50 protein-coding genes, 5 tRNA genes and 1 pseudogene (2 of these 56 running past the window's edge) are annotated in these 56,254 nt (G+C 66.3%); 19 read left to right on the top strand and 37 right to left on the bottom strand.

Translation table 11 applies throughout. The features are described from left to right. Together ACIGHN_RS12240 and ACIGHN_RS12235 are read right to left on the bottom strand one after the other, a co-directional pair. Positions 1–1,056: the 5' portion of an MFS transporter gene (locus tag ACIGHN_RS12240; RefSeq protein ID WP_396504562.1), read on the bottom strand. It extends 144 nt beyond the left edge of the window; the window shows 1,056 of its 1,200 coding nt (coding positions 1–1,056); the start codon lies at positions 1,054–1,056; its stop codon lies off the left edge, out of view. A 59-nt stretch (positions 1,057–1,115) separates the two neighbouring features. Further along, a complete protein-coding gene (locus tag ACIGHN_RS12235; protein ID WP_396504561.1) occupies positions 1,116–1,754 on the bottom strand; it encodes a GNAT family N-acetyltransferase in 639 nt (212 codons plus the stop codon). Positions 1,755–1,859: 105 nt separating this feature from the next. On the opposite strand from ACIGHN_RS12235, the gene ACIGHN_RS12230 reads away from it, so the two are divergent. Beyond that, entirely contained in the window at positions 1,860–2,756 is an 897-nt protein-coding gene (locus tag ACIGHN_RS12230) for a LysR family transcriptional regulator (protein ID WP_396504560.1), read from the top strand. 326 nt (positions 2,757–3,082) lie between these two features. On the opposite strand, the gene ACIGHN_RS12225 is transcribed toward ACIGHN_RS12230, so the two are convergent. From ACIGHN_RS12225 to folC, 8 genes are all read right to left on the bottom strand, one after another. Beyond that, positions 3,083–3,159 (bottom strand) — tRNA-Asp (locus ACIGHN_RS12225). A gap of 52 nt (positions 3,160–3,211) precedes the next feature. Beyond that, positions 3,212–3,287: transfer RNA gene (locus ACIGHN_RS12220), tRNA-Glu, on the bottom strand. A 30-nt stretch (positions 3,288–3,317) separates the two neighbouring features. After that, a tRNA-Ala gene (locus tag ACIGHN_RS12215) sits at positions 3,318–3,393 on the bottom strand. A 65-nt stretch (positions 3,394–3,458) separates the two neighbouring features. Then, positions 3,459–4,889: a glutamate--tRNA ligase gene (gene gltX, locus ACIGHN_RS12210; RefSeq protein ID WP_396504559.1), complete on the bottom strand. Its 1,431-nt coding sequence runs from the start codon at positions 4,887–4,889 to the stop codon at positions 3,459–3,461. Positions 4,890–5,195: 306 nt separating this feature from the next. Continuing rightward, positions 5,196–6,701 carry an amidophosphoribosyltransferase gene (gene purF, locus ACIGHN_RS12205; protein ID WP_056413532.1) on the bottom strand — a complete coding sequence of 502 codons (1,506 nt, stop codon included), beginning with the start codon at positions 6,699–6,701 and terminating at the stop codon, positions 5,196–5,198. An 84-nt stretch (positions 6,702–6,785) separates the two neighbouring features. Beyond that, the gene (locus ACIGHN_RS12200; protein WP_396504588.1) at positions 6,786–7,274 is read right to left on the bottom strand and encodes a CvpA family protein; all 489 of its coding nucleotides are present in this window, start codon (positions 7,272–7,274) and stop codon (positions 6,786–6,788) included. A gap of 28 nt (positions 7,275–7,302) precedes the next feature. Then, the gene (locus ACIGHN_RS12195; RefSeq protein WP_396504558.1) at positions 7,303–8,175 is read right to left on the bottom strand and encodes an SPOR domain-containing protein; all 873 of its coding nucleotides are present in this window, start codon (positions 8,173–8,175) and stop codon (positions 7,303–7,305) included. Positions 8,176–8,209: 34 nt separating this feature from the next. Beyond that, a complete protein-coding gene (folC, locus tag ACIGHN_RS12190) occupies positions 8,210–9,535 on the bottom strand; it encodes a bifunctional tetrahydrofolate synthase/dihydrofolate synthase (protein ID WP_396504557.1) in 1,326 nt (441 codons plus the stop codon). A 48-nt stretch (positions 9,536–9,583) separates the two neighbouring features. On the opposite strand from folC, the gene ACIGHN_RS12185 reads away from it, so the two are divergent. From ACIGHN_RS12185 to argG, 4 genes are all read left to right on the top strand, one after another. Then, complete coding sequence (locus ACIGHN_RS12185) at positions 9,584–9,970, top strand: arsenate reductase (RefSeq protein WP_396504556.1); 387 nt, start codon at positions 9,584–9,586, stop codon at positions 9,968–9,970. 135 nt (positions 9,971–10,105) lie between these two features. Continuing rightward, positions 10,106–10,747 (top strand): glycine zipper 2TM domain-containing protein, encoded by a 642-nt coding sequence (locus ACIGHN_RS12180; protein WP_396504555.1) that lies wholly within the window; start codon positions 10,106–10,108, stop codon positions 10,745–10,747. 172 nt (positions 10,748–10,919) lie between these two features. Further along, the gene (locus ACIGHN_RS12175; protein ID WP_056413542.1) at positions 10,920–11,237 is read left to right on the top strand and encodes a pyrimidine/purine nucleoside phosphorylase; all 318 of its coding nucleotides are present in this window, start codon (positions 10,920–10,922) and stop codon (positions 11,235–11,237) included. A 42-nt stretch (positions 11,238–11,279) separates the two neighbouring features. Then, on the top strand, positions 11,280–12,617 hold the full coding sequence (argG, locus tag ACIGHN_RS12170; RefSeq protein WP_396504554.1) for an argininosuccinate synthase: 1,338 nt from the start codon (positions 11,280–11,282) through the stop codon (positions 12,615–12,617). A 268-nt stretch (positions 12,618–12,885) separates the two neighbouring features. On the opposite strand, the gene murB is transcribed toward argG, so the two are convergent. Next, on the bottom strand, positions 12,886–13,962 hold the full coding sequence (gene murB, locus ACIGHN_RS12165; protein ID WP_396504553.1) for a UDP-N-acetylmuramate dehydrogenase: 1,077 nt from the start codon (positions 13,960–13,962) through the stop codon (positions 12,886–12,888). Between the two features lie 80 nt (positions 13,963–14,042). On the opposite strand from murB, the gene ACIGHN_RS12160 reads away from it, so the two are divergent. The 3 genes from ACIGHN_RS12160 to ACIGHN_RS12150 all read left to right on the top strand — a co-directional run bounded on the left by ACIGHN_RS12160 (position 14,043) and on the right by ACIGHN_RS12150 (position 16,427). Further along, the gene (locus ACIGHN_RS12160; protein WP_056413553.1) at positions 14,043–14,528 is read left to right on the top strand and encodes a YajQ family cyclic di-GMP-binding protein; all 486 of its coding nucleotides are present in this window, start codon (positions 14,043–14,045) and stop codon (positions 14,526–14,528) included. A gap of 172 nt (positions 14,529–14,700) precedes the next feature. Continuing rightward, complete coding sequence (locus ACIGHN_RS12155) at positions 14,701–15,354, top strand: TIGR02281 family clan AA aspartic protease (protein WP_396504552.1); 654 nt, start codon at positions 14,701–14,703, stop codon at positions 15,352–15,354. Positions 15,355–15,407: 53 nt separating this feature from the next. Beyond that, positions 15,408–16,427, top strand: a complete 1,020-nt coding sequence (locus ACIGHN_RS12150) for an HD-GYP domain-containing protein (protein ID WP_056413559.1) — start codon at positions 15,408–15,410, stop codon at positions 16,425–16,427. 82 nt (positions 16,428–16,509) lie between these two features. On the opposite strand, the gene plsY is transcribed toward ACIGHN_RS12150, so the two are convergent. The 3 genes from plsY to ACIGHN_RS12135 are packed head-to-tail and all read right to left on the bottom strand — an operon-like array spanning position 16,510 to position 18,744. Further along, positions 16,510–17,178: a glycerol-3-phosphate 1-O-acyltransferase PlsY gene (gene plsY, locus ACIGHN_RS12145; protein ID WP_056413562.1), complete on the bottom strand. Its 669-nt coding sequence runs from the start codon at positions 17,176–17,178 to the stop codon at positions 16,510–16,512. A 56-nt stretch (positions 17,179–17,234) separates the two neighbouring features. Next, positions 17,235–17,726: an aminoacyl-tRNA deacylase gene (locus ACIGHN_RS12140; protein WP_056171815.1), complete on the bottom strand. Its 492-nt coding sequence runs from the start codon at positions 17,724–17,726 to the stop codon at positions 17,235–17,237. 58 nt (positions 17,727–17,784) lie between these two features. Continuing rightward, positions 17,785–18,744 carry a LysR family transcriptional regulator gene (locus ACIGHN_RS12135; protein ID WP_396504551.1) on the bottom strand — a complete coding sequence of 320 codons (960 nt, stop codon included), beginning with the start codon at positions 18,742–18,744 and terminating at the stop codon, positions 17,785–17,787. Positions 18,745–18,921: 177 nt separating this feature from the next. Between ACIGHN_RS12135 and ACIGHN_RS12130 the strand changes: the two genes are divergently transcribed. Both ACIGHN_RS12130 and ACIGHN_RS12125 read left to right on the top strand, forming a co-directional pair. After that, positions 18,922–19,923, top strand: a complete 1,002-nt coding sequence (locus tag ACIGHN_RS12130; protein ID WP_396504550.1) for a Bug family tripartite tricarboxylate transporter substrate binding protein — start codon at positions 18,922–18,924, stop codon at positions 19,921–19,923. 38 nt (positions 19,924–19,961) lie between these two features. After that, the gene (locus tag ACIGHN_RS12125; RefSeq protein WP_396504549.1) at positions 19,962–21,386 is read left to right on the top strand and encodes a M20 family metallopeptidase; all 1,425 of its coding nucleotides are present in this window, start codon (positions 19,962–19,964) and stop codon (positions 21,384–21,386) included. Between the two features lie 229 nt (positions 21,387–21,615). Here ACIGHN_RS12125 and ACIGHN_RS12120 read toward each other — a convergent pair whose 3' ends face one another. Next, a complete protein-coding gene (locus ACIGHN_RS12120) occupies positions 21,616–22,677 on the bottom strand; it encodes an aldo/keto reductase (protein ID WP_396504548.1) in 1,062 nt (353 codons plus the stop codon). 241 nt (positions 22,678–22,918) lie between these two features. On the opposite strand from ACIGHN_RS12120, the gene ACIGHN_RS12115 reads away from it, so the two are divergent. From ACIGHN_RS12115 to ACIGHN_RS12085, 7 genes are all read left to right on the top strand, one after another. Continuing rightward, on the top strand, positions 22,919–23,827 hold the full coding sequence (locus ACIGHN_RS12115; protein ID WP_396504547.1) for an alpha/beta fold hydrolase: 909 nt from the start codon (positions 22,919–22,921) through the stop codon (positions 23,825–23,827). 203 nt (positions 23,828–24,030) lie between these two features. Next, positions 24,031–25,135 (top strand): peptide chain release factor 2 gene (gene prfB / locus ACIGHN_RS12110; protein ID WP_156370489.1). Its coding sequence is split into 2 segments (ribosomal slippage): positions 24,031–24,111 and positions 24,113–25,135, totalling 1,104 coding nucleotides; the frame shifts between segments, so codons are not numbered across the junction. A gap of 3 nt (positions 25,136–25,138) precedes the next feature. Continuing rightward, positions 25,139–25,852 carry an HAD family hydrolase gene (locus ACIGHN_RS12105; RefSeq protein ID WP_396504546.1) on the top strand — a complete coding sequence of 238 codons (714 nt, stop codon included), beginning with the start codon at positions 25,139–25,141 and terminating at the stop codon, positions 25,850–25,852. Next, on the top strand, positions 25,836–28,637 hold the full coding sequence (gene pepN, locus ACIGHN_RS12100; RefSeq protein WP_396504545.1) for an aminopeptidase N: 2,802 nt from the start codon (positions 25,836–25,838) through the stop codon (positions 28,635–28,637). The genes ACIGHN_RS12105 and pepN overlap by 17 nt, the downstream gene beginning before the upstream one ends. Positions 28,638–28,651: 14 nt before the next feature. Further along, entirely contained in the window at positions 28,652–29,503 is an 852-nt protein-coding gene (locus tag ACIGHN_RS12095; protein ID WP_396504544.1) for a tetratricopeptide repeat protein, read from the top strand. A gap of 43 nt (positions 29,504–29,546) precedes the next feature. Next, entirely contained in the window at positions 29,547–30,554 is a 1,008-nt protein-coding gene (locus ACIGHN_RS12090) for a class 1 fructose-bisphosphatase (protein ID WP_396504543.1), read from the top strand. Between the two features lie 12 nt (positions 30,555–30,566). After that, a tRNA-Thr gene (locus tag ACIGHN_RS12085) sits at positions 30,567–30,642 on the top strand. Positions 30,643–30,830: 188 nt separating this feature from the next. Here ACIGHN_RS12085 and ACIGHN_RS12080 read toward each other — a convergent pair. From ACIGHN_RS12080 to ACIGHN_RS12060, 5 genes are all read right to left on the bottom strand, one after another. Then, a complete protein-coding gene (locus ACIGHN_RS12080) occupies positions 30,831–33,221 on the bottom strand; it encodes a TonB-dependent siderophore receptor (RefSeq protein WP_396504542.1) in 2,391 nt (796 codons plus the stop codon). Between the two features lie 100 nt (positions 33,222–33,321). Further along, the gene (locus tag ACIGHN_RS12075; RefSeq protein ID WP_396504541.1) at positions 33,322–34,374 is read right to left on the bottom strand and encodes a FecR family protein; all 1,053 of its coding nucleotides are present in this window, start codon (positions 34,372–34,374) and stop codon (positions 33,322–33,324) included. A gap of 86 nt (positions 34,375–34,460) precedes the next feature. Further along, on the bottom strand, positions 34,461–35,018 hold the full coding sequence (locus ACIGHN_RS12070) for an RNA polymerase sigma factor (protein ID WP_056413584.1): 558 nt from the start codon (positions 35,016–35,018) through the stop codon (positions 34,461–34,463). Positions 35,019–35,163: 145 nt separating this feature from the next. Continuing rightward, the gene (locus tag ACIGHN_RS12065) at positions 35,164–35,790 is read right to left on the bottom strand and encodes a LysE family translocator (protein ID WP_396504540.1); all 627 of its coding nucleotides are present in this window, start codon (positions 35,788–35,790) and stop codon (positions 35,164–35,166) included. A gap of 124 nt (positions 35,791–35,914) precedes the next feature. Then, the gene (locus tag ACIGHN_RS12060) at positions 35,915–36,859 is read right to left on the bottom strand and encodes a LysR family transcriptional regulator (RefSeq protein ID WP_396504539.1); all 945 of its coding nucleotides are present in this window, start codon (positions 36,857–36,859) and stop codon (positions 35,915–35,917) included. Positions 36,860–37,314: 455 nt separating this feature from the next. Between ACIGHN_RS12060 and ACIGHN_RS12055 the strand changes: the two genes are divergently transcribed. Further along, entirely contained in the window at positions 37,315–37,695 is a 381-nt protein-coding gene (locus tag ACIGHN_RS12055) for a hypothetical protein (protein ID WP_396504538.1), read from the top strand. Positions 37,696–37,737: 42 nt separating this feature from the next. Here the strand turns inward: ACIGHN_RS12055 and ACIGHN_RS12050 are convergent, their stop codons facing one another. The 5 genes from ACIGHN_RS12050 to nirB all read right to left on the bottom strand — a co-directional run bounded on the left by ACIGHN_RS12050 (position 37,738) and on the right by nirB (position 45,148). Then, the gene (locus ACIGHN_RS12050) at positions 37,738–39,483 is read right to left on the bottom strand and encodes a protein kinase (protein ID WP_396504537.1); all 1,746 of its coding nucleotides are present in this window, start codon (positions 39,481–39,483) and stop codon (positions 37,738–37,740) included. A gap of 71 nt (positions 39,484–39,554) precedes the next feature. Then, positions 39,555–40,367 carry a formate/nitrite transporter family protein gene (locus tag ACIGHN_RS12045; protein WP_396504536.1) on the bottom strand — a complete coding sequence of 271 codons (813 nt, stop codon included), beginning with the start codon at positions 40,365–40,367 and terminating at the stop codon, positions 39,555–39,557. Positions 40,368–40,779: 412 nt separating this feature from the next. Continuing rightward, positions 40,780–42,099, bottom strand: a complete 1,320-nt coding sequence (locus ACIGHN_RS12040) for a nitrate- and nitrite sensing domain-containing protein (protein ID WP_396504535.1) — start codon at positions 42,097–42,099, stop codon at positions 40,780–40,782. Positions 42,100–42,170: 71 nt separating this feature from the next. Beyond that, entirely contained in the window at positions 42,171–42,527 is a 357-nt protein-coding gene (gene nirD / locus ACIGHN_RS12035; RefSeq protein ID WP_056413597.1) for a nitrite reductase small subunit NirD, read from the bottom strand. Between the two features lie 77 nt (positions 42,528–42,604). After that, complete coding sequence (nirB, locus tag ACIGHN_RS12030; protein ID WP_056413599.1) at positions 42,605–45,148, bottom strand: nitrite reductase large subunit NirB; 2,544 nt, start codon at positions 45,146–45,148, stop codon at positions 42,605–42,607. Between the two features lie 647 nt (positions 45,149–45,795). On the opposite strand from nirB, the gene ACIGHN_RS12025 reads away from it, so the two are divergent. Next, the gene (locus ACIGHN_RS12025) at positions 45,796–45,996 is read left to right on the top strand and encodes a hypothetical protein (RefSeq protein ID WP_056413602.1); all 201 of its coding nucleotides are present in this window, start codon (positions 45,796–45,798) and stop codon (positions 45,994–45,996) included. A gap of 51 nt (positions 45,997–46,047) precedes the next feature. Here the strand turns inward: ACIGHN_RS12025 and ACIGHN_RS12020 are convergent, their stop codons facing one another. The 12 genes and pseudogenes from ACIGHN_RS12020 to ACIGHN_RS11965 form a co-directional block, all read right to left on the bottom strand. Further along, positions 46,048–46,353 carry a single-stranded DNA-binding protein gene (locus ACIGHN_RS12020; RefSeq protein WP_056413605.1) on the bottom strand — a complete coding sequence of 102 codons (306 nt, stop codon included), beginning with the start codon at positions 46,351–46,353 and terminating at the stop codon, positions 46,048–46,050. A gap of 183 nt (positions 46,354–46,536) precedes the next feature. Continuing rightward, positions 46,537–46,613, bottom strand: a tRNA-Pro gene (locus ACIGHN_RS12015). 30 nt (positions 46,614–46,643) lie between these two features. Next, positions 46,644–47,078 carry a MerR family transcriptional regulator gene (locus tag ACIGHN_RS12010; RefSeq protein WP_056171931.1) on the bottom strand — a complete coding sequence of 145 codons (435 nt, stop codon included), beginning with the start codon at positions 47,076–47,078 and terminating at the stop codon, positions 46,644–46,646. Between the two features lie 102 nt (positions 47,079–47,180). Beyond that, positions 47,181–47,510, bottom strand: a complete 330-nt coding sequence (locus tag ACIGHN_RS12005) for an integration host factor subunit alpha (RefSeq protein ID WP_056413865.1) — start codon at positions 47,508–47,510, stop codon at positions 47,181–47,183. 34 nt (positions 47,511–47,544) lie between these two features. Continuing rightward, a complete protein-coding gene (pheT, locus tag ACIGHN_RS12000; protein WP_396504534.1) occupies positions 47,545–49,992 on the bottom strand; it encodes a phenylalanine--tRNA ligase subunit beta in 2,448 nt (815 codons plus the stop codon). 78 nt (positions 49,993–50,070) lie between these two features. Next, complete coding sequence (pheS, locus tag ACIGHN_RS11995; protein ID WP_056413726.1) at positions 50,071–51,123, bottom strand: phenylalanine--tRNA ligase subunit alpha; 1,053 nt, start codon at positions 51,121–51,123, stop codon at positions 50,071–50,073. A 101-nt stretch (positions 51,124–51,224) separates the two neighbouring features. Beyond that, positions 51,225–51,584: a 50S ribosomal protein L20 gene (gene rplT, locus ACIGHN_RS11990; protein ID WP_056171937.1), complete on the bottom strand. Its 360-nt coding sequence runs from the start codon at positions 51,582–51,584 to the stop codon at positions 51,225–51,227. Positions 51,585–51,609: 25 nt separating this feature from the next. Beyond that, positions 51,610–51,813 (bottom strand): 50S ribosomal protein L35, encoded by a 204-nt coding sequence (gene rpmI / locus ACIGHN_RS11985; RefSeq protein WP_056413729.1) that lies wholly within the window; start codon positions 51,811–51,813, stop codon positions 51,610–51,612. Positions 51,814–52,017: 204 nt separating this feature from the next. Continuing rightward, complete coding sequence (infC, locus tag ACIGHN_RS11980; protein ID WP_082485817.1) at positions 52,018–52,623, bottom strand: translation initiation factor IF-3; 606 nt, start codon at positions 52,621–52,623, stop codon at positions 52,018–52,020. Between the two features lie 80 nt (positions 52,624–52,703). Further along, positions 52,704–54,641 (bottom strand): threonine--tRNA ligase, encoded by a 1,938-nt coding sequence (gene thrS / locus ACIGHN_RS11975; RefSeq protein ID WP_396504533.1) that lies wholly within the window; start codon positions 54,639–54,641, stop codon positions 52,704–52,706. A 350-nt stretch (positions 54,642–54,991) separates the two neighbouring features. Next, positions 54,992–55,222 (bottom strand): annotated as a pseudogene (locus ACIGHN_RS11970) (isocitrate lyase); the annotation flags it as partial. A gap of 228 nt (positions 55,223–55,450) precedes the next feature. Next, positions 55,451–56,254 carry the 3' portion of a tyrosine-type recombinase/integrase gene (locus ACIGHN_RS11965; protein ID WP_396504532.1) on the bottom strand. Its footprint extends 384 nt past the window's final position, so 804 of the gene's 1,188 nt are visible here — the last part of the coding sequence; its start codon lies beyond the right edge, outside the window — the gene reads right to left on this strand; it ends in the stop codon at positions 55,451–55,453.

Genomic DNA, 56,254 nt, shown 5'->3' with positions numbered 1-56,254 from the left:
CACCGGCGCACAGGCCGACAGCACAAAGCCGGGTGCGACCAGACGCCCGACGAACGCGCCGTAGGTGCGGTGGTCGAACAGCACCAGCGGCAGCGTGCCGCGCGCAATGGTGAGCAGGCCATTGCACGCGCCGTACAGCAGCACGAACACCCAGGCCGCAGCCAACACCTGCCCCGACGCTGCGCCTGCCAGGAAGGCCAGCGGCAGCAGCGCGCAGGCCAATGCCCCCAGTGCGAGCGGATGCAGCCTGGCGCCGAACAGCACCTCGGCCACCCGTGCCGCCGACTGGCCCACGCCGCGCAGCGATGCGACGCCCACCGCCAACGGCAGCGCCAGGCCCAGGCCTGCCAGCAGCCCCACCAGGTGCGCCGACATGCCTGCATTCAGAAAATTCACGAGCGTCGTCATCGCGGCAAAGAGCGCGGCCGCGAGCGCGCGCTCGGCCCCTGCCCCGGCGAGGGGTTCAGGGTGCGCGGGCAAGGCCGCTTCGGCAGCTGGGTCGCCGTCGCTGAATGCGGCCGCCGGGCCCGGCAGCGCCAGGTGCAGCGGCACCGTCAGCAGTGCCAGCCCTGCATACACCAGCAAGGCCACGCGCCAGCCGGCCCCGTCCGCCAAGGCATGCCCCAGCGGCCAGAAAGCCGTCGCCGCCAGGCCGCCCAGCAGCGTGATCTGCGCCATGGGACGGCGCGCGTGCGGCCCCGCCCAATGGGCCAGCGCCGCAAAGGCTGCGTCGTACAGCGTCAGGCGCATCGCCAGTCCCATCACCGCCCACGCGGCGTAATACAGCACCACCCCATGGGCGGCGGCAAGGCCCAGGCAGCCAGCGGCCAGCCCCAGCGATCCCCACACCATCACCCGGCGCCCACCCCACCGGTCCACCCAGCGCCCGGCGGCGGCAGAGACGCACCCCATCACCAGCAATGCCACGGCGAAGCCGCCATGCACGGTGGTGCGCGCCCAGCCCAGGTCCTGCACCATGGCCTCGCCCAGTGCGCCGATCAGGTAGTACGAAATGCCCCAGCAGATGAACTGCGAAACTCCCAGGCACAAGACCATGCGACCGCTCAGGTGCGGAGCGCGCGCCGCGGTGGCCGCGCCGCCGGCAAGGCCTGGCACTACGCCACCCCGCGCGTTCCGGGTGCTGCACCACCCGGTGCGCGGGACGGCAGCGCGCCATCGCCGACGCCCAGCGGGCGCTGCATCAGCACGGTGTCCAGCCACCGGCCTTTCTTGAAGCCCACCGAACGCAGCGTACCGATGCGCTCAAAACCCATGCGCGCATGCAGCGCCAGGGAGCCGGTGTTCTCGTCGCCCTGCCCGACCACGGCGAGCATCTGGCGCCACGGCCCGGTCTCGCACTGGCGGATGACCGCGCCCAGCAGCGCCGCGCCGATGCCACGCCCCGCAAGGCCCGGCGCGACATACACGGAATCTTCCACCGTGTGCCGGTACGCCGAACGGGCGCGGTACGGCGTGGCGTAGGCAAACCCGGCCACCTGGCCCTCCAGCTCTGCCACGAGATAGGGGAGCCCCGCTGCCAGCACCGCCGCGTGGCGCGCGCGCAGGTCGTCGACACCGGGGGGCACCTCTTCGAACGAGGCCAGCCCATGCAGCACATGGTGTGCGTACAGCGCCTGGATGGCCGGCAGGTCGCCGTCGTGTGCGGGGCGCACGGCGCATGCCTTGGAGGGCGCTCCGCCCGCAGCGCCGGGCGCCGAAAGCCCGGCCGGGGTGCCTGCGGAGAGAGAAGACAAGGAAGATGGGGTGGGCGTCAAGGTGTGCATGGCTGTCAGTGTGGCCAGATCCTTGCCATAAAAGAAGCTTTCTCAATTTATGCAAAGTATGAGAAATTCTTTGGCATGGAACGCATCAATCTAGACCAATTGCACGGCTTTGCCACCGCCATCGAACTGGGCAGCTTTTCTGCCGCGGCGCAGCGCCTGGACCTGACCCAGCCGGCCGTCAGCCTGCAGGTGCGCCAACTGGAAAAGCGCCTGGGCACCGTGCTGATCGAACGGGTCGGCCGGGTGCTGCGGCCCACCGCGGCAGGCGCCGAGTTGCTGACGCATGTGGGGCGCATCGATGCCGCCGTGAGCGAGGCGATCGACGCCGTGTCGCGCCATGCCGACGGCAGCACCGGCCGCGTGCGCCTGGGCACGGGCGCCACGGCCTGCATCTTTCTGCTGCCGCCGGTGCTGCGGTCACTGCGGAAGCGGTTTCCAGGCCTCGACATCACGGTGAGCACGGGCAACACCGCAGACATCGTGCAGGCGGTGGAAGGCAACCTGCTGGACCTGGGCCTGGTCACGCTGCCCGCCAGCGGGCGGATGCTGGAGGTGATACCCGTGCTCAAGGACCCCTTCGTCGCCATTGCGCCCCAGGGCACGGGGCTGCCCGCACGCGTTACCGCGAGGGAACTGGCGCGCCACCCGGTGCTGCTCTATGAGCCCGGCGGCCAGACCCGGCGCCTCGCGGACGCCTGGTTTGCGCGGGCCGGCGTGGCGCTGCAGCCAGCCATGTCGCTGGGCAGCGTGGAGGCGATCAAGGAGCTGGTCGCTGCAGGGCTGGGCTGCGCCGTGCTGCCGGGCATGGCGGTGCAAGGCGCGCACCGTGGATATGGCGGACATGGCGGCACGCTGGAAGTGCGGCCCTTGTCGCCACCCCTGCGCCGCACGCTGGCCGTGGTGATGCGCCGGGACAAAAAGCTGCACTGGGGGTTGCGCGAGACGGTGGCAGCGCTGCGTGCGGTGGAATGAGGAGGTGATGGCAGGTATGGGTCGCGTGCCATTGGCTTGGAGCGCATGCTGAAGCGCCACGGCGAGCACACACCCCTGGACCCACACCGGAAAACCCAAGGCCGAACGCGGCCACATCCAACAACGGATTACCCAGCGGCAGAAAATCGCCACCGGCATGTCACGCGGTCCGCCTTTTCGGTCTGCCATTTGTCGGTGCCGAGGTTTTACCACTGCGCATGCGGTAGAAAAACAGGCAGGCAAAGAAAAACGGACTGCAGTCATGAAAACTGCAGTCCGTTTATTTTTGATCACCCCACAACAAAATCTGCTGCGTGGCGAAAATCTGGCGGAGTGGACGGGACTCGAACCCGCGACCCCCGGCGTGACAGGCCGGTATTCTAACCAACTGAACTACCACTCCTGGCAGGCAGCTTTCGCTTGCATTTCATCAACACAAGCCAAGCGCTACAACTTGGCGACCCTACGGGGATTCGAACCCCGGTACTCACCGTGAAAGGGTGATGTCCTAGGCCTCTAGACGATAGGGTCAAAACCTTGGAACTAACCGAACTCAAATTGTGGTGGAGGTAAACGGGATCGAACCGATGACCTCTTGCATGCCATGCAAGCGCTCTCCCAGCTGAGCTATACCCCCACTGAATGACTCTCAACACACTGTGTTTGTTGTCATCATCTGAGCTTTGAATTATAGACAGATTTTTAGCGGTTTCGCAAACGCGCTACAACTTTTTCACGTCCGACCAATTCCAGCACCGCATCGACCGATGGCGTGTGGGCCGTCCCCACCGTCAGCACGCGCGCGGGCATGGCCAGTTGCGGCATCTTCAGGCCCTGGCTCGCCAGCACCTGCTTGAACGCAGCGCTGATGGAGGCCTTGTCCCATTCGCAGGCAGACAGGGCATCTGCCAGTGCGTCCAGTGCGGGGGCGATGGCTTCGGTGACATGCTGGGCGCGCTCGGCGTCCACCGGGGTCACGTCGCCGTAGAACACCTGCGCCCAGTTGGCGAGGGCCACGGTGGTGTCGCAGCGGTCCTTGAACAGTGCGCAGATGCGCACCAGCCGGCCGTCGGCCAGCGCCTGCGCAGAGATGCCCCGCTGCTGCAGCTGCGGCGCCACCACGGCGGCCAGTGCATCGTCGGCCAGGGCCTTGATGTGCTGCGCATTCACCCAGCGCAGCTTGGCTTCGTCGAACTGCGCGGCGCTGCGGCCCAGGTGGTCCAGGTTGAACCAGGCCAGAAACTGCTCGCGGCTGAAAATCTCGTCGTCACCGTGGCTCCAGCCCAGGCGCGCCAGATAGTTGACCATGGCATCGGGCAGATAGCCTTCGTCACGGTACTGCGTGACGGGTTTGGCGCCGTTGCGCTTGCTCATCTTCTCGCCCTGCTCATTGAGCACGGTGGGCAGGTGGGCGTACACCGGTGGCTCCTTGCCCAGCGCACGGAAGATGTTGATCTGGCGCGGCGTGTTGTTCACATGGTCGTCGCCGCGGATCACGTGGGTGATGTCCATGTCGATGTCGTCCACCACCACGCAGAAGTTATAGGTGGGTGTGCCATCGGGGCGCGCGATCACCAGGTCATCGAGTTCGTCGTTGCTGATCTCGATGCGGCCCTTGACCTTGTCGTCCCAGGCGACCACGCCGCCCTGCGGGTTCTTGAAGCGCAGCACGGGCAGCACGCCTTCGGGGATGGCGGGCAGGGTCTTGCCGGGCTCGGGGCGCCACGTGCCGTCGTAGCGCGGCTTTTCCTTGGCGGCCATCTGCTTCTCGCGCAGGGCGTCCAGTTCGGCAATGCTCATGTAGCAGGGGTACACCAGGCCCGTGGCCTTGAGGTCTTCGAGGACGGCGAGGTAGCGGTCCATGCGCTGCATCTGGTAGAACGGGCCCTCGTCGGGCTGCATGTTCAGCCATTCCATGCTCTCCAGGATCACGTCCACCGCCACCTGGCTCGAGCGCTCGACATCGGTGTCTTCGATGCGCAGGATGAAGTCGCCGCCCATGGCGCGCGCAAAGGCCCAGGGGTACAGCGCCGAGCGGATGTTGCCCAGGTGGATGAAGCCGGTGGGCGACGGTGCGAACCGGGTGCGCACGCGGCCGGTGGCGGGGGTGGAGGTGTTGTTCTGGTCGGTCATAGTCTTGCTGGGTGGGCCGCCCTGCCCTGGCCAATGCCGGGAGTGCGCGGGCGGCGGTCAATGCCAAATGATAAATGCCGTGCCGCGGGCGGATGTCCGCAGGCCTGAAACGGCACGGGCGCCCCGACTGGTCGGCGCGCCCATGGGCGGATATTCAGTGAGCAAAGCGCGCGGTGCACAAAGCGCCGCACCAAAAACTATCCTGCGGATTTGGATTCAGCCGGATAACTAGGCGGGGAGCCGCAGACAGTGCTGTAGCACGGCAAGGCTCCCCAACGACGTTAGCCGGTTGAAGGTAAAGCCGCGTCACGCGTCCTGGGCGTTGGGCAGGGCCAGGCGGGAGGTGTCTTCCTCGTTTTCTTCCACACCCACGCGGCCTTCGTTCAGGCGCACGATGTCTTCGGCGGTGATGTCGCCCGTGACGTAGGTGCCGTCAAAGCACGATGCGTCGAAGCCGACGATCGCCTTGTTGAGCGAGCCCACGGCCTTCTTCATGCCGTCCACGTCCTGGTAGATCAGCGCGTCGCAGCCGATGACCTGGCGGATCTCCTCGACGGTGCGGCCATGCGCCACCAGTTCGCTGCTGGTGGGCATGTCGATGCCGTACACATTGGGGTAGCGCACCGGTGGCGCGGCGCTGGCCAGGTAGACGTTGCGCGCACCGGCATCGCGCGCCATCTGCACGATCTCGCGGCTGGTGGTGCCGCGCACGATGGAGTCGTCCACCAGCAGCACGTTGCGGCCCTTGAACTCGCTGGCGATCACGTTGAGCTTCTGGCGAACGGATTTCTTGCGCACGCCCTGCCCGGGCATGATGAAGGTGCGGCCCACGTAGCGGTTCTTGACGAAGCCTTCGCGGTACGGCACGCCCAGCAGGTGCGCCAGCTGCGTGGCGCTGGGGCGGCTCGACTCGGGGATGGGGATGATCACGTCGATCTCGCTGGGCGGCACGGTGGAGACCACGCGCTTGGCCAGGGCCTCGCCCAGGTTCAGGCGGGCCTGGTACACCGAGATGCCGTCCAGGACCGAATCGGGGCGCGCCAGGTAGACGAACTCGAAGATGCAGGGGTTGAGCTGCGGGTTCTCGGCGCACTGGGCCGAATGCACGGTGCCATCGAGCGTGATGAACACGGCTTCGCCGGGCTCGACGTTGCGTTCGAACACGTGCGAGGTGCCTTCCAGGGCCACCGATTCGCTGCCCACCATGACGTTGCCGTCCGCACTGCGGCCGATCGCCAGCGGGCGGATGCCGTGCGGGTCGCGGAAGGCCAGCAGGCCGTGGCCGGCGATCATGGCGATCACGGCATACGAGCCCTTGATGCGCTTGTGCACGGCGCGCACGGCGGTGAAGACATCTTCGGGGCGCAGCGGCACGCCGGCCGTGGCGCGCTCGAGCTCGTGCGCGAACACGTTGAGCAGCACTTCCGAGTCGCTCTCGGTGTTGGTGTGGCGGTGGTCGGTCTGGAACAGCTCCGTGCGCAGGGTCTGGGCGTTGGTCAGGTTGCCGTTGTGCACCAGCACCAGGCCGAAAGGCGCATTCACGTAGAAGGGCTGGGCCTCTTCCTCGCTGTAGGCATTGCCGGCGGTGGGGTAGCGCACCTGGCCCAGGCCCACGTTGCCGGGCAGGGCCCGCATGTTGCGCGTGCGGAACACGTCGCGGACCATGCCCTTGGCCTTGTGCATGAAGAACTTGCGGCCCTGCTGGGTCACGATGCCTGCTGCGTCCTGGCCGCGGTGCTGCAGGAGCAGCAGTGCGTCATAGATCAGCTGGTTGACGGGCGTTGTGCTGACGACGCCGACGATTCCACACATAAGTTTTTTCCATCCGTTTGCGGGAACAGCCCCGCGGTAATGACACAACGGCAGCTTCTGGCCGCCGCCACGTCGATATCCACCTCAGGAAGGCAGATGCCTTCCAAATTCTTCCGGTAACGCCGGTTTCAACCCCTTGAGCAACTCGGCCAATACCGGCGCACCCCACGACTCCTGCCACCAGGGCGCCTCATGCAAGGGCGTGAGGCCCGCCACCACGGCCACGGCCAGCAGCAGCACCAGGCCCCGGAGCACCCCGAACACCGCACCCAGCGTGCGGTCTGCAGGGCGCAGCCCGATGGCCTCGACCAGCTTCTTGGCCAGCCAGGTCAGAAAGCCACACGCAAACACCGACGCCACAAACACCACTGCAAATCCGGCGGCATAGCGCAGCGACCCGGCCGACTCGCCCATCGGCAGCAGGGCCGCCATGTCTTCGGCGAACCATTGCGCCACAAAAAATGACACCACCCACCCGAGCAGCGACAGCACCTCGAACACCAGGCCGCGCCACGCGCCGATCAGCATCGACGCCAGCAGCACCGCCACAAAAATCCAGTCCAGGGCCGCCACGGACACGTTCGGTCAGCTGCTGCGGGGCCTAGAGCGTCAGCACGGAAGCCGACAGGTCCAGCGCCTTGATGCGGGCGGCGGCCTTGTCGGCCTCGGCACGGTCGGCGAAGGGCCCGACGCGAACCCGCGTGCGCTTGCCGTCCTTGGTGTCCACTACCTGGGTATAGGTTTTCATGCCGGATCGCTCGACCTTGGTGCGTGCCTCGCGGGCCTTTTCGGCGTCGGCAAAGGCACCCACCTGCACGATGAACCGGCTTTCGTCGGTCTTGGCCGCAGTGGCTGGCGCTGCGGGCTCGGCCTGGCGGCCTTCGAGCAGTGCACGCGCGCGCGCCGCATCGTCGGGCCGGGTGACCGGCTTGTGCTCTGGCGCAGGTTTGGGTTCGGGCTTGGGCTCCGGCTTCGCTTCAGGCTTGGCAGGCGTGGCTGCAGCCACTGCAGGCCTGGATGCTGCGGGGCGCGACGAGCCTTGCACCAGTTCTTCGCCATCCGTCAGTCCATTGCCGGGCGAGGCGCTGCGGGAAGGCGTCGATGCCGGTGCCGGCGCGGGTGTCGGGCGCTGGGCAGGCGCGGCAGTCTCTGCAGCCGGAGGCGTTGCGGGCCGGGGCGCGGCAGCTGCGGGGGCCTGCGCCACCGGGCCGGGCACCACCAGCGGTGCGACCTTGTTGCGGTCGGGGATCTCGATGGGAATGTCGACCGGGATCGGCCGGGGCTGCGTGTCGAACAGCATGGGAAAGCCGATGACGCCCACCAGCACCAGCACAGCCGCACCGATGAGCCGGTGGCGGGCACGCCGCCGCATCACTTCGATGCTGTCCGCCTGCGGGGCACGCGGACGCTTGGCGGGCTTTTCGGCCGGCGCCTGCTCACTCTGACCGGGCCAGCGAAACTTGAAAAATGCCATGGAGTAACGACTCGTTCAGACCTCGGATGCGTCCCTATTGGCCCAGATGTTTGGCGTGCAGGCGGGGTGTGCCGTTGACCAACACACCGCCCACCGTGAAAAACGAGCCAAAGACCACGATTCTATCAGCGGGGTCTGCCGCATCGACGGCTGCCTGCAGGGCTGCCACGGGGTCTGCGTGCAAGCTCGACTCCACATCGCGGCGCCCGCCCGCCACCATGTGCACGGCGTTCCATTTCTGCTGCAGCACGGCTGCCGTCTCGGCCCGGGGCGTGGGCAGGTTGGTGAAGTACCAGCGGTCGATCAGCGGCCCCACCTTGGCCAGCATGGGCGCCAAGTCCTTGTCGGCCATGGCGCCAAAGACGGCGTGGGTGGTCGGAAAGAACCCCATCGCATCCAGATTGGCCGTGAGCGCCGCCACCGAATGCGGGTTGTGCGCCACGTCCAGCACCAGCGTCGGCTGGCCCGGCACGATCTGGAAGCGGCCGGGCAGCTCGACCATGGCCAGGCCGTTGCGCACCGCCTGGGCGGTGACGGGAATGCGTTCGCGCAGGGCTTCGAACGCCGCCAGCACGCCCGACGCGTTGATCAGCTGGTTGGCGCCGCGCAGCGACGGATAGGCCATGCCGGCGTAGCGGCGGCCCCGCCCGGCCCAGCTCCACTGCTGCTTGTCGCCCGAAAAGTTGAAGTCCTTGCCAAAGCGCCACAGGTCCGCCCCGATCTCCAGGGCGTGGTCGACCACGCTCTGCGGGGCCATCGGGTCGCTGACCACCACGGGTCGGCCGGTGCGCATGATGCCGGCCTTTTCGCGGCCGATGCTCTCCCGGTCAGGGCCCAGGAACTCGGTATGGTCGATGTCGATGCTGGTGATGATGGCGCAGTCGGCATCGATCACGTTGGTGGCGTCGAGCCGCCCGCCCAGGCCCACCTCCAGGATGGCCAGGTCCAGGCGCGACTGGCTCATCAGGCGCAGGATCGCGAGCGTGGTGAATTCAAAATACGTGAGCGAAATTTCATCGCCGTTTTGCACCCTGGCGCTTTCCACGGCAGCGAAGTGCGCTATCAAATCAGAAGCACCCACGATCTCGCCATGGATGCGGCAGCGTTCTTCAAAGTGCACCAGGTGGGGCGAGGTGTACACCCCCGTGCGATAGCCCGACTGCAGGGCCACGGCCTCCAGCATGGCGCAGGTGGAGCCTTTGCCGTTGGTGCCTGCCACGGTGATCACGGGGCAGTCGAAGCGCAGCGCCATGCGCTGGGCCACCTCGCGCACACGGTCGAGGCCCATGTCGATGTTGCGGGGGTGCAGCTGCTCGCAGTGGCGCAGCCAGTCTTCCAGAGTGTGATGGGTGGTGTGCATACAGGGCGGGATTGTCGCCCACCGCGCAATTGCCGGATGATGTGCGCCATGACAACCTCACACATCACTCTCTACGGCATTCCCAACTGCGACACGGTCAAGAAATCCCGCGCCTGGTTCACGGACCAGGGGCTGGAGCACGTGTTCCACGACTTCAAGAAACAGGGTGTGCCCGCCGACCGGTTGCCCGGCTGGATGAACGCCGTGGGCTGGGAAAAGCTGGTCAACCGCCAGGGAACCACCTGGCGCAAGCTCGACTCTGACACCCAGTCGGCCGTGAAGGACGAAAGCAGTGCCAGCACCCTCCTCCAGGCCCAGCCCAGTGTCATAAAGCGCCCGGTGGTGGAGTGGCGCCAAGGCGGCAAGACCCATGTTTCAGTGGGTTTTGTGCCTGATCAATGGCTGGCTTGGTGCGGAGAGGACGAAAAAGCCTGAATCAATGCGTGAAGACGGGAGATATCGCACAAATCTTTACGCAGATTTACGGCTCCACGGCCCGGAATTGACCTCGCAGGCCTAAACTTTTCCACAGTCTGGTGCGTTATGTACCGACCCGAAAGGAGTTTCTCCATGAAAAAGATCGTCATTTTTTCCGCCATCGCAGCCGTTGCCACGGTGGCCAGCGCTCAGGAACAGGGCCGCGTGCTGTCGGCCACGCCTGTCGTGCAGCAAATCGCCACGCCCCAGCAGGTCTGCGGCAATGAAACCGTCTACAACGGCAACCGCACCACCGGCGCAGGCGCCGTGGTGGGCGCGATTGCCGGCGGCGCCGCCGGCAATGCCATCGGCAAGGGCAGCGGCCGGGCCGCCGCCACAGCCATCGGCCTCATCGGTGGCGCCGTGATCGGCAACCAGATCGAGGGCGGCCAGCCGCAGTACCAGAACGTGCAGCGCTGCCAGACCGAAACCTACTACCAGAACCGCACCGTGGGCTACGACGTGGTCTATGAATATGCCGGCCGCCAGTACACCACCCGCACCCAGCACGACCCAGGCCGCTGGATTCCGGTGAGCGTGCAGCCCGGCCAGACCTATTCCACGCAGCCCGACCCGTATGCGTCCCAGGGCGTGTACAGCCAGCCTGGCGTGGTCACGTCGACCTATCCGGTGCAGCCTGTGTACCAGCAGCCCACGTACGTGACGCCGCCCGTGACAGTGATCGAGTACGGGTACGACCGCCCCTACCACCACCGCAATCCGTACTGGCGCTAAGCCCCTCGCAGGGCCCGCTCGGTAGCCTAAAAGAGCCCTTTGAGGGCTCTTTTTTCATGGCCTTTGCAAACCCGCAGCGCCGCACCGCACAAACACTGCGAGCGCGCTGTCGGGCAGGCCACGCCCCCTGCCCTAAAATCGCGGGTTTCCTCCAACCCAAACCAGCGCATCCATGACCACCGAAAAAATCGACGGCGTGTCCGTCACCACCCAGGCCAACGTGTACTTTGACGGCAAGTGCGTGAGCCACGGCATCACCTTCCCTGATGGCACGAAGAAGTCGGTGGGCGTGGTGCTGCCCGCAACGCTCACGTTCAACACCGGCGCGCCGGAAATCATGGAATGCGTGGCGGGCTCGTGCGAGTACAAGCTCGACGGCACCGACAGCTGGGTGAAGTCCGCGGCGGGCGAGAAGTTCAGCGTGCCGGGCAACTCCAAGTTCGACATCCGCGTGACCGAGGCGTACCACTACATCTGCCATTTCGGCTGATCCGGCCCCTCCCCTTCGACGACGACGACAACGGACACCGCAATGGCCACCATCCTCCAAAACCTGCCCACCGGCCAGAAGGTCGGCATCGCCTTCTCCGGCGGCCTCGACACCAGCGCAGCCCTGCACTGGATGAAGCTCAAGGGCGCCGTGCCCTACGCCTACACCGCCAACCTGGGCCAGCCCGACGAGCCCGACTACGACGCCATCCCCCGCAAGGCGATGGAGTACGGCGCCGAGAAGGCCCGCCTGATCGACTGCCGCGTGCAGCTGGCCCACGAAGGCATCGCCGCGCTGCAGGCCGGCGCCTTTCACATCAGCACCGGCGGCCTGACCTACTTCAACACCACGCCCCTGGGCCGTGCCGTGACCGGCACCATGCTGGTGGCGGCCATGAAGGAAGACGACGTCAACATCTGGGGCGACGGCTCGACCTTCAAGGGCAACGACATCGAGCGCTTTTACCGCTACGGCCTGCTGACCAACCCGTCGCTCAAGATCTACAAGCCCTGGCTGGACCAGCTGTTCATCGACGAGCTGGGCGGCCGTGCCGAGATGTCGGCGTTCATGACGCAAGCGGGCTTCGGCTACAAGATGAGCGCCGAGAAGGCCTACAGCACCGACAGCAACATGCTGGGCGCCACGCACGAGGCCAAGGACCTGGAGTTCCTGTCCAGCGGCATCCGCATCGTGAACCCCATCATGGGCGTCGCGTTCTGGAAGGACGATGTGGCGGTCAAGGCCGAAGAAGTCTCGGTGACCTTCCATGAAGGCCAGCCTGTCGCCCTGAACGGCAAGGAGTTCAACGACCCGGTGGAGCTGATCCTGGAAGCCAACCGCATCGGCGGACGCCACGGCCTGGGCATGAGCGACCAGATCGAGAACCGCATCATCGAAGCCAAGAGCCGCGGCATCTACGAGGCCCCCGGCCTGGCGCTGCTGCACATTGCCTACGAGCGCCTGGTGACCGGCATCCACAACGAAGACACCATCGAGCAGTACCGCATGAACGGCCTGAAACTGGGCCGCCTGCTGTACCAGGGCCGCTGGTTCGACCCCCAGGCCATCATGCTGCGCGAAACCGCCCAGCGCTGGGTGGCGCGCGCCATCACCGGCACTGTGACGCTGGAACTGCGCCGCGGCAACGACTACTCGCTGCTGAACACCGAATCGCCCAACCTGACCTACGCGCCCGAGCGCCTGTCGATGGAAAAGGTCGAAGACGCGCCGTTCAGCCCGCTGGACCGCATCGGCCAGCTGACCATGCGCAACCTGGACATCTCGGACACGCGCAACAAGCTGGGCGTGTACGCCAAGTCCGGCCTGCTGTCACTGGGCGGCAACGCGGCCCTGGCGCAGCTCGATAACGACCGCAAGTGAGGCCCAGGTGGGTGCGGCACCGGAGAGCAATGCCGGCCGCCCCCGCCCCACCCCGCGCCACCTCACCTGCAACGGCGGCACGGAGCACGGCTCCCCAGGCCGCACCAGCGTTGAATAGGCATAAAAATAGCCCCTACCGCTTGATAGACAAGCGCTAGAAGCTATCAAATAAATAGCAAAGCCACCGATCATCAGATCCGGTGGCTTTTTTCATGGTGAGGGGCTCCGTGCACCCCCACCCCTCTGGGGCACCGCCAGGCCGAACGCGCTACACCACCACAGGCTCAGGCTCCAGCCGGATGCCGAAGCGCTCGTAGACGCTGGTCTGGATCGCCTTGGCCAGGGTCATCACCTCGCCGCCGGTCACGCTGTCGGCGCCCCGCCCCCGATTCACCAGGACCAGCGCCTGCTTTTCGTACACGCCCGCCTTGCCGATGGACTTGCCCTTCCAGCCGCAGGCGTCGATGAGCCAGCCGGCGGCCAGCTTGATGCTGCCGTCCGGCATGGGGTAGTGCACGATGCGCGGCTCGCGGGCGATGATGTCGGCGCACTGGTCGGGCGAGACGGTGGGGTTCTTGAAGAAGCTGCCGGCGTTGCCCACCACCGCGGGGTCGGGCAGCTTGGCGCGGCGGATCTCGCAGATCCAGTCGAAGATCTGCTGGGCAGTGGGCTGCTGCACGCCCTCGTCGGCCATGCGCCGCTCCAGGTCCACGTAGCCCAGCACCGGCTTCCAGGGCTTGGGCAGATGAAACCGCACATGGGTGATGACGGCCCGCCCTTCCAGGCCCATGCCGCGCGGCAGGCCGTCCGCGCCCACGGCGTCCGAGGGCGCGGCGTGCTTGAACACCGAGTCCCGGTAGCCGAAGCCGCACTGCGCCGCATCGAGCGTGAAGGTGCGGCCTGTCGCCAGGTCGATGGCGTCCAGCGACTCGAAGCGGTCCTGCAGCTCCACGCCGTAGGCGCCGATGTTCTGCACGGGCGATGCCCCCACCGTGCCCGGGATGAGCGCCAGGTTCTCCAGCCCCGGAAAGCCGCTCGCCAGCGTCCAGGCCACGCAGTCGTGCCAGGCCTCGCCGGCGCCGGCCTCCACGATCCAGGCCTTGGGGGTTTCTTCCACCAGGCGCAGGCCCTTGATCTCCATCTTGAGCACCACGGGCTTCACGTCGCCTGTCAGGATGATGTTGCTGCCGCCGCCCAGCACGAACTTGGGGGCTGGCGCGAGCGCAGGATCGGCCAGCACGGCCAGCACGTCTTGCGCGGAGTGCACACGCACCAGCGTCTGGGCGCGCGCGGCGATGCCAAAGGTGTTGCAGGGCTGCAAAGGGGCGTTTTTCTCGACTACCATTGGCCCGATTGTCGCATCGGGCCTTGCGTGCCCTCTGCCCACACCCCCCGTTTCCCCGAGATTGATTGAGAGTAGTCACCATGCCATCTTTTGACACCGTCTGCGAAGCCAACCTGGTCGAAGTGAAGAACGCGGTCGAGAACACCGCCAAGGAAATCGCCACCCGTTTCGACTTCAAGGGCACATCGGCCAGCATCGAGATCAAGGACAAGGACATCACCCTGATCGGCGATGCCGACTTCCAGCTCACCCAGATCGAAGACGTGCTGCGCAACAAGCTCACCAAGCGCAATGTGGATGTGCGCTTTCTGGACATGGGCGACGTGCAGAAGATCGGCGGCGACAAGGTCAAGCAGGTCATCAAGGTGAAGAACGGCATCGAGAGCGAGCTGGCCAAGAAGATCCAGAAGCTGCTCAAGGAGAGCAAGCTCAAGGTCCAGGGTGCCATCCAGGAAGACAAGGTGCGCGTGACCGGCGCCAAGCGCGACGACCTGCAGGCCGCCATGGCACTGATCCGCAAGGATGTGACGGACGTGCCGCTGTCGTTCGACAACTTCAGGGACTAGGCCTGTGTGGCAACCCCCTGAGGCGCTGCGCGCCTTCCCCCTTCTCTCGCGCTTTGCGCGGGAAGGGGGACGACGCCAGCGCGGCGGGGCGGCCCTTACGCGGCGTCTGCTGGCTTTGGCAGCGCCGGTATCCACGGGCGCGCGTTGTACGACGCACACTGGCAGCACATCCATGAAAACCAGACTCCTCCTGCCACTCGCTCCCGTCATCGCCGCCTTGTGCCTGGCACCTGCCTGGGCGCACGCCCAGTCGGTGGGCATTGCGGGCATGCTGGGCAGCAAGGCGCTGCTGGTGGTGGATGCGCATCCGCCGCGGGCATTGGGCGCGGGGGATGAGTTCCAGGGGGTGAAGGTGCTCTCCGTGGGCAAGGAGGAGGCCACGGTCGAGGTCAAGGGCGCGCAGCGCGTGCTGCGCCTGGGCGAGGCGCCGGTGAGCGTGGGCAGAAAAGGCGGAAGCGGCCGCCGCGTGGTGCTGATGGCCGACAGCCGCGGGCATTTTTTGAACAGCGGCATGATCAACGGCCGGGTGATGCAGTACATGGTGGACACCGGAGCGTCGTCCGTGGCGATCGGACGTGCGGATGCCGACCGCATGGGCTTGAACTACCTGAACGGCCAGCCGGTGCGCATGAACACCGCCAACGGCGTCACGCAGGGCTGGCGCATCAAGCTCGATTCCGTACGGCTGGGCGACGTGGAAGTTTTCGGTGTCGAGGCGGTCATCACGCCCCAACCCATGCCTTATGTGCTGCTGGGCAACAGCCTGCTGAATGAATTTCAGATGACCCGCATCAACAACGAGATGGTGCTGGAAAAGCGCAACTGACCGCGCAGCCAGCCCACCAGCACGCCAGCGCGCCCCTCCCCCGACACCCGGCCATGTCCGCCCACTACTCCCACGGAAACCACCACGCCGAAGGCGAATACGAGGACCTGCTGAGCCTCTGGTCGGACCTGGAAGCGGCCCTGTCGGTGTTGCTCTCGCGCCCCCTGCAGGTGCAGGACTTTCCCGCCAAGGTGCGCCAGTTCGACGGCTGGCTGCAGGACCTGGTGGCGCATGACATCGATGCCGCGCTGTACCTGATGTTCCAGCTGGCGTCCACGTCCACCGTGGGTTACAGCGCATCGCACGCGCTGGTGTGCGGCACGCTGTGCCACATCATGGCGCAGGAGCTGCAACTGCCCCAGCGCGAGCGCGACAGCCTGGTGCGCGCAGCCCTGACGATGAACATCGGCATGACCGCCCTGCAGGACGAGCTGGCCGAGCAGCGCGAACGCCCCACCAGCGCGCAGCAGGAGGCCATCAAGAGCCACCCGGAAGAAAGCATGCTGGTGCTGGAGCGCCTGTTCATCAACGACACCCTGTGGCTGGATGTGGTGGGGCAGCACCACGCGAGCATTGCCGACCGGGTGCCGCTGGCGCAGCAGGACCCCGAAGACCGCCTGACCCGCATCCTGGGCACCATCGACCGCTACGCGGCCATGATCAGCCCGCGCAAGTCCCGCGCCGGCCGCAGCGCGACCGACTCGGTGCGGGCCATCGTGGGGCAGGAGATCGACCAGCGCGACGAGGTGAGCTACACGCTGGTGCGCTCCATCGGCCTGTGCCCGCCCGGCACCTTCGTGAAACTGGACAACGGTGAAACCGCCATCGTGCTGCGCCGCAGCGAGAAGGCCAACCACCCGCTGGTCGCGAGCCTGCTGGACCGCAGCGGCCATCACCACGCCCAGCCGAGCCTGTACCAGACCGCCAGCGGCAAGCCCCGCATCCAGTCGGCCCTGGCCCGCTCTGCCGTGAGCCTGGAGCTCAACCACCGCACGATGATGCGCCTGGGCCTGTATGCCGCGCAGCACAGCGCGGGGCTGCGCAGCTTCACCACGGGGCCGAGCGCGCTCTAGAACACGTTCGGCACGGCAGGCACCAACGCACTGCGCAAACCTGGCCGGCAGCGATCGCCCGTCGGCGCCGCCACCATCAGACCTACTTGGCGGCCTTGTTGCCCGCAGCCTCTGCGGCCTGCGCGGTCTTCTTGCTGCCCAGGCGGGATTCCTTGCCCGCAATCAGCCGCTGGATGTTTTCCTTGTGCCGCCAGGCCAGCAGCAGCGCCATCACCACGATGGACACCGCGATCGTGCCTTCGGCATACCAGACCACGCCGTCCACCAGCAGGTAGTACACCGGCGCAAACGCCGCAGCCACCAGCGAGGCCAGCGACGAGTACCGAAAGAAGAACGCGATGATGACCCAGGTGAGCGCCGTGGCCAGGCCCAGCCACGGGCTGATGCCCATCAGCACGCCCAGTGCGGTGGCCACGCCCTTGCCGCCCTCGAAGCGGAAGAACACGGGCCACAGATGCCCCAGGAACGCTGCCAGGCCCACCATGGCCACCGTGCCGTCTTCCAGGCCATAGGGGTGGCCGAACCACATCACCAGCGCCACGGGCAGCCAGCCCTTCAGCGCGTCGAGCAGCAGCGTGATGATGGCCGCGGCCTTGGAGCCCGAGCGCAGCACGTTGGTAGCGCCAGGGTTCTTGCTGCCGTAGGTGCGCGGGTCGCTCAGGCCCATGACGCGCGTCACGATGACGGCGAACGACAGCGAGCCCAGCAGGTAGGCGGCCACGGTGGCAAGCAGGGGGTAGACGGCGGTCAAAGCAATTCCTCGTTGGTCGGTGGATCAGCCTTCTGGCGGGCTGTGGTCGGGGCGGCCTATTCTGCCAGCGCGCAGTGCACGGGCTTGGCACCCAGCAACTGCACGCACACCTGCGGGTCCAGCTGCACCAGAAAGCCCCGCCGCCCGCCGTTGATGGCGATGCGGGGCAGTTCCAGAATGGTCTCTTCGATGTACACCGGCATGGTGCGCCGCGTGCCGAACGGCGAGGTGCCGCCCACCAGGTAGCCACTGTGCCGGTTGGCCACCTCGGGCGCGCACGGCTCCACCGATTTGGCGCCGATCTGGCGCGCCAGATTCTTGGTGGAGACCTTGCGGTTGCCGTGCATCAGCACCAGGAGCGGCTTGGCGTCCTGGTCCTGCATCACCAGCGTCTTGACGACGGTGAAAGGATCGAGCCCCAGCACCTCGGCACTGTGCAGCGCGCCGCCGTGCTCCAGGTACTCGTACGGATGCTCGGTGAAGGCCACCTTGTTCGCCTTGAGCAACTGGGTGGCTTGGGTTTCGGAGACGTGTTCTTTCTTGGCCATGGTGCGGTCTGGGTAGGAAGCGAATGGTAGCCACTTGCAGAGGCGCCCGCCCGCTGCGTCACGGCCACGCGGCCTGCGCGGCGTCCCGTGCCTTGCGCCGCCCGACCTTGCGTTTGCCGTACTGCTCGATGGCCGCCACCAGCGCGTCGGTGAACTGCTGCACCAGCGCCGACGGCACCCGCCCGTCGCCCGCCAGCACCTGCAGGCGCCGCTGCTGCAGCTGCGCCTCGTCGAAAGGCCGGGCCGCCAGCAAGCCGGCCTCCACCCAGCGCGCCGCGGTCAGGTAGCTGGCCAGCGCTACGTCCTGGCCGCTGAGCAGCGGCAGCAGCGCCGACGAGAAGTTGCTCTCCACCGCCGGCACATAGCGCAGCCCCTGCACCGCGCAGCTCAGGTCGAACAGCTGCCGTCCGGTGGTGCTGCTGGCGCCCATCAGCAGCGGGTAGCGCACCACGTCGGCCACGCACACGCTGCGCTGGCGCGCCAGCGGGTGCTGCGCCGGCATGATCGCGTAGATGGGTGCGATGGCCGAGTGCAGCACCTGCAGCCCCTTCTCGGGCGCCACGCTGTATTTGAGCGCCAGGTCGACCTCCCCGCGCAGCACCAGGGCCGACACCTCCTGCGGCACGGCCACCTGCAGTTGCAGCTGCACCTGCGGGTGGGCCTGCCGAAAGCTGGACATCACCAGCGGCATGAAGGTGGCGGCAAATCCCTCGGTACAGGCCACGCGCACGCGCACGGCGCCCTGGGCCGACAAGCCCTGCAGTTGATCCACGAGTTCGGTCGCTTGCGCGTCGTGCGCATTGGCGTGGGCCAAGAGGTGGGTGCCCGCCTCGGTCAGCGCCATGCCGCGTGCCTGGCGCTCGAACAGCACCACGCCCAGGCTGTCCTCCAGCTTGCCCAGCTGGCGGCTCACGGCCGAGGCCGCCACATGCAGGCGCTGCGCCGCCTGGTTGACGGAGCCCGTGCGCGCCACCTCCAGAAAGTAGCGCACCGGCAGGCTGAGCAATGAAATCGGCATGGCGGCGTCCAGTCACAAAAAGGCAATGGTCAGTTGCCAAATCTCTATTCAAAGCAATGGTAAACCGGCTTCCATCTTGCATGGCTTAGGGCTCCAATTCACCCATGCCTGTGTGCACACGCCATTCCGCCCCGTTGTGGCTGCGGGCTGCGCCCAGGCCTCACCACCGGAGTCCGCATGAAAAAACGCCTTGTTCGAGCCTCGCTGTTGTCCGTTGCCCTCGCAGCCCTTGCCGGTGTCGGCACCCCCTCCTTCGCCCAGACGGCTGCGCAGCCGGATGCCTGGCCCCAGCGGTCCGTGCGCCTGGTGGTGCCGTTTCCGCCCGGCGGCGGCACCGACGCCGTGGCCCGCGCGCTGGGCCAGAAGCTGGCCACCCGCCTGGGCCAGCCGGTCGTCGTCGACAACAAGCCCGGCGCCTCCACCATCATCGGCACCGACAGCGTGGTCAAAGCCGAGCCCGATGGCTACACCCTGCTGGTGTCGGGCTCCACCAGCTACACCGTCAACGCCGCGCTGCGCCCCAAGCTGCCGTACGACCCGCTCAAGGACCTGGCCCCCGTGGCCATCATTGCGCGCGCACCGCTGGTGGTGGTGGTCAGTGCCACCTCGCCGTACAAGGACCTGGCGGGGCTGCTGGCAGCGGCCAAGGCCGCGCCCAAGACCATCAACTACGCCACCTTCGGCTCGGGCTCCGCACCGCACCTGGTGGGCGCGCTGATCGAGCAGGCGGCCGATGTGCGCCTGCAGGACGTGCCCTACCGCGGCAGCGCCCAGGCCATGATGGGCCTGATTGGCGGTGAGATCCAGATGGCCGTCGACACCGTGGCCAGTGCCGCGCCGCACGTGCGGTCCGGCAAGCTGCGCGCCCTGGCGATTGCCGGCAACGAACGCGCCCGCGCCCTGCCCACGGTGCCCACCGTGCAGGAGCTCAAGCTGCCCGACGCGGCCTTCGATGGGTGGTACGCCGTGGCAGCGCCCGCGCGCACGCCGGCGCCCATCGTGGACAAGCTGCTCAAGGAAGTGGAAGCCGCCCTGCGCGACCCGCAGTTGCAGGAGCAAATCCGCGCCCAGGGCATGGAGCCGGTATTCATCGGCCCCAAAGCCATGCACACCGCCATGGACAACGAGATCGGCCGCTACCGCGCACTGGCCCACCGCGCCAAGATCGTGGTGGACTGATGAATGCAGAGACGACAACCTCCGGAAGGACCCGCACGATGACCCGCGAACAACTGATAGACAGCGTCCAGCGCTACTTCGACGACGGCCGCTTCGAGGGCGACCTGCGCCGCCGCGTGGCTTGGCGCACCGAGAGCGACACCGGCAAGGTGCCGCCCGAACTGCGCATGTACCTCACCGATGAAATGGTGCCGTGGCTCGCGCCCCTGGGCTTCGACTGCCAGGTGCTGGACAACCCCTCGCCGCAGGGCGGCCCCTTCCTCGTCGCGCGGCGCGTGGAAGACCCGGCCCTGCCCACCGTGCTCACCTACGGCCACGGCGACGTGGTCAACGGGCAGGAGAGCAACTGGCGCGAGGGCCTCTCTCCCTGGGAGATGACCATCGAAGGCAACCGCTGGTACGGCCGCGGCACGGCCGACAACAAGGGCCAGCACACGGTGAGCCTGGCAGCTCTGGCCCACGCCATCGAAGCGCGCAGCGGCCGCCTGGGCTACAACGTGACTCTGATCATGGAGATGGGCGAGGAAGCGGGCTCGCCCGGCCTGGCGGCGTTCTGCGAGCAGCACAGCGATGCGCTGAAGGCCGACCTGTTCGTCGCCAGCGACGGCCCCCGCGTGAATGCGGGCCACCCCACCCTCTTTCTCGGGTCGCGCGGCGCGATCAACTTCTCGCTCACCGTGCGCAGCCGCGACAAGGCCTACCACTCGGGCAACTGGGGCGGCGTGCTGGCCAACCCGGCCACGGTGGTCACGCATGCGCTGGCAACGCTGGTGGATGCCCAGGGCCGCATCCTCGTCAAAGGCCTGCTGCCGCCCTCGGTGCCCGACAAGCTGCGCACCGCGCTGAAAGACGTGGTGATCGGCGCCGGTGCGGACGACCCCGCGCTCACGCCCGGTTGGGGCGAGCCGGGCCTCACGCCCGCCGAGCAGTTGGTGGGCTGGAATACGCTGGAGGTGCTGGCGCTGGGCTCCGGCAATGCGCAACGTCCGATCAATGCCATTCCGTCCAGCGCGGTGGCGCACTGCCAGCTGCGCTTCGTGGTGGGCACCGACTGGCGCAACGTGGAACGCACGCTGCGCGAGCACCTGGACGCCCATGGTTTCGCTGACGTGGAGATCACCATGGGCATGGTGTGCGGCGCCACGCGGCTGGACCTGCACAACCCCTGGGTGGACTGGACGCTGGCGTCGCTACAGTCCAGCGCCGGCCAGCCCGCCACGCTGCTGCCCAACCTGGCGGGCTCGCTGCCCAACGACATCTTCGCCGACCAGTTGGGCCTGCCCACGCTGTGGGTGCCGCATTCGTACCCGGCCTGCGCGCAGCACGCACCCAACGAGCATCTGCTGGCGTCGGTGGCGCGCGAAGGGCTGGCGGTGATGGCCGGCTTGTTCTGGGATTTGGGCGAGGCCCACGGCGTGCCGTGGAAGGATGGCGCGCTGACGGCAGAGGCCGCATCAGCCTGATGAAGGCACGCTCGCCAGTGCAAAGGTGCACTGGCGGTGCACGAAGAGGTCAGCGATCCTCAAGCCCCTTCACGGGGCGCACTCCACCGCCGACGCAACAGCGGTGTGGAGCCTGCTGAACGCCAACACCACCGCAGAAATTCGAAACGCTGCGCGGCGCTTCGACAGGCTCAGCGTGAACGGTGGTGGTGGTGCCTAGCTGCTTCGAGGCGACGGGGAACGCCGCAAATCACAAAGCAGGGTCGCGGATTTCCCAGCGGATCGCGTCGATCGCCTGCAGCACCTCGGGCGAGAGCTTCGTGTCCCAGGCGTTCAGGTCCTCATCCAGTTGCGCCACCGATGTCACGCCGATGATGGTGCTGGCGACCTGCCACTTGGTGTAGCAGAACGCCAGGGCCAGTTGCGTGGGCGTGAGGCCGTTGTCGCGGGCCAGCTGGTTGTAGCGGCGCGATGCGGTCAGCGCCTCGGGGCGGCCCCAGCGCTGCTTGCGCACCGACTCGTAGGTGGCGATGCGCGCGCCCTGCGGCGCGCCCGGGCCGGTGAGGCCGCTGTCGTCGTACTTGCCGGTCAACAAACCGAAGCCCAGCGGGGAGTACGCCAGCAGCGACACGTTCAGGCGGTGGCAGGTTTCGTCCAGGCCGTTTTCCCAGGTGCGGTTGATCAGGCAATACGGGTTTTGCACCGTGGCCACGCGCGGCAGGCCGTGCTGCTCCGCCAGCCGCACGAATTCGTGCACGCCGTAAGGGCTCTCGTTGGACAGGCCGATGTGGCGCACCTTGCCGGCCTGGACCAGGCCGGCCAGGGCCTGGAGCTGTTCGTGGATGGGGGTCTGCGACGTTTCCTTGGCGGGGTCGTAGTACAGGTTGCCGAAGGCGGGCACGTGGCGCTCGGGCCAATGGATCTGGTAGAGGTCGATCACGTCGGTCTGCAGGCGGCGCAGGCTGGCGTCGCACGAGGCCACGATGTCGGCCGGTGTCATGCCCTTGCCTTCACGCACCCAGGGCATGCCGCGCGAGGGGCCTGCGACCTTGGTGGCCACCACCAGCTTCTGGCGCGCGCCGGGGTTCTTGGCGAACCAGTTGCCGATGATGGTCTCGGTGGCGCCAAAGGTCTCGGCCTTGGCCGGCACCGAGTACATCTCGGCCGTGTCGATGAAGTTCACACCCCGGTCGAGCGAGCGCGTGAGGATGGCGTGCGAATCGGCCTCTGCCACCTGCTCGCCAAAAGTCATGGTGCCCAGGCAGATGGGAGTGACCTGCAGATCGCTGGTGCCGAGTTGGATTTTTTGCATGGAAAGAAGGAGTACGGGCAAACGAAGGACTGCGCAGAATAATGGATTTCGCTGCGCTCTGCAGGCCGCCGCAGGGCGGCCCGAAGAGCCTGCCTCGCCCCCGCGCCACCCGCCGCCCCACCAGCCGCGCAGGCGACACCGCTGGCGGCGGTGCAGCGGGCGGCCCCATTACCATCCAGGGACACCCGCAGGCCCTGCGCTTTGCGGGACCTTCCTGCTGCCCCACTTCGCGCCGCCGCCCATGTACACCCCGCTCAAGCCCTCCCGCAGCAGCACGCTGCCTCTGCGCCATCTCGACTACCACGTCCGCCACTGGGGCCCGGAACACAGCCCGCTGCCCACGCTGGTGCTGCTGCACGGCTGGATGGACGTGGGTGCGTCCTACCAGTTCACCGTGGATGCGCTGCAGCAGGAGCGCCGCATCATCGCGCCCGACTGGCGCGGCTTCGGCCTTACCTCCACCGCGCAGGCCGACCACTACTTCTTTGCCGACTACCTGGCCGACCTGGACATGCTGCTGGACCACTACGCCCCCGGCGAAGCCATCGACCTGGTGGGCCACAGCATGGGCGGCAACATCGCCATGATGTATGCGGGCGTGCGGCCCGAGCGCATCCGCCGCCTGGTCAACCTGGAGGGCTTCGGCATGCCCGCCTCCAAGCCCGAGCAGGCGCCCAAGCGCTATGCGCAGTGGATCGACGAGCTCAAGCAGCTGCGCAGCGGCGAGCTGGCCCTCAAGACCTACGACAGCCAGGACGGCGTGGCCCGCCGGCTGATGAAGACCAACCCGCGCCTGTCCGAGGACAAGGCCCGCTGGCTGGCCGGCCACTGGGCCCGGCCCAACGCCCAGGGCCAGTGGGAGATCCTGGGCGACCCGGCCCACAAGATCACCAGCGCGCAGCTCTACCGGCTGGACGAGGCGCTGGCGCTGTACGACCGCATCGCCGCCCCCGTGCTGGCGGTGGAAGCCAGCGACGACAGCCTGGGCCAGTGGTGGAAGGGCAGGTACAGCCTGGAGGAATACCACCAGCGCCTGACCCATGTGCGCGACGTGCGGACCGCCGTCGTGCAGGACGCCGGGCACATGCTGCACCACGACCAGCCCGGGCAGGTGGCGCAGCTGATCGAAACGTTCCTGGCCGCCGCCTGAAGCGCGTAGCACCATCAAAATGGTCGCTACCGCTTGACCAGCAAGCGCCAGCAGCTATCATTTTTGACATTTTCATTCACTGACAGCGGTGCCGCTGCCCCTCTGCGGCCCGGCGGGCAGCGCTCCTGAGGGCTTTGCCGGGGCAAGAGGCCGTCCCATGAGAAAATCGCGGGTTATTCCACAGAACACCCAGGACAAGAATCATGGACGCAGAACGCATCAACCTCATCGGCACCACCCTCGGCGACCTGGCTCTGCGAACGCAAGAGTTACGGAGGTATCTTTGACTTCGATGCCAAATTCGAACGCCTGCGCACGGTAAACGCATCGCTGGAAGACCCTTCGGTCTGGAACGACCCGAAGAAGGCCCAGGAGCTGGGCAAGGAACAAAAGTCGCTCTCGGGCGTGGTCGTCACGCTCGACAAGCTCACGCGCGAGCTGGCCGACAACACCGAGCTCTATGACATGAGCAAGGAAGAAGGCGACGAGCCCGGCCTGCTCACCATCGAGGCCGAGACCGCCAAGCTGCGCCCGCTCATCGAAGAGCTGGAGTTCCGCCGCATGTTCCGCAACGAGGCCGACCCGCTCAACTGCTTCGTCGACATCCAGGCCGGCGCGGGCGGCACCGAGGCGTGCGACTGGGCCAGCATGCTGCTGCGCCAGTACCTGAAGTACGCCGAGCGCAAGGGCTTCAAGACCACGGTCGAAGAAGAAACCCCGGGCGACGTGGCCGGCATAAAAAGCGCGACGATCAAGGTCGAGGGCGAGTACGCCTACGGCCTGCTGCGCACCGAAACCGGCGTGCACCGCCTGGTGCGCAAGAGCCCGTTCGACAGCTCGGGCGGCCGCCACACCTCGTTCGCGTCGCTGTTCGTCTACCCGGAGATCGACGACTCCATCGAGATCAACATCAACCCGGCCGACGTGCGCACCGACACCTACCGCGCATCCGGCGCGGGCGGGCAGCACATCAACAAGACCGACTCGGCCGTGCGCCTGACCCACATCCCCACCGGCATCGTGGTGCAGTGCCAGGACGGCCGCAGCCAGCACGGCAACCGCGACATCGCGTGGCAGCGCCTGCGCTCCAAGCTGTACGACTTCGAGATGCGCAAGCGCCAGGAAGAAGCCCAGAAGCTGGAAGACACCAAGACCGACGTGGGCTGGGGCCACCAGATCCGCTCGTACGTGCTGGACAACAGCCGCATCAAGGACCTGCGCACCAACGTCGAAATCTCGGCCACGCAAAAGGTGCTGGACGGCGACCTGGACGCGTTCATCGAAGCCTCGCTCAAGCAGGGCGTGTAATCCATGTCCGCCACCCCTTTGCTGCGCACTGCAGGTGCGCCCGCGCACACCGAAGCCATCATCTTCGACATGGACGGCACCATGATCCACTCCATGCCCTGGCACGCCCAGGCCTGGGTCGAGTTCACGCGCCGCCGCGGCATGCACATCGACGTGCCCGACCTCATGGCCCGCACCACGGGCCGTAATGGCACCGAGTGCATCGTGGAGCTGCTGGGCCGCGCGGTGTCGCAGGAAGAAGCCGACGCGCTCACGCACGAGAAGGAAACCATCTACCGCGAGCTGTTCGCGCCACGCTTTGCCGAAGTGGCCGGCTTTCGCGCGTTCGCGGCGCAGGTGCATGCGCGCGGCCTGAAGGTGGCGGTGGGCACGGCGGGGGACATCGGCAACGTGGAGTTCGCGCTGGGCCACCTCACCCTGCAGCCCGCTCCGCTGGCCATCGTGCGCGGCGACGAGGGCCTGCCCGGCAAGCCGCAGCCGGCGATCTTTCTGGAGGCCGCGCGCCGCATCAGCGTGGCGCCCGAGCACTGCATCGTGTTTGAAGACGCGCCCTTCGGCATCGAGGCCGCGCGGCGCGCCGGCATGCGTGCCGTGGCCATTTGCAGCACCCACAGTGCAGACGAACTGGCGGGCCCCCACGTGGTGGCCGCCGTGCGCGACTACACCGAACTCATGAACACCGACTTTCTGGAGAGCATCCATGTTGCAACTGCATAAAGCAGACGGAAGCGGAGACGCAGTGGCCCACCCGGCCGCCATCCGCCGCGAGGACTACACCGCCCCCGCCTACTGGATCGACAGCGTCGAGCTGACCTTCGACCTGGACCCCGCCAAGACCCGCGTGCTCAACCGCATGCTGCTGCGCCGCAACCCCGACGTGGCCGCGCAGCCGCTCAAGCTCGACGGCGACGAGCTGAACCTGGCGCGCGTGCTGGTCAACGGCCAGGGCACCTCGTTCAAGATGGAAGGCTCCCGCCTAGTGCTGGAGAACCTGCCCACCATCGATGACAACGGCAACGAGCCCTTCACGCTCGAGATCTTCACCACCTGCTGCCCCGCCAAGAACACCCAGCTCATGGGCCTGTACGTGAGCCAGGGCACATTCTTCACGCAGTGCGAGGCCGAGGGCTTTCGCCGCATCACCTACTTCCTGGACCGGCCCGACGTGATGGCCAGCTACACCGTCACGCTGCGCGCCGACAAGGCCCAGTACCCGGTGCTGCTGAGCAACGGCAACCTGGTGGACAGCGGTCCGCTGGAAGACGGCCCGAACGGCGCCCGGCACTTCGCCAAGTGGGTCGACCCGCACAAGAAGCCCTGCTACCTGTTCGCCCTGGTGGCGGGCAAGCTGGTGGCGCGCGAGCAGCACATCAAGAGCCGCTCGGGCACCGACCACCTGCTGCAGGTGTACGTGCGCCCCGGCGACCTGGGCAAGACCGAACACGCCATGAACTCGCTGATGTACAGCGTGGCCTGGGACGAAGCCCGCTTCGGCCTGCCGCTGGACCTGGAGCGCTTCATGATCGTCGCCACCAGCGACTTCAACATGGGCGCCATGGAGAACAAGGGCCTGAACATCTTCAACACGAAGTACGTTCTGGCCAGCGAATCGACGGCCACCGATGTGGACTTCGCCAACATCGAAAGCGTGGTCGGCCACGAGTACTTCCACAACTGGACCGGCAACCGCGTGACCTGCCGCGACTGGTTCCAGCTGTCGCTGAAAGAAGGCCTCACCGTCTTTCGCGACCAGGAATTCAGCATGGACCTGGCCGGCAGCCCGTCGGCCCGCGCCGTCAAGCGCATCGAGGACGTGCGCGTGCTGCGCACCGCCCAGTTCCCCGAAGACGCGGGCCCCATGGCCCACCCGGTGCGGCCCGACAGCTACGTCGAGATCAACAACTTCTACACCGTCACCATCTACGAAAAAGGTGCGGAGGTCGTGCGCATGCAGCACAACCTGGTGGGCCGCGAAGGCTTCGCCAAGGGCATGAAGCTGTACTTCGAACGCCACGACGGCCACGCCGTGACCTGCGACGACTTCGTGCAGGCCATTGCCGATGCCAACCCGGGCAGCCCCCTGGCGCAGCACCTGCCCCAGTTCAAGCGCTGGTACAGCCAGGCCGGCACGCCCCGCGTGCGCGCCACAGGCCGCTACGACGCCGCCACGCGCTGCTATGCGCTCACCCTGGCGCAAAGCTGCGACCCCACGCCCGGCCAGAGCGAGAAGCTGCCCTTCGTGATCCCGGTGGAGTTGGGCCTCATCGACGCCGCCACCGGCGCCGCCCTGCCTCTGCACCTGTCGGGTGAAGGCGCTGGCACCGACGCTGCTGACGCCGCCACCGCACCCACCTCGCGCGTGGTCGTGCTCACCGAGGCATCGCAGACACTCACCTTCACCAACGTGGACGCCGAGCCCGTGCCATCCGTGCTGCGCGGCTTCAGCGCCCCCGTGGTGCTGGACATCGAGTACACCGACGCCCAACTGCTGGCCCTGCTGGCGCACGACACCGACGCCTTCAACCGCTGGGAAGCCGGCCAGCGCCTGGCCCTGCGCTTTGCCTGCGCCGCTATCAATACGATAGCTGGTAGCGCACAACCAACAAGCGGTAGCGGCCCATCGGACTCGCAAATCCTGCCAGCGGAGTTCGTGGACGCCATGCACGCCGTGCTGCGCAACCCGCTGCTGGACGCCGCGTTCAAGGAGCTGGTGCTCACCCTGCCGTCCGAGACCTACATCGCCGAACAGCTGGCCGTGGTCGATCCGCAGCGCATCCACGCGGTGCGCGAAGCCATGCGCGAGCAACTGGCCGTGTCGCTGCAAGCCGACTGGGAGACCGTCTGGGAGCACAACCAGGACACCGGCGGCTACAGCCCCGACCCGGTTTCCTCCGGCCGCCGCGCACTGAGCGGCCTGGCGCTGCACATGCTGTGCATCGCCGCGCAAAAGACCGGCGACGCCGTCTGGCCCGGCAAGGCGCTGCAGCGCTTCAAGGTGGCGAGCAACATGACCGACCGCTTCAACGCCCTGACCGCCCTGGTGGCCAGCGGCAGTGAACTGGCGGCGCCAGCGCTGGCGCGCTTTCATGCGATGTTCAAGGACGAGCCGCTCGTCATCGACAAGTGGTTCGCGCTGCAGGCGGGCGCCCCCGACCGCGGCGGCAACGTGCTGCCCGCCGTGCGCCAGCTCATGCAGCACCCGGACTTCAGCCTGAAGAACCCCAACCGCGCGCGCAGCGTGATCTTCAGCTACTGCAGCGCCAACCCCGGCGCCTTCCACCGCGCGGATGCCGCGGGCTACGTGTTCTGGAGCGACCGGGTGATCGAGCTCGACGCCATCAACCCGCAGGTCGCCGCCCGCCTGGCGCGCGCGCTGGACCGCTGGAAGAAGCTGGCCGAACCCTGGCGCACCGCCGCCCGCGAAGCCATCGCGCGCGTGGCCGCCAAGCCCGACCTGTCCAACGACGTGCGCGAGGTGGTCACCCGCGCACTGGCCGACTGAGCCGGACCGCACGCATGGCCTTGTTCTCCCGAACCTCCAGCCCCGCGCAGCAGTTCGCGCAGCGGTTCAACCCGCTGCGCGACACCGTGTACGACGAGGGCGCCATGTTCAGCGGCTCGGCCATGTCGGCCGACCTGGCGGCGCTGCGCCCCCTGGCCGAGGGCCTGGGGGCCAAATCGCCCGAGCTGGCCGAGCTGCTGTGGCTGCAGTTCGTGGTCTATTCCAAACGCCAGATGGACGACGAGGGCCTGCCCCTGGGCCTGCGTGCGCTGGCCATCCGCGCGGCACTGGGCCAGCTCACGCCCACCGACCGCTACCAGCAGCACTACGCCATCGGCGAATCGGCCCTGCAGTCCGAGGAATACGACACCGCCATCGAACACCTGCGCCAGTCGGCGCAATGGGCCGAGCAGGACGGCGCGGTGCTGAGCCCCGAGCAGAAGCTGGGCATCCGCGAGGAGATCGGCTACGCCCTGCACGAAGCCGGCCGCTTTGCCGAGGCCCTGGCGCACAACCAGCAGCTGCTCAGCGATGCCCAGAGCGCCTTTGGCTCCGACAAGGACGTGCGCCTGTCGGGCCTGATCAACAACCTGGCGCAAAACGCCTACGAGCTGGGCGACCACGCCCAGGCACGGCAGTATCTGGCGCAACGCCTCGCCCTGGGCCAGGCGCTGCACGACGACGGCATCGTGCTGGACACCCTTTTCCAGCAAGGCGTGCTCGCCCACGAAGGCGGCGACTCCGCGCTGGCCCGCAGCCTGTTCCAGCAACGCGTGGCCATCGCCCATGCCAGCGGCGACGACGACCTGCTGGCCGAAACCGAGGCGACCCTGGCAGAGCTGACCGAGCGCGAGCAGTCGCGCTGACCCCTTTCACATCACCACCCACAGCCTCAAGGACGATCCACCGATGAGCTCCCGCATCTCCCTCACCCGCTACCTGGTCGAGCAGCAACGCATCGACGGGCTCATCCCCTCGCAGCTGCGCCTGCTGCTCGAAGTGGTGGCCCGCTCGTGCAAGAGCATCAGCCAGGCCGTCAACAAGGGCGCGCTCGGCGGCGTGCTGGGCACGGCCTCCAGCGAGAACGTGCAGGGCGAGATCCAGAAGAAGCTGGACATCATTGCCAACGAAGTGCTGATCGAAGCCAACGAATGGGGCGGCCACCTGGCGGCCATGGCGTCCGAAGAAATGGACGGCATCTACCTGGTGCCCAACCGCTATCCACAGGGCGAATACCTGCTGCTGTTCGACCCGCTCGATGGCTCTTCCAACATCGACGTGAACGTGAGCATCGGCACCATCTTCAGCGTGCTCAAGAAGCCTGACGACGACCGCGGCGTGGAAGCCGGCGACTTCCTGCAGCCCGGCACCAGCCAGGTGGCCGCAGGCTACTGCATCTACGGCCCGCAGACCACCCTGGTGCTGACCGTGGGCGACGGCGTGGCCATGTTCACGCTGGACCGCGAGCAAGGCTCCTTCGTGCTCACCGAAGAGAACGTGCGCATTCCCGACGACACCAAGGAATTCGCGATCAACATGAGCAACATGCGCCACTGGGACGAGCCCGTGAAGCGCTACATCGACGAATGCCTGCAGGGCAAGGACGGCCCCCGCGGCAAGGACTTCAACATGCGCTGGATCGCGTCCATGGTGGCCGACGTGCACCGCATCCTGACCCGTGGCGGCATCTTCATGTACCCCTGGGACAAGCGCGAGCCGAACAAGCCGGGCAAGCTGCGCCTGATGTACGAGGCCAACCCCATGGGCTGGCTGGTCGAGCAGGCCGGCGGCGCCGCCACCAACGGCAAGCAGCGCATCCTGGAAATCCAGCCCACCCAGTTGCACGAGCGCGTCAGCGTGATCCTGGGCTCCAAAAATGAGGTCGAGCGCGTGACAAGCTACCATTCCGCGCTATAATTTGAGGCTTACGCCGGTGTAGCTCAGTCGGTAGAGCAGCTCATTCGTAATGAGAAGGTCGGGTGTTCGATTCATCTCTCCGGCACCAAATGAAAAGCCCTGATTCGCAAGAGTCAGGGCTTTTTTGTTGTGGGGGGCCTTGGCGGCAGCGCAGTTGGCAACGGTACGACACGATGCCAGGCCCACCACGCACCAACCGATACCACCAGGCAACGGCCACCGCCCCACCGGCCACCTTGGCCGGTGGGGCGATCTGAAACCACGCGAACAGCCCTCTCAGAACCTATACTTGGCCGATGCCGTCACCGTGCGCTCCCGGCCCAGGTAGCACTCGCCGTGGTAGCAGATGGAGTTGTACTTCCTGTTCAGAAGGTTGGTCACGTTCAGGGCAAAACGCCACGGGCCCTGGTCGTACTGCAGCACGGCATTGAGCAGCGTGAACCCGCCTTCGGTCGAGGTGTTGGCCTCGTCGTTCTGCCGTGGGCCCACATAGCTGGCGCCTGCGCCCACGCCAAGGCCCGCGCCCACGGCGTAGTCGAGCCAGACCGATGCCATCTTGCCGGGCACTGCGGCGGGGCTCTTGTGGACCTCGGCCGCATTGGCGCTTTGGATGACCTTCACGCTCATCCAGGTGGCAGAGGCTGTGGCGCTCAGGCGATGCGTGAGGTCGGTCTTGGCTTCCAGTTCCAGCCCCCGCGAACGCTGTTGGCCGATCTGCCGTGCTTCCGAGGTGATGTTGTCGTAGGTCACGATGTTCGTCTTTGTGAGATCGAAGAGAGCCGCCGTGAAGAGACTCTTGCCATCGTCGGGCTTGTACTTGATGCCCACCTCCAGCTGCTTGCCCCGGCTGGGCTTGAACGGGCTGTTGGCAGCGTCCACCCCGCTCGTTGGCAGGAAGGACTCGGCATAGCTGGCGTACGGCGCCCAGCCATTGCCCAGCAGGTAGTTCAGCCCGACCCGCCCGCTGAACGCATGGTCGGTCTGGGTGGTGGTGGCGCTCAGGCGGTTGTCGATGGTGGACCTCACGGAGTCCTGGCGCCCGCCCAGGATCGCGATCCAGCGCTCGCCGAACCGGATCTGGTCCTGGGCGTACACGCCGACCTGGTGGGTGCTCTGGCGGAAGTCGGTCCATGGCAGCGTCGGGGCCGGAACGGCCATGCCGTACACCGGATTGAACAGGTCGAGGTCAGGGCCTTGGCCCCGGAATCGCAATGCCGTGCCCCGCAGATGATTCCAGTCGATGCCGAAGAGCAGCTGGTGCTGCGTGGTGCCGGTGATCAGGCTGCCCTGCAGTTGCGTGTCCACCGATGCCTGTTCGAGCGCATCGTCCCAGGACCGGGTCATGCGCGACAGGGTGTGGCCGTCGGGCTGCAGCGTGTCGCCCCACAGCGCCCGCCGTGCCATCGTGATGTCGGTGTAGCGCGCGTTCTGCCGCACGCTCCATCCATTGCCGAGCGCATGGTCGAACCGGTAGCCCACCGAGTACTGGTCCTGCCGAAAACGGCTGAAGGAAGGGTCTCCATATTTGACCTGCCTGCGGACACCGCCGGGGTCGGTGAAGATGGCGTAGTACGGGTCCTCGCCGGACTCGTCGTTGAGCAGTTCGCCAAACAGGGTGAGCGAGGTCGCTGCGCTCGGGCTCCAGCGCAGCGACGGCGCCAGGTAAGCGCGCTGCCGGGTGATGCGGTCGCCGTTCGCGTACCGGTCCTGGTCCTGGCTGTCCAGGGCCACACCGACCAGCCGGAAGGCCAGGTCGCCGCCCTCCCCCACCGAGCCCCCCAGGTCCACGCCCAACTGCTTGCGGTTGAAGTTGCCCACCTGCAGTTCGACCTCCCGCGTGGCTTGCGGCCCCGGCGCCTTGCTCACGCGGTTGACGATGCCGCCCGCATCGCCCTGTCCGTACAGCACCGACGAGGGCCCCCGCAGCACCTCCACCCGCTCCAGGCCGTAGGTCTCCGTCATGCGGTAGATGACGCCGAACTGGCTTTGGGGCAGCCCGTCGCGAAAGCTGCTGCTGTTGCCCGGGAAGCCGCGCAGGGACAGGTACTCCCAGCCGCGGTTGTCGGGCCCGTAGGCAGCGACGGACACGCCCGGCGTCTGGCCTACGACGTCCATCAGATCCAGGGCGCCGCGCGCCTCCATCTCCTGGCGGCCGATCACGGACAGCGACTGCGGAACCTCCAGGATGGAGCTGTCCGTCTTGGTGCCCGTGGCGCTGCGCTGGGCCACATAGCGCGGGACGGGGCCAGTGGCGGTCTCTGGCTCGGCGCTGGCATTCACTGTGACCGAGGGCAGCGTCGCGGCAGAGCCCGGGGGCGGCACGGCACGGATCAGCACGGAGGCGCCTTCGCTGACCGCCATCAGGCCGCTGTGGGCCAGCAGCCTGTCCAGCGCCTGCCGGGGCGTCATGCGGCCACTGACTGCCGGGGCCGTCTTGCCGGCCACGAGCGACTGCGGCACCGCCACCTGCATGCGGGCTTGCCTGGCCCAGTCGTTGATCGCATCGCCCAGCGGCTGGGCGGCGATGGCGATGTCGCGCTCGGCAGCGGACGACAGCGCGCTGTCGACCGCCTGCGCCCCGGCGGATGCGGTGAACGCACCCGACGCGACGGCGAAAGGGATAGCCAGCGCAAGCGCTGCCGAAGAGGGCAATGGAGGTTTTTTCATGGTCACTTCACCAACAAGATACGAATGGTTCTCGTTCGTGTAGACGTACCGGCAGGGCGTTTGCCGGATACCTGGGCCAAACATTTTCAAAAATCGCTGCTCATCCACCCTGCCGCCGCAGCGCGTAGCCGTCACCCAGGGGCACGAGTTGCAGTTGCAGCGCGCCAGCGAGCAGGCGGCGCGCCGCGGCCGCATCGCGCGGATCGAAGGTGCCGGAGAGCCGAAGGTCGAGCGCTGATGGGTCCACGTCTACCAGGCCCAGATCGGCGTAGCGCCCCATCTCGGCCATCACCGTCTTCAGCGGGGCGTTGCTGAAGCTGATCTGCGCACCCTGGTGCCAAAGCGCCGCGCCGTCCGTGGGCAGCGCCTTCACGACCGGCTGCGCACCGGGCCCCTGCAGCACCAGATGCTGGCCGGCCGTGAGCTCCACCCGATGCGCCGCAGCGTCCGCACCACCGCCCGCCACCAGGCCGTTCGCCACCCGCACCCGGCCATGCTCCACCGCGACTTCAACGCCTTCCCGCGAGGGAATGCCGGGTGTCGAGCGCACGGTAAAGCGCGTCCCGACCACCGTCACATGCACGTCTTGCGCCGTGACCTGAAAAGGCCGGTCCGGGTCGGCACGCACTGTGAACAGGGCCTGCCCCTGCACAAGCTGCACCTCGCGCCGGCCGCGAAAGAACGTCACCTGGAGTGTGGTGGAGGTGTCCAGCCGCAGCTCGGAGCCATCGGGCAGCGTCACGTGGGACTGCTGGCCGCGCTGCGTGCCGAACGCCTGCTCGTACACCGGGCGGGCCTCCAGGTGTTGCCAGCCAAGCCAGCCCCCCGTAACGGCCACCGCAGCCACGCCCGCCAGGGCCCACCCCGCCATCGCACGGCGCCGCGGCACCGGCACTGCGGCCGGCGCGCGCTCAGCGGCCACCAGCGCGCGCAGTCTGGCTGCGGTGTCGCGCGGCATCGTGTCGATCAAGGCCCAGTCGGTGGCCCAGCGCGCATAGGCCTGGCGGTTGCCGGCATCGCGACCGAGCCACTGCGTGAAAGCGGCCTCGTCCGCCGCGGACCACGCACCATCCCCGGCATCGCGGCGCAGAAACCATCCCGCCACTTCCTGGCGTCGGCGGGCTTCATCGGTCGTGGGCTCTATGGGCATCATGATCGCGGGAGGTGTCGGGTTGTAGACGAACGAGCGGCCTCAAAGCCGGAGTCTTCGGTGCGGAGCCCGCACACGGGCACGGTGGTTCACGGTGGGGCACTGCCTGTACGGCGGCGGCGGCGACCGCCGGCCGGGGGCACCACTTCGCCCTCCAGCGCCTGCAGCTGGCGCATGCAGGCGTCCATCGCGACTTCCAGGTGGGTCTCCACCGTCTTGACGTTGACGCCCATCTTCTGCGCCACTTCGCTGCGGCTCAGGCCTTCCAGCTTGAACAGCACGAAGGCTTCGCGCGGGCGTGGCGACAGCTGCAGCAGCGCCTGCTCGATGGCGGCCAGGCGCTGGCGGCCGGACAGGATGGCGTCGGGCTCCAGGGATGGCGGGCCGACATGGGCGTCGGCATCACCCCGGTCTCCATCGCCGTCTGCAGCACCCGTTTCGCGCACCGCAGCGCGGCGGTGGTGGTCCGTCAGGAGGTTGCGCGCAGTGGCATAGAGCCATGCGCGGGGCTCGCGCACCGCCTGGCCGGCCTGCTGCGCGGCGTAGATCCGCGCAAAGCTTTCCTGCGTCAAGTCGGCCGCGGTGTCGCGGTCGCTCACCTTGCGCGCCAGAAAATTCAGCAATTCGCGGTAGTAACGCTCGAACACGGTGTCTGAGTAGCCCGCACGTTGGCTGTACAGGCTGGCCCAGCGCGGCCAGCCTCAAGCGAGTTGAAAATAGATGGCCTGAATTATCTGCGCGGCAGCCGGCAGGGCCCGCGCCTGCACCCTGGCGGCCCAGCGGGCCGCTGGCCTATCGGCCCAGCAGCAGCTTGATGCCGAAGAAGGCCATCAGTCCGCCCGTCACCCGGTCGATGGCGGGCTTCGCGGCGCCATACCCCTGCCGGGCCACGGCCGAAGAGAACAGGCCTGCGATCACCACATTCAACGTGAGCGAGATGACCCCCACCACCAGGACCGCCGCGATCTTGGCCCAGAGGGACAGGTCCGGCGTGAACAAGGTGGCGAATGCACTGCTGAAGAAAACCAGCGACTTGGGGTTGGCAAGGTTGGTGGCCAGACCGAAACGGTAGGCCTGCCAGGCCGTCCCGCCTGCAGCCATGCCGTCGCGCAACGCCAACGGCCGGCCGGCCTGAAAGAACAACCGGGCGCCGATGTAGAGCAGGTAGACCCCACCGGCGATGCGCAATGCCTGCTGAACCCATTGGTACTGGGCCACCACCACGCCCAGCCCTACCGCCGCCAGGCTGGCCCACGCCACGCTCGCGGTGGAAACACCCAGGCCCACACACACGGCACGCGCCCGTGACTGGCCGATGGCCGTGGCGGTGATCACCAGAAAATTGGGACCGGGACTGATGGCCAGCATCAGGTAGAGACCGGCAATGCTGGCCAGGAAAATCAGTTCGTTGGTGGGCATGGGAATCCTGCAGATAAGAAATGTCGCCAGCGGAACGCACTGCCGCGCGCGCCACCGTGCGGTGTTTGACCCGATGGCCCAAGGCACAGCCACCGGGCAAGGCCTGGGGTCGAAGCACGCGGGCTCACTGCGCCGGCCCGGCGGCTGCGCCGCTCAAACGCTTGCCTTCGCTTGCAATGGCGTTCATCACCACGCGCAAAGCGGCGGTCATGGTCTTGTCGTGGCGGGTCACACTCACCTGTGTGCGGTGCAGCGGCGGGAATACGGGGCTGACGTCCAGGTCCGGATGATGGCCGGTGCCCATGACCGCCATTCTCGGCAGCAGGCTGCACCCGGCACCGGAGGCGACGACCGCCTTGATGGCTTCGACGCTGTCGAGCTCCATTTCGGGGATGGGCTTCATGCCGTGGCTGGCGAACCAGGCATCGATCAACCCGCGGGTGGAGGTCCCAGCGCTGAGCATGATCAAAGGCATGCCCATGAGCGATGGGGCGTCGACCCTGTCCGAAAAACTCCCGGCACTCCGCTGCCGGATCGCCACGATTTCATCCTCCAGGATGATGTTGGGGCTGACCAGTTGGCTGGACACCGGCAACGTGACCAGCGCGATATCCAGAGCGTTGTCTTCCACACGCCGGACCAGGTCGTCGGTGTTGCCGGTGCTGATGATCAACCGGACCTTGGGAAACACCTGCCGCAGTCTGCCCAGGACGGTGGGCAGCAGGTACAGGCAATTGGTGGCCCCCGCCCCGATCCGTATCGTCCCCATCACATCGTCCGCGTAGGCCGACACAGCGGCATAGGCCGACTCCATCGCGGCATTGATGTGCGGCAGGTGCTTCAGCAGATCCAGACCCGCCGAGGTGGGAACGACCGTCCGACCGAAGCGCTCGAGCAGCCGTACGCCCAGTTGCCGCTCGAGCACCCGTATCTGCTGGCTCACCGCAGGCTGGGTCAGCCCCAGTTGCCCTGCCGCCAGGGTAAAGCTGCCCAGTTGCACGACGAGCTCCAGCCGCCGCAGTTGCTCCACGCTGAAGTAAGAGCCCGTATTCGAGTGCATGGAGCTCATGGCAAAGGCAACGTGGGTGGTTTCAGGCGACAGCAGGCGGGCGAAGAGGCGCACAGGCCGTCAGACCGCAGCACCGCCGCGGCCATGCTGGCAACAACACACATCAGAAGTCTCATCACTGGGCGCACTGAATCGAAGGGGCCGCCACGTCCTGGTCGGCCATGCGGGAGGAGGGTTCCGTACGTAGACGCACGGGAAGTGCGTTTGCCGGATACAGCGGCGTCATTTATTTTGTGATGGCGCCCGGCCTGCGCGCTGCGGTCCCAGGGTGAGGGGTGCACGGGGTTGGCCTGGATGGGCCAGGCCCCGATCTTCGCAAAGTTCACGCGCCGATGGGCGGCCAGGGTCCAAAGAATGGCTAATGGCTTCGATAACAGGCCGCCTCTTTATCTTCGCGAGCCCATGCAAGACCATCCAGCGCTTCAACGTTTTGCCCTCAACCCTGCGGATACCCCATGCCCAAAAATCGCCGGACTTCATTCACTGTCATTGCATGGCTCCTGATCGCGTCCAGCGCGGTGGCCCTGGCTGGCTTTGCGACTTCGCATGGAAACTCGTTGGCCGAGGACGTGATGCGGCAAAACCCGCTGCCTCTGCTGCTGCAGTACGGCATCGGCTACTTCGGGCTCGCAGTGCAGGTGGTTTGCGCCATCGCCATCCTCAGGGGGCGGCCCTGGGGCCGGCTGGTCTACACCGGCTGGGGCACCATGGGCCTGCTCATCGGGTTCGCCACGTCGCCCGTCAAGACGGCGCTCATTCCAGGGGCGGTTCTGTTCGCGGTGATCGTTTTCTTTCTGTTCAGGCCCGCAGGCAACGCATTCCTGAAGGCGTCCTGAAAAGGATCCTTGACTGCCATGGCGGCATGCGGAGTGCAGTGCCTACCAGCCGAACACGCGCGCGGCGATCAGGGCCACCACCACCAGGACCAGCAACAGGCTGACGGCCTGCCAGAAGGCCACCGGGTTGCGCTGCACCAGCGGCACCGACGGGCGATCATGGAAGGGCCGACCCGGCGAGTGCAAGTCGAAGAGAAACTCCGACACCGCCTCCTGCCGGCGGGCCGGGTCTGCGCTCAAGGCCTTTTGCAGCACGCCGTCCAGCCACGCCGGAAGGTCGGGCCTGAAATGGCGCACCGGCACATAGCGCAGTGCCTTGATGTCCGCCGCCGACCGGACGCGCGCGGCGTGCAGGCCGTAGGGCAGCTGTGCGGTCAGCATCTGGTAGGCCAGCACGGCCAGCGAGAACAGGTCGGACTGCGCACTGCCCTCGTGCCCTACGAAATATTCGGGCGCGGTGTACTGCAGGGTGCCGGCGATGAAGTCCGCGCGCTGGTCCTGCCGCCCCTCTTGCAGCCCCGCCACATGCGTCGATCCAAAGTCGATGATGCGCAGAGTGCCCTGGCGGTCGATCATCACGTTGTCCGGGCGCAGGTCCTGGTGCAGCATCTCCTTGACGTGAAAGGCGTGCAGCCCCTTGCCGACCTGGGCGATGAGGCCGCGCACGGTGTCGAGGTCCGGATGGGGGTGGTCGATCATCCACTGGGCCAGGGTATGCCCCTCCACGAACTCCATGGCGACGTACATGTGCCTTCTGGGGCGCTCGTGCACATGGGGCCGCAGCACGTGCGGGCTCTGAATGCGCCGGGCCACCCATTCTTCCAGCAGGAAACGGTCGAGGTACTGCGCATCGCTGGCCATGTCGGTGGAGGGCGTCTTGATCACCACCTGCTGGCCCGTCTCCCCATCGACCGCCAGGTAGACATGGCTGCGGGCACTGGCGTGCAGTTCGCGGACGATGCGATAGCCTTCGAACAGTGCGTTGGGCACGAGCAGCGGTGCGGTGGCCAGGTCGGCCCGCAGGGTCTGCAGGTCGCGCAGCGGCACCTCGGGCAGCGCATCGACCCGCAGCAGTTGCACCGTCATGTCGTCGTCGGCACCGCGTGCCTGCGCGGTGTCCACCAGCGCCTGCGCGGCGCGGTCCCAGTCGTCGGGATACAGCGCCAGTGCCTCGTGCACTGCCGCGGCGTCGATGTGCAGGTATGCGCCATCGGTGGCCAGAAGGTAGATCGCGCCCACGTCCGCCGGCAGGCTGGTGTAGTCGATCTCGACGTTGGGGCCCGTGCCCAGCGCGCGGCCCAGGAAGGACTCCACGGAGGACAGGTGCACGCGATGGTCCTGCGTCAGCGGCTCCAGCGACTGCGCGTGCACCCGGTAGATGCGCGAGTCGCCCACATGCAGCAGGTGGATGTCGCGGCCTTTGAGGATGAGCGCGCTGATGGTGCAGACATAGCCCCGGTCCTTGTCGAACCGCGCATGGCTGCGCATGGTTTGGGCATGCAGCCAGGCATTGGTGGCACCCAGCACACGCTGCGCGGACCGGCGCACCGACCAGGCGTCGGAGGTGGCGTAGTAGTCGTCCAGAAAGCTGCGCACCGCAGCGGCACTGGCCTCCTGGCTGACGGCGCTGGAGCCGATGCCGTCGGCCAGCGCCACGGCAATGCCTTTGGTGCTGCGCAGCGGCTCGGCCGGCAGCACGGCGCCGTGGAAGTCCTGGTTGACGCCGCCCTGCCCCGCCCGCGAATGCTGGCCCAGCGTGACGTGCAGGGTGTGGTTCTTTGCGCTCATGGCACAGGTGTCATCGCAGGCAAGGCCGAACCGCTCCGGCCCTGCAGTGTCTGCATTTCGTTCAGCGCCTTTCAGGCCACCTTGCGCTTGGGCGCGGTCTTGTAGTGGGTGGAGTACAGCATGGCGCCCACGAAGGTCAGGCCACCCACCAGGTTGCCGATCACGGTGGGGATTTCATTCCAGACCAGGTAGTCCATGACGGTGAAGTTGCCGCCCAGCAGCAGGCCCGAGGGGAACAGGAACATGTTGACGATGCTGTGCTCGAAGCCCATGTAGAAGAACAGCGCGATGGGGATCCACATGCCGATGGCCTTGCCCGACACCGAGGTGGACATCATCGCGGCCACCACGCCGGTGGATACCATCCAGTTGCACATCACCCCGCGGATGAACAGGGTCAGCATGCCGGCGGCGCCGTGCGCGGAATAGCCCACCGTGCGGCCTTCGCCGATGTGGCCGATTTTCACGCCGACCGCGTTGGGCGCCTCGCTGAAGCCGAAGGTGAAGATGATGGCCATGAACACGGCCACCATGAAGGCCACGCCGAAGTTGCCGCAGAACACCAGGGCCCAGTTGCGGAACACGCCGCCCCAGGTGGCGCCCGGGCGCTTGTCGAGCACGGCCAGCGGTGCCAGGGTGAACACGCCCGTCAGCAGGTCATAGCCCAGCAGGTACAGCAGGATGAAGCAGCCCGGGAACAGCATGGCGCCCAGCAGTGCGTTGCCGGTATTGACCGTGACGGTGACGGCGAAGGCGGCGCCCAGCGCCAGCATGGCACCGGCCATGAAGGAGCGGATCAGCGTATCGCGGGTGGACATGAGCAGCTTGGATTCGCCGGAATCGACCATCTTGGTCACGAATTCGGAAGGGGCGAGATAGGCCATGGAGTTTCCTTGGGGTGCGGTGACTGACTGACTGACAGACCGACTGAGTGAGTGAGTGAGTGAGTGACAGACCGACTGAGTGAGTGAGTGAGTGAGTGACTGCCCCGTCAAGCCCTCGGCACGAGGGGGCGCAACAAAGGAAAACGGCGTCCAGCATGCAACCCGTCTGACCGGGTGACACACAGGGACGCCGTTATCCTTGGATGCGCGATTTCCGCAACCCTCTGACCACATCGTGGCCTGCAGGGCGGGCAGCGCGGGCCTTCGTCAGCCCGGCACTGTGCTGTGTATGAGCAAGTTCTGTACCGTCAACGGGGCCGTCGCCAAGGCGTGCAACGCGCGTTCCGAGATTGCTTTGGAAGCCGCAGCAGTCCACGCGCCTCGCTTCTGTGCAGCCCGGCACCAAGTTGGATCACTCGGGGGGCGTCTTTGGGGCGCGCAGGCCCTGCTGCAGCGCCACCGCCAGATCCGGCAGCGACAGCGTGGCCTCGGCCACATCGAGCAGGCGGCGGTTCTGGTCCATCGAGGTCTTTTGCAGCACCCGGAAGGCCACTTCCTCGTTCATGCCCAGCCGGGCCATCAAGACGCCCTTGGCACGTTCGATGACCTTGCGCTCGTTCAGCGTGCGGCGGGCGGCATCGAGCTCCGCCTCCATGGTGGACATGCGCGCCGACTGGGCCTGCAGCAGGTCCAGCAGCGACGCGGCCTCGTTGCCGTAGGCACTGCCGGGCTGCTCGGGCACGGCGGTGGGCGCCAGTGCCATGTCGAAGAATCGGTCCACCGCGTGGGTGCGCTGCGGCGGGTTGTCGCGCAGGCCGCGCAGCAGGCCCTTGGAATCCTGCAGGTCCTGCTGCGCCTCCTGGATGCGGGCTGCGCAGTCATCGCGCAGCTGCTTGACCAGATCGACCTGCAGATGCCACAGCGCGTCGATGCGCTCGGAGCACACATCGAACCAGACGTCGCTCAGGTCGCTGTCGAGCACCGCGCCCGGCCGGGCCACGCACAGCGTGCGGCGCAGCCGCTCCAGCTGCGCCACGCTGGGCGACAGCTGCTGCTGTTCCCACCGGATGCGCAGTGCGGGGTCGGCAAACTCGGCAAAGATACGCAGGCTGCGCTCCTGCGCATCGATGAGGTGCAGCACGCGCTGCTGGTGCGCCTCGCTGCCGGTGCCCGATGCGTACAGCAGCGCGCCCAGGGCCCGCTCCTGCCCCGCCTCTTCCTGTGCCTGCACCAGGTGCAGCAGGCCTACCAGCAGGCGCGACACGCTGGGCAGGCCCGCCGCGTCGGCCACGTGGAACACCAGCTCGATCAATCCTGCGATCAGGTGGCTATAGGCGGCCACGGAGTCATGGGCCGACATCGCCTGCCGCTCGACCTGGGTGCGCAGCGCGGGCAACGACTCCATGCCCAACAGGGCCCACGCCATCAGTGACAGCGCCTTGGCCGTGGCACCCTGGGCAGGCTCGACATGTTCGGCAAACACCTCGCGCAGCCGCGTGTCGAGCAGCACCACCTCGTCCACCATCTTGCGGCGCACGTCGGCAAAGCGCTGCCCGCGGGATGCCAGGTACACGCCGGATGCACCGCGCTCTCGCTGCAGGCCCTGGATCAGTTGCCCGATCACATCCACCAGCTCTGCGCGGCGGGCCAGGTGCCGCACCGCATCGATCTCCAGTTGCTTGGACCGCAGGACAAGGTTCGAGACGGACAAGGTCGCCACCGGGTCAAGCATGCAGGTTTCCTGGGTTCGTTGGTTCAAGGACGACTGCGCGTTGCGGTGCGCAGTCGTTGGGTCGTGGAGAGTCAGGCGACGGCCACGCTGACCCGGCCGCCATCCACCCGCACATTGTGAGCCCGTACCGACTGCTCCGGCGTTTCGATGCATTCACCGGTGAGCAGATCGAAATGGTTTTTGTACATCGGCGACGCCACCACCACGCGGTCACCGATGTTACCGATCAGCCCGCGCGACAGCACGCTGGCGCCGGACTTCGGGTCCACGTTGTCGATGGCGAAGAAGCGGTCGGCGCCGAGGCGAAACACCGCCACATGCCGGTCGGCCACCAGTGCGCACACGCCGGTGCTGGGCAGGATGTCGTCGACCGCGCAGATGTCGGTCCAGGCGAGGGTGTCTTCAGTGCTTTGGGGAAGTGCGCTCATGGCGTGATGCTTTCAAAAGTGGGTTGCGCATGCGGTGGAGGCACAGCCGGCCAGATGGACGGCTGAGCGCTCCACGCTCAGGCGGCCTGGGCGATGGGGATGACCTTGGCTGCACCGCGCACGCGTTCATCGGCGGTGGCAGGCCGGATCTGGCCGCGCTCCTGTACGAACAGCACGTTCTCGTCGCCCTTGTCGCTGTTCACGAACGAGCGGAAGCGCTTGCGCGTTTCGGGGTCGGTCACGGCGGTCTTCCATTCGCACTGGTAGGTGTCGACCACGCTCTGCATCTGCGCTTCCAGCTCAGCGCACAGGCCCAGGCTGTCCTTTTGCAGCACGTCCTTGAGGTAGTCGAGGCCGCCTTCGAGGTTCTCGCGCCAGGTGCTGGTGCGCTGCAGCCGGTCGGCCGTGCGCACATAGAACATCAGCACCCGGTCGATCATGCGCACCAGCTCGTCCTTGTTCAGGTCGGACGCGAACAGCTCGGCGTGGCGCGGCTTCATGCCGCCGTTGCCGCAGATGTACAGGTTCCAGCCCTTTTCGGTGGCGATGATGCCGATGTCCTTGCCCTGCGCCTCGGCGCATTCGCGCGTGCAGCCCGAGACGCCGAACTTGATCTTGTGCGGGGCGCGCAGGCCCTTGTAGCGGTTCTCCAGCTCCACGGCCAGGCCGACGCTGTCACCCACGCCATAGCGGCACCAGGTCGAGCCCACGCAGCTCTTGACCGTGCGCAGCGACTTGCCGTAGGCATGGCCGGATTCGAAGCCGGCGGTGATCAGCTCTTCCCAGATCAAGGGCAACTGCTCCAGGCGTGCGCCGAACATGTCCACCCGGGCACCGCCCGTGACCTTGGTGTACAGGCCGTACTTCTTGGCCACCTGGCCCACGGCGATCAGGCCGTCGGGCGTGACCTCGCCGCCGGGCATGCGCGGCACCACCGAATAGGTGCCGTCCTTCTGGATGTTGCCCAGGTAGTAGTCGTTGCTGTCCTGCAGGCCCGCCAGCTCCTTCTTGAGCACGAACTCGTTCCAGCACGATGCGAAGACGCTGGCCGCCACCGGCTTGCAGATGTCGCAGCCCAGGCCCTTGCCGTGCTTGGCCAGCAGGTCGTCGAAGCTCTTGATCTGGCCCACGCGCACCAGGTGGTAGATCTCCTGGCGCGAATACGCGAAATGCTCGCAGATGTGGTTGTTGACGGCCATGCCGCGGCGCGCCATCTCGGCCTTCATGACCTGGGTGACCAGGGGCACGCAGCCGCCGCAGGTGGCGCCGGCCTTGGTGCAGGCCTTCATCTCGGCGATGGTGCAGACGCCATTGCCCACGGCCTCGCAGATGCCGCCCTTGGTGACGTTGTTGCAGGAGCAGATCTGCGCCGTGTCGGGCAAGGCATCCACGCCCAGGCCGGGCTTGGCCTTGCCGTCGCTGGACGGGAAGATCAGGAACTCGGGGTCTTCGGGCAGCGCGATGCCGTTCAGGGCCATCTGCAGCAGCGTGCCGTATTCGGTCGCGTCGCCGATCAGCACGGCGCCCAGCAGCTGCTTGCCGTCTTCGCTGATGACGATCTTCTTGTAGACCTGGCGGCGCTCGTCCACATACTGGCAGGTGCGGCTGTGCGGAGTCTTTCCATGTGCGTCGCCGATGCTGGCCACGTCCACGCCCATGAGCTTGAGCTTGGTGCTCATGTCGGCGCCGACAAACGCGGCGTCGGCATCGCCCGCAATGTGGCGGGCCGCCACGCGGGCCATGTCGTAGCCCGGGGCCACGAGGCCAAAGGTCTGTTCGTTCCACGAGGCGCATTCGCCGATGGCATAGACGTCATGGTCGCTGGTGCGGCAGGCGCTGTCGATGGCCACGCCACCGCGCGGGCCGATGGCCAGCAGGCTCTGGCGAGCCAGTTCGTCGCGCGGGCGGATGCCGGCGGAGAACACGATCATGTCGGTCTCCAGGTAGGTGCCGTCGGCAAACACCATGCGGTGGCGTGCGCGGGCGCCGTCGGTGATCTCCTGCGTGTTGCGGCCGGTGTGCACCTGCACGCCCAGCTCCTCGATCTTGGCGCGCAGCACGCGGCCGCCGCCCTCGTCCACCTGCACGGCCATGAGGCGCGGAGCGAACTCGACCACGTGGGTTTCCAGGCCCATGTCGCTCAGCGCCTTCGCGCATTCGAGGCCCAGCAGGCCGCCGCCCACGACCACACCGGTCTTGGACTTGGCGCCCGAGGCCTGCATGGCCTCCAGGTCTTCGATGGTGCGGTAGACGAAACAGTGCTCACGGTCGCGCCCGGCCACCTGCGGCACGAAGGGGTTGGAGCCGGTGGCCAGCACCAGCTTGTCGTAGGTGAGCACTTCGCCATCGGCCGTGGTCACGGTGCGGATGCGGCGGTCTACCGACGCGGCCCGTGCGGCCAGCCGCAGGGTGAAGCCCGTGCGCTCGAAGAAGCCCGGCTCCACCAGGGAGAGTTGTTCGGCCGAGGTGCCGCTGAAGAAGGCGGATAGATGCACCCGGTCGTAGGCAGCGCGGGGCTCCTCGCACAGCACGGTGACTTCCACGCCGGTCATGCCGGTTTCCGCCAGGCTTTCGAGGAACTTGTGGCCCACCATTCCGTGGCCGATGAGAACAATTTTCATGATCGTGGTCCTGCAATGACCCGGCTGACCTGGAGAGCTCGAAGCAGGATGGGCATGCGTGCCGGACCGTGGGTCGGCGCCGCACCCTCACCCTCCGCGGTAGCACGGGTGTGGTTTGGAACAACCAGGCGAAAGGCAACGAGGCCTAGGCCCGCCTGGGTTCCGCCATCATTAGCGGAGGGGTGTCGTCGGCCCGCAGGCAGCTTCACCGGCGGGCACTGACCCAACTGCAATATCCATGCCGGGGTGTGATGGCGCGGAGAAACCGGCGCGCAGGGCCTTTTGAGCGATGGCGCGCCACGCTGCCTGCACGTGCCGTGGCATGGCGCATCAATGCGGTGCAAGGCAGCCCCAACATAGGGCGGGAGGGCGTCTGCAGCGGCCGTGCCAGGCAGGCACAGGGCCCAGGGACCACGGCCCCCGGCACGCGGGCTCAGGCGAGGGGCTGGGCGTACGCAACGCCGCCGACACGCGGCGTGGAATGCCGATGCCTGATCACTTTGCCCGAACCCTGCTGTCGCTTCGGGTCCGGCCGGTCGTGCGCGGCCATTTTTTGATGTTCAAACCCGCGATCCGGATGCAAACTTCCGCGGGAAGCCATCGCCCTCGGGGAGACCTTCTCTCACCGCAGCCATAGAGACACCACCATGACAGAACGCAGATCCACCAGCGACAGGCGCAGCGGCACCGACCGCCGGCAGGAGGAACAAGGCCCTCCCACCCACTACGAACGGCGGCGCACGATCGAGGCGCGGCAACCCGAACTGACCGAGCTGCACCTGAGCGACGAAGAACTTCGTGCCCTGGGGTTCCAGCAAGGCGGGCCGGGCTCCCCAAAACCCGGCTGATCCGGGCCGCCGCACGCGCAACCTCGGCGCCAGCCGGCGCGGCAGAGCCCATCAATGCCCGTTGTCGGCCACCGTGAGCACCCGGTGCGCCACCATGTCCAGCGCGGGCCGCGTGATGCCCTGCTTGTCGGTCCAGACCTTGGGCACCAGGCTGCCGGCAAGGGCCAGCGCATCGCCATCGCGCAGGTGGTGCAGCGACGCACGCACATCGCTGTCGAACGCAATCACGTTCACGAACAGCGTCTCGCCATCGGAAGTGCTGGCACGCACCTTGGCCACGGTGAAGAGCTTGCCGGTCTTGTCGGTCCGCTGCTCGGCATCGCCGTACAGGCGCCCTGACACCAATCCATCGATCATGCGAATCCTTGGCCCCGGGGACGCACCGGGGGGCACGTGACAGCGGGGGCAGTTGGTTTGTGGGGCACCTGAAGCGGGCCCTGGGTGGCGCCGCAGCCGAAGCACCGCAGAGATGACGAGCCCGCATTGGGCGGCGCCAGCAAAAAAGCCCAGAACCTTTCGGTTCTGGGCTTTTGCTATCAATGGTCGGCGTGGCGGGATTCGAACTCGCGACCCCTTGCACCCCATGCAAGTGCGCTACCAGGCTGCGCTACACGCCGACAAGACTTAGATTATATGCAGAAAAAACTCTAGGTCAGAGAAAGTAGCGCACGAATCTCAAATAATTCTTTGCGCACCGCGTTCGAGTCCAGCGAATAGCCCACCGCATCGATGGATAAGCTCTGCGCGCTATCGATCAGCATGCTGGGCAGCTCGGTGCCGCCGTCCGCGGCATCGCCTTCTGCACCGGCCTCATCGCGGGCCGGATGCGCGAGTTCTTGCAGACGATTGCGGGCGCCACTGATGGTGAAGCCCTGGTCGTACAGCAGGTCCCGGATGCGGCGGATCATGAGCACTTCGTGGTGCTGGTAGTAGCGGCGGTTGCCGCGCCGCTTCATGGGCCGCAACTGCGTGAACTCCTGCTCCCAGTACCGCAGCACGTGGGGTTTTACGCCGCACAGCTCCGCCACCTCACCGATGGTGAAGTAGCGTTTGGCGGGTATGGAAGGAAGAGGTGTGCCCATCGAGAAAGCGTTTCAGACCAGGGAGCCGCGTAGCGTACTGCACAGACGCAAAGACCGCCAGTGACCAGCCACATTCCGGTCACAAAGACGGCACAAATTCACTCAGGACGCCACGGCCGCGGTCTGAATTTGCTCCTTGAGCTTGCTGCTGGCGTGAAACGTCACCACGCGGCGCGCCTTGATCGGGATCGCCTCCCCGGTGCGCGGGTTGCGGCCGGGGCGCGGTGCCTTGGTGCGGATCTGAAAGTTGCCAAAGCCCGAGAGCTTGACGTCCTTGCCCTCGACCAGACTTTGCGCGATCAGATCGAAGAACGCATCGATCATGTCCTTGGACTCGCGCTTGTTCAGGCCGATCTGATCGAACAGCAGATCGGCCAGCTGCGCCTTGGTCAGTGCCGGTGTCTCCAGGCTTTCGACGGCAAATTCGATCATGGCATCACTCCCCTCTTGGGCAATTTCGTTGTCATCAAACACGCAGGCGCGCACCCGTGCGCTGCACCAGCTGGGCAACCACAGCCTGCACAGCCGTCTCGATCTCCGCTTCGGTCAGCGTGGCCTCGTCCCGCGCCAGGGTCAGGCGCACGGCCAGGCTCTTTTCACCTTGGGCAAGACCACCGGTGGGCGCCTCTTCACCCGCACGCACGGGCTTGGGACGGTACACGTCGAACAGAACGGCCGAGCGCAACATGCCGCCAGGCACGGCCTGCTGCACCGCCGACATGATGTCGCCGTGCGTGACTCGCTCGGCCACCACCACGGCCAGATCGCGCTCCACGGCCTGGTGCTTGGCCACGGCCTTGAACTGCGGCACCACGCGCTGCAGCACGGCGTCGAGTTCGAGCTCGAACATCACCGGGGCCAGCGGCAGGTCCCAGGACTGGCGCCACTGCGGGTGCAGCTCGCCCACGAAGCCGATGGCGCGGCCGTCCACCAGCACGCGGGCGCAGCGGCCGGGGTGCATGGCAGGGTGCGTGGCGGGCTCGAAGCTGGCCTGCAGCGGGGCCAGCAAGGCCTCCACGTCGCCCTTCACATCGAAGAAGTCGATGGCCTGTTCCTTGCGGCCCCACTGCAGCGCGTCGTTCGGGCCGTAGGCCAGGCCGGACACGCGCATGGGCTGGTTGAAGCCTTCGACGGTGGTGTCGGTGTTGCGCACCGTGGCGTCGCGCAGGAACACGCGGCCCAGTTCGAACACGCGCACGCGCTGGGCCTTGCGGTCCAGGTTGAACTTCAGCACCTGCAGCAGCGAACCCAGCAGCGTCGAGCGCATCACGCTCATCTGGCTGGCGATGGGGTTGAGCAGCTTGATGGGCTGCGCGTTCGCGGCCAGCTCATGCTCCCAACGCTCTTCGACAAAGCTGAAGTTGATGGTCTCCTGATAACCCAGCCCGGCCAGCGAGCGGCGCACGGCAAACGGGCTGCGCGTGGCCTCGGCCGGCAGCTTGGGCGTGATGGGCGCCAGGGGCGGCGTGGTGGGCAGGTTGTTGTAGCCCACCATGCGCGCCACTTCTTCGATCAGGTCTTCTTCGATGGTGATGTCGAAGCGGTACGCGGGCGGCGTGACGGTGAGCGTGCCTTCGCCCTGCACCACCGGCAGGCCCAGGCGGGCCAGAACGTCGGCGCACTGCGCCTGGGTCAGGGGCATGCCGATGACCTTGGAAGCGCGCGCCACGCGCAGCGTGACGGGCTGGGGCACCGGCAGGTTCACGGACTGGTCGTCCATGGGGCCGCAGGCGGTGTCCGGGGTGCCGCAGATGTCGATGACCAGCTGGGTGATGCGCTCGATGTGCTCGACCGTGAGGCTCGGGTCCACGCCGCGCTCGAACCGGTGGCCGGCATCGGTGGAGAAGTTGAAGCGGCGCGAGCGCCCGGCCACGGCCTTGGGCCACCAGAAGGCGGCCTCGATGTAGATGTGCTTCGTGTCGTCGGACACGGCGGTGGCGTCGCCGCCCATGATGCCGGCGAGCGACTCGACCTGCTGCTCGTCAGCGATCACGCCGACCTTGTCGTCCACGGTGATGGTGTTGCCGTTGAGCAGCTTGAGCTGCTCGCCCGGCTTGCCCCAGCGCACGTCCAGGCCGCCGTGGATCTTGTCCAGGTCGAAAATGTGCGACGGCCGGCCCAGTTCGAACATCACGTAGTTGGAGATGTCCACCAGCGGCGACACGCCGCGCTGGCCGCAGCGCGCCAGGCGGTCCAGCATCCACTGGGGCGTGGCGGCGCGCGTGTTCACATTGCGCACGATGCGGCCGGAGAAGCGGCCGCACAGGTCGGGCGCGCTCACCTTGACGGCGAGCTTGTCGGACAGCTTTGCAGCCACGGCAGGGAACGAAGGCTGCTGCAGCGGCACGCCAGTAAGGGCCGACACTTCGCGCGCAATGCCGTACACGCTGAGGCAGTGCGCAAGGTTGGGCGTGAGCTTGAGCGTGAACAGCGTGTCGTCCAGGTTCAGATGGGTGCGGATGTCCTGGCCCACGGGCGCTGCGGCATCGAGCTCGAGCAGACCGCCATGGTCCTCGGACAGCTTGAGTTCGCGGGCCGAGCACAGCATGCCCTGGCTCTCCACGCCGCGCAGCTTGCCGACCTTGATGAGGAACGGCTTGCCATCGTCGCCAGGCGGCAGTTCGGCGCCCACCAGCGCGCAAGGCACCTTGATGCCCACGCGCGCATTGGGCGCACCGCACACGATGTTGAGCAAGGCGCCCTGCCCCACATCCACCTGGCAGACGCGCAGGCGGTCGGCGTCGGGGTGCTGCACGGCTTCTTTGATCTCGCCCACCACGATCTTGGTGAAGGGAGGCGCCACGGGGCGCAGCTCTTCCACCTCCAGGCCGGCCATGGTCAGCGTCTCGGCCAGCTCGGCCGTCGTGAGGGGTGGGTTGCAGAATTCGCGCAACCAGGATTCAGGAAATTGCATAGTCGGACTCTTGTTCTAAAGGATCGGCGCGCTGCCGCCGGGCATTCATGCGCGCGTGCGTCACTCAATCGGCGGGCTTTACTGGAACTGCGACAGGAAGCGGATGTCGCCGTCAAAGAACAAGCGCAGGTCGTTCACGCCGTAGCGCAGCATGGTCAGGCGGTCGGGGCCCATGCCGAAGGCAAAGCCGATGTACTTTTCCGGATCGAGGCCCATGTTGCGCACCACGTTCGGGTGCACCTGGCCGGAGCCAGCCACTTCCAGCCAGCGGCCGGCCAGCGGGCCGGTCTGGAACTGGATGTCGATCTCGGCGCTGGGTTCGGTGAAGGGGAAGAAGCTCGGGCGAAAGCGCAACACCAGGTCGTCGCTTTCGAAGAAGGTGCGGCAGAACGCCGTGAAGATGACCTTCAGGTCCTTGAAGCTCACGTTCTCGCCGATCCACAGGCCTTCGCACTGGTGGAACATGGGCGAGTGCGTGGCGTCGCTGTCCACGCGGTAGGTGCGGCCGGGCGCGATCACGCGGATCTCGGGCATGGCCTGGCCGGCATCCAGCAGTGCACGGTGCTTCTTCACATGCTGCACCGCGTGGCGGATCTGCATGGGGCTGGTGTGGGTGCGCAGCAGGTTGGGGGCGGTGTCAGTGCCGCCCTCCACGTAGAAGGTGTCGTGCATGGAGCGCGCAGGGTGGTCTTCCGGCGTGTTCAGTGCGGTGAAGTTGAACCAGTCGGTCTCGATCTCGGGGCCCTGGGCCACGTCGAACCCCATGGAGCCGAAGATGCCCTCGATGCGCTCGAGCGTGAGCGACACCGGGTGCAGCCCGCCCTGTCCGCGCTGGCGGCCCGGCAGGCTCACGTCCAGCGCTTCGGCCTTGAGCTGCACCTGCAGCTCGGCATCGGCCAGCGCCTGGCGCCGTGCCGTGAGAGCGGCTTCGATGGCCTGCTTGGCAACGTTGATGGCGGCGCCGCGGGATTTCTTTTCCTCGACGGACAGCTGCGCCATGCCCTTCATGAGCTCGGTCACGCGGCCCGACTTGCCCAGAAACTGCGCCTTGGCGTTTTCCAGATCAGCAGGGGTGGCGCTTTGGGCAAACAGTTGCGTCGCGCTTTCGACCAGGGAATCCAACTCGTTCATATCGACTCTTGAAAATGAACAAGGGCTAGCGCTCTTTCAAGCCCTAGCCCTTGTTGTTATTGCGCAGGCAGCTATCAAAAAGATAGCCGCCCATCGTGAACTCAAGCAGCCAGCTTGGCCTTGACTTGGCTTACGATGCTGCCAAAGGCAGCCTTGTCGTGCACTGCGAGGTCGGCCAGCATCTTGCGGTCGATCTCGATGGATGCCTTCTTCAGGCCGTTGGTGAACTGGCTGTAGGTCAGGCCCAGTTCGCGCGAAGCGGCGTTGATACGGGCGATCCACAGCTGGCGGAACACGCGCTTCTTGTTGCGGCGGTCACGGTAGGCATATTGCCCAGCCTTCATTACCGCCTGTTTGGCGATACGGTAGACATTACCGCGGCGACCACGGAAACCCTTGGCAAGGGCGAGAACTTTCTTGTGACGGGCACGGGCCGTTACACCACGTTTGACGCGAGGCATGTATGTACTCCTTGTTCGTCGTTAATTAAACGCCCATGCCGGGCAGCATTTGCGCGATGTGACCCATATTGGTCTCATGCACAGCCACTGCACCACGCAACTGGCGCTTGTTCTTGGTGGTCTTCTTGGTCAAGATGTGACGCTTGAAGGCTTGACCGCGCTTGACGGTGCCACCGGGACGAACGCGGAAACGTTTTTTCGCGCTGCTCTTGGTCTTCATTTTGGGCATGTGAATGCTCCTTTTTCATTGTGCTCGCGAGGCGTTTGCAAACCGATCTGCAAACTTGTTGGCCCCGAGCCACTTTTTCAGCCGGTTTGCACCAGCTGCATGGCAGCGCGTGAACGCTGCCTATTGCCCGGCGTACCCCTTGCGGAGCAAGCCTGGCAAATTCTGTCTCTTTGTCTCTGCTGCTGCGGCGGCGGCTACGCCGCCTTAGGCGGCGCTGCCCGAAGGCGTGCCTTCGGCAGCGGGCTTGACCGGTGCAGGCTTTTTCTTGCCTGGTGCGATCATCATGATCATCTGGCGGCCTTCCAGCTTGGGAAACTGCTCGATGACGATGGAATCGGCCAGCTCATCGCGAATGCGGTTGAGCAGTGCCAGCCCCAGTTCCTGGTGCGTGATTTCACGGCCGCGAAAACGCAGCGTGATCTTGCATTTGTCACCCTCTGCCAGGAAGCGGCGGATGTTGCGCATCTTGATGTTGTAGTCGCCATCGTCCGTACCCGGACGGAATTTGACTTCCTTGATCTCGATGACCGTCTGCTTGGCCTTGGCCTCGGCAGCGCGCTTTTGCTCCTGGTACTTGAACTTGCCGTAGTCCATCAGGCGGCACACCGGCGGATTCGCTGTGGCAGCGATTTCCACCAGATCCACATCCAGCTCGCCTGCCATGCGCAGGGCTTCCATGAGGCTGACCACGCCCAAAGGCTCGTTCTCTGGCCCGGACAGACGGACTTCCGGGGCCATGATTTCACGGTTCAGGCGGTGCTTGCGCTCTTCACGGTGGCGACGATCACGAAATTCAGTAGCGATGGCTATCTTCCTTCAATCAAATTACTACAAAAAATGTAGCTACAACCGCGCAGCTGGCATGCGACAAAGCATGTTTTGAATCAAACTCAGGCTTTGGTGGCGATGTCCTGGGCGATCAACTCAGCGAACGCTTCAATGGACATCACTCCGAGGTCACGATTACCCCGGGCGCGCACTGCGACGGCGCCTGCGGCCTTTTCCTTGTCGCCCGCGACGAGGATGTACGGCAGCTTTTGCAACGAATGCTCCCGTATTTTATACGTAATCTTCTCGTTGCGCAGATCTACCGCCACCCTAAGGTCTTGATTCGGCAGCGCTTTTTCAAGCTTTGCGGCAATTTCGCGACAGTAATCGGCCTGCGCGTCGGTGATATTGAGCACCGCCACCTGCACCGGAGCCAGCCACAGAGGGAAGGCGCCAGCGTAGTGTTCGATCAGCATGCCGATGAAACGCTCCATGCTGCCCACGGTGGCGCGGTGCAGCATCAGCGGGCGCTTGCGGGTGCCGTCTTCGGCCACGTATTCGGCGTCCAGGCGCTCAGGCAGGTTGGGGTCGATCTGCATCGTGCCGCATTGCCACTGGCGGCCCAGCGCGTCTTTCAGCGTGTACTCGATCTTGGGGCCGTAGAAGGCGCCCTCGCCTTCGGCGATCTCGAACTCGCAGCCCGAATGGCGCAGGCCGTCCATCAGCGCCTTTTCGGCGCGGTCCCACGACTCATCGGTGCCGATGCGTGCGGCCGGCCGCGTGGCCACCTTGTAGATGATGTTGGTGAAGCCGAAGTCCTTGTAGACCTTCTGCACCAATGCCGTGTAGTTGGCGCACTCTTCCAGCACCTGCTCTTCGGTGCAGAAGATGTGGCCGTCGTCCTGCGTGAAGCCGCGCACGCGCATGATGCCGTGCAGGCCGCCGGTGGGCTCGTTGCGGTGGCAGGCACCGAATTCGCCGTACCGCAGCGGCAGGTCGCGGTAGCTCTTGATGCCCTGCTTGTAGATCAGGATGTGGCCGGGGCAGTTCATCGGCTTGAGCGCGTACTCGCGCTTTTCCGACTCGGTCGTGAACATGTTCTCGTGGTACTTGTCCCAGTGGCCGGTCGTCTCCCACAGCTGCTTGTCCAGGATCTGCGGGCCCTTGACCTCCTGGTAGCCGTTGTTGCGGTACACGCGGCGCATGTACTGCTCCACCTCCTGCCACAACGCCCAGCCCTTGGGGTGCCAGAACACGGTGCCGGGCGAATGCTCGTCCATGTGGAACAGGTCGAGCTCGCGGCCCAGCTTGCGGTGGTCGCGCTTTTCGGCCTCCTCCAGCATGGTGAGGTACTGCTGCAGCTCGTCCTTCGTGGCCCAGGCCGTGCCGTAGATGCGCTGGAGCATCTCGTTGCGGTGGTCGCCACGCCAGTAGGCGCCAGCCACCTTCATCAGCTTGAAGAACTTGAGCTTGCCGGTGCTGGGCACGTGGGGGCCGCGGCACAGGTCTTCGAACGCGCCTTCGCGGTACAGGCTCACATCCTCGTTGCTGGGGATGCTGGCGATGATCTCGGCCTTGTAGTTCTCGCCCAGGCCCTTGAAGTACGCCACCGCCTCGTCGCGCGGCAGTACGCGGCGCGACACGGGCTCGTCCTTGGCGGCCAGCTCGGTCATGCGCTTTTCGATGGCGACCAGGTCTTCGGGCGTGAAGGGGCGCTTGTACGCAAAGTCGTAGAAGAAACCGTTCTCGATCACCGGGCCGATGGTCACCTGGGCTTCCGGGAACAGGTCCTTGACGGCGTAGGCCAGCAAGTGGGCGGTGGAGTGGCGGATCACGTCCAGCCCGTCGGCATCCTTGGCCGTCACGATGGACAGCGGGCTGTCGGCCGTGATCTGGTAGCTGGTGTCCACGACCTTGAAGCCTTCACCACCTTCGGCAGGGATCTTGCCGGCCAGGGCGGCCTTGGCCAGGCCGGTGCCAATCGACGCGGCCACTTCAGCGACCGTGACCGGGCCGGGAAACTCGCGCTGCGAACCATCGGGAAGGGTGATGTGAATCATGGGACGACTGCTCTTTCTTTGGAATCAGTACGAAAAGGTGTGAGGGTGGGTGCGGGCACGCGCCAGGCCCAAAAACAAAAAAGCGCGGAACAGGTCCGCGCTTTTGGAGGGGTGTGCAATCTCGTGCAGGCGCGAACAGCCAGCCTTAACGGCCGGTCGACATCTCCGATGTAGTTCGCGGTGTCATAACCAGATTGCCTTTCTCGCTCTTGTGCAGTGAATTTCCCGCCATTTTAACCCTGCGCAAAGCAAAAAGCCCGAAGCGGATGCTCCGGGCTTCACAGACTGGCGGGTTTTGATGGGTTTTGCGCCACACCGCGGCGGCGCAAGACCCCCGTCCACCCCGCTGATCAGTGGAACTGCTCTTCTTCGGTCGAACCCGTCAGGGCCTTCACGCTGGACGAACCACCTTGGATCACCGTGGTCACGTCGTCGAAGTAGCCTGCGCCCACTTCCTGCTGGTGCGACACGAAGGTGTAGCCCTTGTCGCGTGCGGCGAATTCTGGCTCTTGCACCATGTTGACGTAGTGCTTCATGCCTTCGCCATTGGCGTAGGCGTGGGCGAACTGGAAGGTGTTGAACAGACAAAGCCCGCTTGTAAGCCTAAGATTTACAACGGTTTTTCTTGTTTTTTGGGATCTGTTTTTCGCACCACCCACCTATCACCCAACTCCGCCCACTATGTGCCGCGACTTTGACCAATAGGATCAAGGCAATTTCCGCTTTTACAACCTAGACCTCCCACCTCCCACCCAACTCAGCGAGCGAGCCACTGAGGGGCGGGAGATGAATTTTGCCCAGTTCTAGGTTTACACGCTGGCTACTTGACGCAACCTCCCGATAGGTGCACCTGCGGCGTTGGCGGCCACATCTACCGCTGCCAGCAACGTGGCATCCGATAGGTGGGCATATCGCTGAGTTGTCTTGAGCTGCGAATGCCCTAGAAGTTTGCCGATCACGCTCATCGACTGACCTGCATTCACGAGATTGCTTGCAAAACTATGCCGCAGGTCATGCATCCGGACATCCGACAACCCCGCCCGCTTTCGCGCCGTATTCCAGCAGCAAAACAAATTGGCAAACGGTTTTAAAGTCTTAGGGTTCGGTACCACGTAGACACACCCGTCCCATCTAGGCAGTTGCTGAAGTATCTCCCACGCCTTGTACGAGATGGGAATGGTGCGCGCCTTACCCGTTTTAGACGTAGAAATCCGCCAGAACTTCCGCTCTAGATCAAAGTCGTCCCACTTCGCGTCAAGCAACTCGCGCTTGCGGCAGCCGAACATCAACATCAAAGCCACGATGTACTTAAGCTGCTTGTTGTCACTCCGGTCAAGGGCCTCGTGCAGGCGTGCGGTCTCCTCGGACGTCAAGTACCGCTCCTTTGCATTGTTGAGCTGAAACAACGCGATGCCGTTGGCAGGATTTTTGGATGCGCCATGGACTTTGAGCTTTCCGGCCAAATTGAAGATGATCTTCAAAAGTATGGGTAGCTTGTTGGAAGTAGCTGCCGCATAACCTTTGCTGCGCATCTCTCCATGGGCCTGCTCGACCATAGCGGAAGTGATGCTGTCCAAGTGCAAGTGCCCGAACCGTGGAACGATGTGGAGGTT

The sequence above is a fragment of the Acidovorax sp. NPDC077693 genome, from assembly GCF_044542805.1.
GTDB lineage: Bacteria > Pseudomonadota > Gammaproteobacteria > Burkholderiales > Burkholderiaceae_C > Acidovorax.
The sequence above is the reverse complement of the archived record's forward strand: the minus strand, read 5'-3'. Positions and strand labels throughout refer to the sequence as shown.

Coding starts and splice junctions, on each gene's coding strand:
- ACIGHN_RS12195 (WP_396504558.1), bottom strand. CDS start 8,175: ATGGCATTTTTCAAGTTTCGCTGGCCCGGTCAGAGTGAGCAGGCGCCG.
- ACIGHN_RS12115 (WP_396504547.1), top strand. CDS start 22,919: ATGTACACCCCGCTCAAGCCCTCCCGCAGCAGCACGCTGCCTCTGCGC.
- ACIGHN_RS12130 (WP_396504550.1), top strand. CDS start 18,922: ATGAAAAAACGCCTTGTTCGAGCCTCGCTGTTGTCCGTTGCCCTCGCA.
- folC (WP_396504557.1), bottom strand. CDS start 9,535: ATGCACACCACCCATCACACTCTGGAAGACTGGCTGCGCCACTGCGAG.
- nirD (WP_056413597.1), bottom strand. CDS start 42,527: ATGAGCGCACTTCCCCAAAGCACTGAAGACACCCTCGCCTGGACCGAC.
- ACIGHN_RS12160 (WP_056413553.1), top strand. CDS start 14,043: ATGCCATCTTTTGACACCGTCTGCGAAGCCAACCTGGTCGAAGTGAAG.
- ACIGHN_RS12075 (WP_396504541.1), bottom strand. CDS start 34,374: ATGATGCCCATAGAGCCCACGACCGATGAAGCCCGCCGACGCCAGGAA.
- ACIGHN_RS12230 (WP_396504560.1), top strand. CDS start 1,860: ATGGAACGCATCAATCTAGACCAATTGCACGGCTTTGCCACCGCCATC.
- ACIGHN_RS12040 (WP_396504535.1), bottom strand. CDS start 42,099: ATGCTTGACCCGGTGGCGACCTTGTCCGTCTCGAACCTTGTCCTGCGG.
- ACIGHN_RS12005 (WP_056413865.1), bottom strand. CDS start 47,510: ATGATCGAATTTGCCGTCGAAAGCCTGGAGACACCGGCACTGACCAAG.
- ACIGHN_RS12090 (WP_396504543.1), top strand. CDS start 29,547: ATGAGCTCCCGCATCTCCCTCACCCGCTACCTGGTCGAGCAGCAACGC.
- gltX (WP_396504559.1), bottom strand. CDS start 4,889: ATGACCGACCAGAACAACACCTCCACCCCCGCCACCGGCCGCGTGCGC.
- ACIGHN_RS12055 (WP_396504538.1), top strand. CDS start 37,315: ATGCCCAAAAATCGCCGGACTTCATTCACTGTCATTGCATGGCTCCTG.
- purF (WP_056413532.1), bottom strand. CDS start 6,701: ATGTGTGGAATCGTCGGCGTCGTCAGCACAACGCCCGTCAACCAGCTG.
- rplT (WP_056171937.1), bottom strand. CDS start 51,584: ATGCCTCGCGTCAAACGTGGTGTAACGGCCCGTGCCCGTCACAAGAAA.
- argG (WP_396504554.1), top strand. CDS start 11,280: ATGGCCACCATCCTCCAAAACCTGCCCACCGGCCAGAAGGTCGGCATC.
- ACIGHN_RS12180 (WP_396504555.1), top strand. CDS start 10,106: ATGAAAAAGATCGTCATTTTTTCCGCCATCGCAGCCGTTGCCACGGTG.
- ACIGHN_RS12065 (WP_396504540.1), bottom strand. CDS start 35,790: ATGCCCACCAACGAACTGATTTTCCTGGCCAGCATTGCCGGTCTCTAC.
- thrS (WP_396504533.1), bottom strand. CDS start 54,641: ATGATTCACATCACCCTTCCCGATGGTTCGCAGCGCGAGTTTCCCGGC.
- murB (WP_396504553.1), bottom strand. CDS start 13,962: ATGGTAGTCGAGAAAAACGCCCCTTTGCAGCCCTGCAACACCTTTGGC.
- ACIGHN_RS12155 (WP_396504552.1), top strand. CDS start 14,701: ATGAAAACCAGACTCCTCCTGCCACTCGCTCCCGTCATCGCCGCCTTG.
- ACIGHN_RS12020 (WP_056413605.1), bottom strand. CDS start 46,353: ATGATCGATGGATTGGTGTCAGGGCGCCTGTACGGCGATGCCGAGCAG.
- ACIGHN_RS12135 (WP_396504551.1), bottom strand. CDS start 18,744: ATGCCGATTTCATTGCTCAGCCTGCCGGTGCGCTACTTTCTGGAGGTG.
- ACIGHN_RS12095 (WP_396504544.1), top strand. CDS start 28,652: ATGGCCTTGTTCTCCCGAACCTCCAGCCCCGCGCAGCAGTTCGCGCAG.
- nirB (WP_056413599.1), bottom strand. CDS start 45,148: ATGAAAATTGTTCTCATCGGCCACGGAATGGTGGGCCACAAGTTCCTC.
- ACIGHN_RS12050 (WP_396504537.1), bottom strand. CDS start 39,483: ATGAGCGCAAAGAACCACACCCTGCACGTCACGCTGGGCCAGCATTCG.
- ACIGHN_RS12060 (WP_396504539.1), bottom strand. CDS start 36,859: ATGAGCTCCATGCACTCGAATACGGGCTCTTACTTCAGCGTGGAGCAA.
- pepN (WP_396504545.1), top strand. CDS start 25,836: ATGTTGCAACTGCATAAAGCAGACGGAAGCGGAGACGCAGTGGCCCAC.
- ACIGHN_RS12175 (WP_056413542.1), top strand. CDS start 10,920: ATGACCACCGAAAAAATCGACGGCGTGTCCGTCACCACCCAGGCCAAC.
- ACIGHN_RS12105 (WP_396504546.1), top strand. CDS start 25,139: ATGTCCGCCACCCCTTTGCTGCGCACTGCAGGTGCGCCCGCGCACACC.
- ACIGHN_RS12045 (WP_396504536.1), bottom strand. CDS start 40,367: ATGGCCTATCTCGCCCCTTCCGAATTCGTGACCAAGATGGTCGATTCC.
- ACIGHN_RS12010 (WP_056171931.1), bottom strand. CDS start 47,078: ATGGGCACACCTCTTCCTTCCATACCCGCCAAACGCTACTTCACCATC.
- pheS (WP_056413726.1), bottom strand. CDS start 51,123: ATGAACGAGTTGGATTCCCTGGTCGAAAGCGCGACGCAACTGTTTGCC.
- ACIGHN_RS12125 (WP_396504549.1), top strand. CDS start 19,962: ATGACCCGCGAACAACTGATAGACAGCGTCCAGCGCTACTTCGACGAC.
- ACIGHN_RS12025 (WP_056413602.1), top strand. CDS start 45,796: ATGACAGAACGCAGATCCACCAGCGACAGGCGCAGCGGCACCGACCGC.
- rpmI (WP_056413729.1), bottom strand. CDS start 51,813: ATGCCCAAAATGAAGACCAAGAGCAGCGCGAAAAAACGTTTCCGCGTT.
- ACIGHN_RS12080 (WP_396504542.1), bottom strand. CDS start 33,221: ATGAAAAAACCTCCATTGCCCTCTTCGGCAGCGCTTGCGCTGGCTATC.
- ACIGHN_RS12140 (WP_056171815.1), bottom strand. CDS start 17,726: ATGGCCAAGAAAGAACACGTCTCCGAAACCCAAGCCACCCAGTTGCTC.
- ACIGHN_RS12185 (WP_396504556.1), top strand. CDS start 9,584: ATGACAACCTCACACATCACTCTCTACGGCATTCCCAACTGCGACACG.
- ACIGHN_RS12150 (WP_056413559.1), top strand. CDS start 15,408: ATGTCCGCCCACTACTCCCACGGAAACCACCACGCCGAAGGCGAATAC.
- pheT (WP_396504534.1), bottom strand. CDS start 49,992: ATGCAATTTCCTGAATCCTGGTTGCGCGAATTCTGCAACCCACCCCTC.
- ACIGHN_RS12120 (WP_396504548.1), bottom strand. CDS start 22,677: ATGCAAAAAATCCAACTCGGCACCAGCGATCTGCAGGTCACTCCCATC.